This is a genomic window from Chryseobacterium sp. C2(2020), from assembly GCF_014218915.1.
Taxonomy (GTDB): Bacteria; Bacteroidota; Bacteroidia; order Flavobacteriales; family Weeksellaceae; genus Chryseobacterium; species Chryseobacterium mucoviscidosis.
The window spans coordinates 1-57,671 of record NZ_JACLCT010000023.1; the positions used below are offsets into that span (position 1 = coordinate 1).

The 57,671-nt window shown below is 35.1% G+C and carries 50 protein-coding genes (1 of these 50 running past the window's edge); 21 read left to right on the plus strand and 29 right to left on the minus strand.

What is annotated here, in order from left to right; translation table 11 throughout:
* Positions 1-139 precede the first annotated feature (139 nt).
* From H6W52_RS13510 to H6W52_RS13520, 3 genes are all read right to left on the minus strand, one after another.
* Complete coding sequence (locus H6W52_RS13510; protein ID WP_087710193.1) at positions 140-955, minus strand: ferritin-like domain-containing protein; 816 nt, start codon at positions 953-955, stop codon at positions 140-142.
* Between the two features lie 24 nt (positions 956-979).
* The gene (locus H6W52_RS13515; protein WP_087710195.1) at positions 980-1,687 is read right to left on the minus strand and encodes a ferritin-like domain-containing protein; all 708 of its coding nucleotides are present in this window, start codon (positions 1,685-1,687) and stop codon (positions 980-982) included.
* Between the two features lie 103 nt (positions 1,688-1,790).
* The gene (locus tag H6W52_RS13520) at positions 1,791-2,360 is read right to left on the minus strand and encodes a fasciclin domain-containing protein (protein ID WP_087710197.1); all 570 of its coding nucleotides are present in this window, start codon (positions 2,358-2,360) and stop codon (positions 1,791-1,793) included.
* A gap of 338 nt (positions 2,361-2,698) precedes the next feature.
* On the opposite strand from H6W52_RS13520, the gene H6W52_RS13525 reads away from it, so the two are divergent.
* Together H6W52_RS13525 and H6W52_RS13530 are read left to right on the plus strand one after the other, a co-directional pair.
* Positions 2,699-3,175 (plus strand): RNA polymerase sigma factor, encoded by a 477-nt coding sequence (locus H6W52_RS13525; protein ID WP_087710199.1) that lies wholly within the window; start codon positions 2,699-2,701, stop codon positions 3,173-3,175.
* 1 nt (position 3,176) lies between these two features.
* Positions 3,177-3,986: an anti-sigma factor domain-containing protein gene (locus H6W52_RS13530; protein WP_116098637.1), complete on the plus strand. Its 810-nt coding sequence runs from the start codon at positions 3,177-3,179 to the stop codon at positions 3,984-3,986.
* Between the two features lie 90 nt (positions 3,987-4,076).
* Here H6W52_RS13530 and H6W52_RS13535 read toward each other — a convergent pair whose 3' ends face one another.
* A complete protein-coding gene (locus H6W52_RS13535; RefSeq protein ID WP_185216754.1) occupies positions 4,077-5,921 on the minus strand; it encodes a chloride channel protein in 1,845 nt (614 codons plus the stop codon).
* Between the two features lie 67 nt (positions 5,922-5,988).
* Positions 5,989-7,266: an NAD(P)/FAD-dependent oxidoreductase gene (locus H6W52_RS13540; protein WP_116098635.1), complete on the minus strand. Its 1,278-nt coding sequence runs from the start codon at positions 7,264-7,266 to the stop codon at positions 5,989-5,991.
* Positions 7,267-7,416: 150 nt separating this feature from the next.
* Between H6W52_RS13540 and H6W52_RS13545 the strand changes: the two genes are divergently transcribed.
* Positions 7,417-8,406, plus strand: coding sequence for an aldo/keto reductase (locus H6W52_RS13545; RefSeq protein ID WP_116098634.1), 990 nt, complete (start codon positions 7,417-7,419; stop codon positions 8,404-8,406).
* Positions 8,407-8,573: 167 nt separating this feature from the next.
* Positions 8,574-9,146, plus strand: coding sequence for an OmpH family outer membrane protein (locus H6W52_RS13550; RefSeq protein WP_116098633.1), 573 nt, complete (start codon positions 8,574-8,576; stop codon positions 9,144-9,146).
* Positions 9,147-9,262: 116 nt separating this feature from the next.
* Here the strand turns inward: H6W52_RS13550 and H6W52_RS13555 are convergent, their stop codons facing one another.
* Together H6W52_RS13555 and H6W52_RS13560 are read right to left on the minus strand one after the other, a co-directional pair.
* On the minus strand, positions 9,263-9,433 hold the full coding sequence (locus H6W52_RS13555; RefSeq protein WP_106408105.1) for a lmo0937 family membrane protein: 171 nt from the start codon (positions 9,431-9,433) through the stop codon (positions 9,263-9,265).
* 133 nt (positions 9,434-9,566) lie between these two features.
* The gene (locus H6W52_RS13560) at positions 9,567-10,364 is read right to left on the minus strand and encodes a Cof-type HAD-IIB family hydrolase (protein ID WP_116098632.1); all 798 of its coding nucleotides are present in this window, start codon (positions 10,362-10,364) and stop codon (positions 9,567-9,569) included.
* A 154-nt stretch (positions 10,365-10,518) separates the two neighbouring features.
* On the opposite strand from H6W52_RS13560, the gene H6W52_RS13565 reads away from it, so the two are divergent.
* Positions 10,519-10,974: a PA2169 family four-helix-bundle protein gene (locus H6W52_RS13565; RefSeq protein ID WP_116098631.1), complete on the plus strand. Its 456-nt coding sequence runs from the start codon at positions 10,519-10,521 to the stop codon at positions 10,972-10,974.
* A 692-nt stretch (positions 10,975-11,666) separates the two neighbouring features.
* Here the strand turns inward: H6W52_RS13565 and H6W52_RS13570 are convergent.
* Complete coding sequence (locus H6W52_RS13570) at positions 11,667-12,347, minus strand: XRE family transcriptional regulator (RefSeq protein ID WP_116098630.1); 681 nt, start codon at positions 12,345-12,347, stop codon at positions 11,667-11,669.
* Between the two features lie 670 nt (positions 12,348-13,017).
* Between H6W52_RS13570 and H6W52_RS13575 the strand changes: the two genes are divergently transcribed.
* Positions 13,018-13,596, plus strand: a complete 579-nt coding sequence (locus H6W52_RS13575) for a YdeI/OmpD-associated family protein (protein ID WP_116098629.1) — start codon at positions 13,018-13,020, stop codon at positions 13,594-13,596.
* Between the two features lie 321 nt (positions 13,597-13,917).
* The gene (locus tag H6W52_RS13580) at positions 13,918-14,421 is read left to right on the plus strand and encodes a hypothetical protein (protein WP_116098628.1); all 504 of its coding nucleotides are present in this window, start codon (positions 13,918-13,920) and stop codon (positions 14,419-14,421) included.
* 43 nt (positions 14,422-14,464) lie between these two features.
* Here the strand turns inward: H6W52_RS13580 and H6W52_RS13585 are convergent, their stop codons facing one another.
* Positions 14,465-15,496, minus strand: coding sequence for a threonine aldolase family protein (locus tag H6W52_RS13585; RefSeq protein WP_116098627.1), 1,032 nt, complete (start codon positions 15,494-15,496; stop codon positions 14,465-14,467).
* A gap of 84 nt (positions 15,497-15,580) precedes the next feature.
* Between H6W52_RS13585 and H6W52_RS13590 the strand changes: the two genes are divergently transcribed.
* Entirely contained in the window at positions 15,581-16,234 is a 654-nt protein-coding gene (locus H6W52_RS13590) for a metal-dependent transcriptional regulator (RefSeq protein WP_076390190.1), read from the plus strand.
* Positions 16,235-16,515: 281 nt separating this feature from the next.
* Here the strand turns inward: H6W52_RS13590 and H6W52_RS13595 are convergent, their stop codons facing one another.
* The 4 genes from H6W52_RS13595 to H6W52_RS13610 all read right to left on the minus strand — a co-directional run bounded on the left by H6W52_RS13595 (position 16,516) and on the right by H6W52_RS13610 (position 20,974).
* On the minus strand, positions 16,516-17,694 hold the full coding sequence (locus H6W52_RS13595) for an aminotransferase class V-fold PLP-dependent enzyme (protein ID WP_116098626.1): 1,179 nt from the start codon (positions 17,692-17,694) through the stop codon (positions 16,516-16,518).
* 142 nt (positions 17,695-17,836) lie between these two features.
* Complete coding sequence (locus H6W52_RS13600) at positions 17,837-18,976, minus strand: hypothetical protein (protein WP_116098625.1); 1,140 nt, start codon at positions 18,974-18,976, stop codon at positions 17,837-17,839.
* 10 nt (positions 18,977-18,986) lie between these two features.
* The gene (locus H6W52_RS13605) at positions 18,987-19,901 is read right to left on the minus strand and encodes a TssN family type VI secretion system protein (protein ID WP_116098624.1); all 915 of its coding nucleotides are present in this window, start codon (positions 19,899-19,901) and stop codon (positions 18,987-18,989) included.
* A 56-nt stretch (positions 19,902-19,957) separates the two neighbouring features.
* Complete coding sequence (locus H6W52_RS13610) at positions 19,958-20,974, minus strand: type VI secretion system baseplate subunit TssG (protein WP_228457579.1); 1,017 nt, start codon at positions 20,972-20,974, stop codon at positions 19,958-19,960.
* Positions 20,975-21,185: 211 nt separating this feature from the next.
* Here H6W52_RS13610 and H6W52_RS13615 point away from each other — a divergent pair, with 211 nt between their 5' ends.
* The 8 genes from H6W52_RS13615 to H6W52_RS13650 all read left to right on the plus strand — a co-directional run bounded on the left by H6W52_RS13615 (position 21,186) and on the right by H6W52_RS13650 (position 29,899).
* Positions 21,186-21,977: a S1/P1 nuclease gene (locus H6W52_RS13615; protein WP_087710227.1), complete on the plus strand. Its 792-nt coding sequence runs from the start codon at positions 21,186-21,188 to the stop codon at positions 21,975-21,977.
* A 655-nt stretch (positions 21,978-22,632) separates the two neighbouring features.
* Positions 22,633-23,499, plus strand: coding sequence for an RNA polymerase sigma factor RpoD/SigA (locus tag H6W52_RS13620; protein ID WP_027385416.1), 867 nt, complete (start codon positions 22,633-22,635; stop codon positions 23,497-23,499).
* Positions 23,500-23,563: 64 nt separating this feature from the next.
* On the plus strand, positions 23,564-23,767 hold the full coding sequence (locus H6W52_RS13625) for a hypothetical protein (protein WP_116099178.1): 204 nt from the start codon (positions 23,564-23,566) through the stop codon (positions 23,765-23,767).
* A 358-nt stretch (positions 23,768-24,125) separates the two neighbouring features.
* Positions 24,126-25,373, plus strand: a complete 1,248-nt coding sequence (locus H6W52_RS13630) for a hypothetical protein (RefSeq protein ID WP_116099177.1) — start codon at positions 24,126-24,128, stop codon at positions 25,371-25,373.
* 508 nt (positions 25,374-25,881) lie between these two features.
* A complete protein-coding gene (locus H6W52_RS13635; RefSeq protein WP_116099179.1) occupies positions 25,882-27,105 on the plus strand; it encodes a hypothetical protein in 1,224 nt (407 codons plus the stop codon).
* Positions 27,105-27,899: an alpha-ketoglutarate-dependent dioxygenase AlkB gene (locus H6W52_RS13640; protein WP_116099176.1), complete on the plus strand. Its 795-nt coding sequence runs from the start codon at positions 27,105-27,107 to the stop codon at positions 27,897-27,899. The genes H6W52_RS13635 and H6W52_RS13640 overlap by 1 nt, the downstream gene beginning before the upstream one ends.
* 273 nt (positions 27,900-28,172) lie before the next feature.
* Positions 28,173-28,781: a hypothetical protein gene (locus tag H6W52_RS13645; RefSeq protein WP_116099175.1), complete on the plus strand. Its 609-nt coding sequence runs from the start codon at positions 28,173-28,175 to the stop codon at positions 28,779-28,781.
* Positions 28,781-29,899 (plus strand): FAD-dependent monooxygenase, encoded by a 1,119-nt coding sequence (locus H6W52_RS13650; protein WP_116099174.1) that lies wholly within the window; start codon positions 28,781-28,783, stop codon positions 29,897-29,899. The genes H6W52_RS13645 and H6W52_RS13650 overlap by 1 nt, the downstream gene beginning before the upstream one ends.
* A gap of 345 nt (positions 29,900-30,244) precedes the next feature.
* On the opposite strand, the gene H6W52_RS13655 is transcribed toward H6W52_RS13650, so the two are convergent.
* The 5 genes from H6W52_RS13655 to H6W52_RS13675 form a co-directional block, all read right to left on the minus strand.
* Positions 30,245-32,491, minus strand: coding sequence for a TonB-dependent receptor plug domain-containing protein (locus H6W52_RS13655; RefSeq protein WP_076390179.1), 2,247 nt, complete (start codon positions 32,489-32,491; stop codon positions 30,245-30,247).
* A 235-nt stretch (positions 32,492-32,726) separates the two neighbouring features.
* Positions 32,727-33,536, minus strand: a complete 810-nt coding sequence (gene kdsA / locus H6W52_RS13660; RefSeq protein WP_087710243.1) for a 3-deoxy-8-phosphooctulonate synthase — start codon at positions 33,534-33,536, stop codon at positions 32,727-32,729.
* A gap of 227 nt (positions 33,537-33,763) precedes the next feature.
* Positions 33,764-34,288, minus strand: coding sequence for a DUF1697 domain-containing protein (locus H6W52_RS13665; protein WP_116099173.1), 525 nt, complete (start codon positions 34,286-34,288; stop codon positions 33,764-33,766).
* A 112-nt stretch (positions 34,289-34,400) separates the two neighbouring features.
* Positions 34,401-35,888, minus strand: a complete 1,488-nt coding sequence (locus tag H6W52_RS13670) for a hypothetical protein (protein ID WP_116099172.1) — start codon at positions 35,886-35,888, stop codon at positions 34,401-34,403.
* A 93-nt stretch (positions 35,889-35,981) separates the two neighbouring features.
* On the minus strand, positions 35,982-39,467 hold the full coding sequence (locus H6W52_RS13675) for a DUF2723 domain-containing protein (protein ID WP_116099171.1): 3,486 nt from the start codon (positions 39,465-39,467) through the stop codon (positions 35,982-35,984).
* 222 nt (positions 39,468-39,689) lie between these two features.
* On the opposite strand from H6W52_RS13675, the gene H6W52_RS13680 reads away from it, so the two are divergent.
* The 3 genes from H6W52_RS13680 to H6W52_RS13690 all read left to right on the plus strand — a co-directional run bounded on the left by H6W52_RS13680 (position 39,690) and on the right by H6W52_RS13690 (position 44,382).
* Positions 39,690-40,727, plus strand: a complete 1,038-nt coding sequence (locus H6W52_RS13680) for a PLP-dependent cysteine synthase family protein (RefSeq protein ID WP_087710250.1) — start codon at positions 39,690-39,692, stop codon at positions 40,725-40,727.
* A 71-nt stretch (positions 40,728-40,798) separates the two neighbouring features.
* The gene (locus H6W52_RS13685) at positions 40,799-42,073 is read left to right on the plus strand and encodes an aminotransferase class I/II-fold pyridoxal phosphate-dependent enzyme (RefSeq protein WP_116099170.1); all 1,275 of its coding nucleotides are present in this window, start codon (positions 40,799-40,801) and stop codon (positions 42,071-42,073) included.
* Between the two features lie 116 nt (positions 42,074-42,189).
* Entirely contained in the window at positions 42,190-44,382 is a 2,193-nt protein-coding gene (locus tag H6W52_RS13690; protein WP_116099169.1) for a B12-binding domain-containing radical SAM protein, read from the plus strand.
* 160 nt (positions 44,383-44,542) lie between these two features.
* Here the strand turns inward: H6W52_RS13690 and H6W52_RS13695 are convergent, their stop codons facing one another.
* The 3 genes from H6W52_RS13695 to atpD form a co-directional block, all read right to left on the minus strand.
* Positions 44,543-45,364 (minus strand): hypothetical protein, encoded by an 822-nt coding sequence (locus H6W52_RS13695; RefSeq protein WP_116099168.1) that lies wholly within the window; start codon positions 45,362-45,364, stop codon positions 44,543-44,545.
* An 80-nt stretch (positions 45,365-45,444) separates the two neighbouring features.
* A complete protein-coding gene (locus H6W52_RS13700; RefSeq protein WP_076390168.1) occupies positions 45,445-45,726 on the minus strand; it encodes a FoF1 ATP synthase subunit delta/epsilon in 282 nt (93 codons plus the stop codon).
* Between the two features lie 84 nt (positions 45,727-45,810).
* The gene (gene atpD / locus H6W52_RS13705; RefSeq protein ID WP_116099167.1) at positions 45,811-47,319 is read right to left on the minus strand and encodes a F0F1 ATP synthase subunit beta; all 1,509 of its coding nucleotides are present in this window, start codon (positions 47,317-47,319) and stop codon (positions 45,811-45,813) included.
* 205 nt (positions 47,320-47,524) lie between these two features.
* Here atpD and H6W52_RS13710 point away from each other — a divergent pair, with 205 nt between their 5' ends.
* Complete coding sequence (locus H6W52_RS13710) at positions 47,525-48,445, plus strand: bifunctional riboflavin kinase/FAD synthetase (RefSeq protein WP_116099166.1); 921 nt, start codon at positions 47,525-47,527, stop codon at positions 48,443-48,445.
* 44 nt (positions 48,446-48,489) lie between these two features.
* Here H6W52_RS13710 and H6W52_RS13715 read toward each other — a convergent pair whose 3' ends face one another.
* On the minus strand, positions 48,490-52,239 hold the full coding sequence (locus H6W52_RS13715; RefSeq protein WP_116099165.1) for a transglutaminase domain-containing protein: 3,750 nt from the start codon (positions 52,237-52,239) through the stop codon (positions 48,490-48,492).
* A 15-nt stretch (positions 52,240-52,254) separates the two neighbouring features.
* The gene (locus H6W52_RS13720; RefSeq protein WP_116099164.1) at positions 52,255-52,611 is read right to left on the minus strand and encodes an MmcQ/YjbR family DNA-binding protein; all 357 of its coding nucleotides are present in this window, start codon (positions 52,609-52,611) and stop codon (positions 52,255-52,257) included.
* Positions 52,612-52,704: 93 nt separating this feature from the next.
* Here H6W52_RS13720 and H6W52_RS13725 point away from each other — a divergent pair, with 93 nt between their 5' ends.
* Entirely contained in the window at positions 52,705-53,361 is a 657-nt protein-coding gene (locus H6W52_RS13725; RefSeq protein ID WP_116099163.1) for an NAD(P)H-binding protein, read from the plus strand.
* Positions 53,362-53,365: 4 nt separating this feature from the next.
* On the opposite strand, the gene H6W52_RS13730 is transcribed toward H6W52_RS13725, so the two are convergent.
* From H6W52_RS13730 to H6W52_RS13755, 6 genes are all read right to left on the minus strand, one after another.
* Positions 53,366-54,271, minus strand: a complete 906-nt coding sequence (locus tag H6W52_RS13730; protein WP_116099162.1) for an ADP-ribosylglycohydrolase family protein — start codon at positions 54,269-54,271, stop codon at positions 53,366-53,368.
* Positions 54,272-54,282: 11 nt separating this feature from the next.
* Positions 54,283-54,861 (minus strand): glutathione peroxidase, encoded by a 579-nt coding sequence (locus tag H6W52_RS13735; RefSeq protein WP_076390161.1) that lies wholly within the window; start codon positions 54,859-54,861, stop codon positions 54,283-54,285.
* A gap of 21 nt (positions 54,862-54,882) precedes the next feature.
* Positions 54,883-55,545 (minus strand): histidine kinase, encoded by a 663-nt coding sequence (locus H6W52_RS13740; protein ID WP_076390160.1) that lies wholly within the window; start codon positions 55,543-55,545, stop codon positions 54,883-54,885.
* Between the two features lie 90 nt (positions 55,546-55,635).
* The gene (gene kdsB, locus H6W52_RS13745) at positions 55,636-56,358 is read right to left on the minus strand and encodes a 3-deoxy-manno-octulosonate cytidylyltransferase (protein ID WP_076390159.1); all 723 of its coding nucleotides are present in this window, start codon (positions 56,356-56,358) and stop codon (positions 55,636-55,638) included.
* A gap of 16 nt (positions 56,359-56,374) precedes the next feature.
* The gene (locus tag H6W52_RS13750; protein ID WP_123892001.1) at positions 56,375-56,926 is read right to left on the minus strand and encodes a hypothetical protein; all 552 of its coding nucleotides are present in this window, start codon (positions 56,924-56,926) and stop codon (positions 56,375-56,377) included.
* A 105-nt stretch (positions 56,927-57,031) separates the two neighbouring features.
* A protein-coding gene (locus H6W52_RS13755; protein ID WP_116099159.1) for a pyridoxal phosphate-dependent aminotransferase crosses the window boundary here: on the minus strand, positions 57,032-57,671 show its 3' portion. The gene runs 614 nt beyond the window's last position; 640 of the gene's 1,254 nt are visible here — the last part of the coding sequence; the start codon falls outside the window, past its right edge; the stop codon is at positions 57,032-57,034.

Consider the following 57,671-nt stretch of genomic DNA (forward strand, 5'->3'; position numbering starts at 1 on the left):
TATTTGTTCAATTCTAAAATATTAATTTTAGACATTAAGCACCTCATGTTTTTCTCCGAATTCACGTTATTTTAAAAAAATCCCTTTCCGAAAAACTCGGAAAGGGACTAAACAGCTAAAAATTTAAGGTAAAAACCCCTCAGACAATGAATAATGATGCAATTGCCTGGGCATCACTTCCACTTAAAATCTCGTCATAGGCAGCAGAACCTGCAGCGGCTCCAAAAGCTGTTGCGGTATTAAAGCCAGCCTGATTTGTATTGCCTTCTCCGGCGTAAACAGGATTGGTTGCAGAAGGCATATTTCCTCCGTCTGCCAATTCTATCCATCCTTTGTTGGCTCTCATTCTTCTTACCTGTGAAGCGTGTCTTGCTTCTACAGAGTGAATCTGCAATGCAGCCTGAAGAACTGTTTTATTAGACATTACATTTCCTGCCTGTCCTTTGTACGCTCTTACTCCGGTATCTTCAAATGCCTGAGCCAAAACAAGGAACTGATTGTAATCTGTAAAAGGTGAAAAATTACCGTTCGCCGTAAAATCGAAGGTCGGTTTAGCGCCCGGAGTTACTCCTAAGGATGTTAAAGTATTTTTCAAAAACGTTACGTGTGCAGATTCATGTTTTGCAATCTGCATAAATACCACTTTGTCTGCACTCGGAATCAAAGACGAAGCCGCCAATCCTAATGCATAATATTCATTTTCAAGATATTCTAAAACCAACGCCAATTGCAAGGCATCCGTTAAAGCACTTTTAAAGAATGTTGCATTTTTTGTAGTATCTGTGGTTTCAGCTTTTGCAGGAGTCGTCATTAAAGCTCCTAATCCAAAAGGAACTGCAGCAATAGCCGCTTTTTTTCCGAAAGATGAAATATTGGTAAGTGTTTCTAATCTTGATGTTTCTGTAGTGAAGAATTTATCATCAGAAAGCTTATCTAGTAATTTAAGAATATTCATAATGTAATTTTTTGAAGTGAATAATTAACCGATTCCCTGTTCTTTCCAAGTGAAAGGTGTTTTGAAAAATCCTCCTGCTGCCGATACGACATCTTTTGGTTCTTTTGCAAGATCCAATCCATTGGCATCAATCACGTCATCTCCAGAGAAAGCCGCGGTTCCGGGGTTGATAAGGTTTCTGATTGCTGAAGCATGTCTTGCCTCCACGGAAACAATTTTACCTGCAATTACCAGATAATCTGCATTGGTAATGTATTTTCCTGCTCCGTTGTACGCTGCAACTCCTGTATCTTCCAATGCTTTTGCAGTAGCCAGTACAGAATTTCTGTCGTTAAAATTCACATTCGGGTACTGAAACTCCAGAGTAGGCAGTACATTGGATGTTGCTCCGCTGATTGCTGCTTTAAAGAAGTCTCTGTGAATTACCTCATGATGATAAAGATCTGTAAAAAGCTGTTTTTCAGCATTTGAAATTCCGGAATAGAAATTATTAACCACTTTGGTATAGAAATCTGCTTCCAGTTGTTCAAGTGCATAAGCATAGTTCAATACACCAACGTCACCTTTTCCAAGGTCGAAAACGTTATTTTCAACCATATCGAAATTATCGTCATCACAACCGATCATGGTAAGACCTGCAAGAGCAAGACCTACACCGCTCAGTTTCAAAAAATTTCTTCTGCCTGTATCCAGAGTTACTCCCTGGTTAGACACATTAATAGTTTTTTTCATAATATTATTTTTTAGTGTAGAGGTTTATATATTTTAATGTGTTTTGGACAAAGTTGAAAGAAAACAGCATAAATATTATGCTGTTTCTCACACTTAAAAATTATTATGGCATTAACACCGTATCTATAACATGAATTACACCGTTAGACTGGTTAACGTCTGCAATAGTTACTTTTGCATCGTTACCTTTAGCATCTCTTACATAAAGATTTTTACCTTTTGCCCAGAAAGTAAGTTCTTCACCTTCCACTGTTTTCATCATTGCTTTTCCGTTTCCGGCTTTTACTGCTGCCCAAACCTGTTTAGAGCTGTATTTTCCCGGTAAAACATGATATGTAAGAATTTTTGTAAGCATTTCTTTATTTTCAGGCTTCACAAGATTTTCTACTGTTCCTTTCGGAAGTTTAGCAAATGCTGCATCCGTAGGTGCAAAAACAGTAAACGGACCTGCTCCCTGTAACGTTTCTACAAGACCTGCAGCTTTTACAGCAGCTACCAGTGTTTTGTGATCTTTAGAATTTACTGCGTTCTCAATAATGTTTTTAGACGGATACATTGGCGCTCCTCCTACCATTACTGTTTTTTCCTTCATTGTCTGTGCTGTAGCGTTTCCACTGAAAGCGAAAGATAAAGCTACCATTCCTAAAACTGCGATTTTTGATCTAGTATTCATTTTTTTTAATTTTTAATGATAAATTATTCGATTTGTCTGTTGTTAAAATCATTTACGAACTCGGTTTTATTTTGGATTTAAAAATTTGAATAAAAATCACAAGTAATTGAAAAACAGGCTATTAAATTTCACATTTGTTTTGAAATAGATGAATATTGTTCACAATCTGTTAATATATACTCTGTTTTAATAAAGATTTAAAAGAGTTTTTAAAATTTGGTTATCATTAATATTATTGTTACTTTTGATGGGTAAAATAATTTACTATTAAAACAAAATATTCTGAAGAGCAGCTAATCGTTTTACTAAAGGAAAAAAACGAAACAGGTTTTCATCATCTGTATGATCACTATTCCGGTGCATTGTACGGGGTGATTCTTCGAATTGTTCAGTCCAAAGAATATACAGAAGAGATTATTCAGGACGTTTTTGTTAAAATATGGAATTCTATCCATCAATATGATGTTTCTAAAGGTAGATTTTATACCTGGATGATTAATATTGCAAGGAATACAGCGATCGACTATTTAAAATCAAAAGGATTTCAGAACCAGTTAAAAAACCAATCGCTTCCAGATTTCGTATATGATTCTACAGAGCTTTCAACGACTAATGATTCTTCCGATTATATCGGTTTTGCCAGTGTGCTTGAAAGTCTGGAGAAAGACAAAAAGGAACTTATCGATCTCGCGTATTATCAGGGATATACACAAAACGAAATATCCGAAAAACTGAAGATACCGCTGGGAACGGTTAAAACTAAAATGAGGAATGCACTTATGAAACTTAAAGATTTGCTAAAAGATTATCAATAAATTGAACACTAAAGAATACATATCATCCGGAATTATAGAATCTTATATTCTAGGTCTTGCTTCTCCAGAAGAGGCGGGAATTTTGGAGTGTGTGATGAAAAACAATGCGGAAGTAAAAGCTGCTTTTGAAGAGGCACAGAAAGCACTGGAAGATCTTGCAACAGCACAGGCGGTAGCACCTCCGGCAGATTTAAAATCGAAGATTTGGAACAAAATTCAGCAGGAACAGACTGCTGAAGAGGAAAAGCCTGTATTTTCTGCGGATATTCCTGCAGCGAAACCTCAGGAAGAAATAAGAATTCAGGGAAGTAATAACTGGAAGGTTTTTGCGGTTGCCGCATCTGTTCTGCTTCTGGTAAGCGTGGGCGGAAATGTTTTCTGGATGAACAGCCAGAAAGAAACAAAAGAAACAATCGCGAAAATGGAGACTGAGAAGAACGCTCAGAATCTTGCGATGCAGAGAATAAATCAGAAAATGGAAATGATTTCCAATCCTGATATGAAAATGGTGAAACTGAAAGGCGTAGAAAAACATAACGATTCCAAAGCAATGGTTTTCTGGGATACTAAAACCAAAGATGTATATCTTGATGCGGAAAGTTTACCAAAAGCTCCGGAAGGAATGCAGTATCAGCTTTGGGCTATTGCAGACGGAAAACCTGTAGATGCAGGGATGTATACGGAAGAAAAAGACAGCAAAATTGCGCTTGCCAACATTCCAAATGCTCAGGCTTTTGCCATTACACTAGAAAAAAAGGGCGGAAGTCCGGTTCCTACCATGGAGAATATGTATGTAATGGGAGAGATTTAATAAGTAAACAATTCAAAAATATAAAGACCGGCTTTCGCCGGTCTTTTTGTTTATATAATGGTGAGAAATTTAATCCAATCTGAAAAAAGCTTATTCAGAATATTCTTTTAAAAGCTGTCTGTAGCTCATCAGTATTGTCGATTTGGAAATAAATCCGATAAACCTGTTGTTTGCGTCCACCACAGGCAAATTCCAGACTCCGGTATCATCAAAAGTCTGTAGGATTTCCAGAGGCTGATCTTCCGGACGAATAATCGCAGGTGGAGCTTTCATGATCTGAATAATTGTGGCAGAAACTTCATCACTCGTAAATAGATAAGGTCTGATGTCATCCAGCGTTAAAATTCCTCTTAATACTTTATCTTCATTTACTACCGCAAAAATATTTTTATTACCGTTTTTTACCAGTTCAAACAATTCCGTTACAGGAGCATTTTCATCAATCGCCTGAGAATACTTGTCGATAAATTCTTCTGTTTTTAAAGAAAAAAGGATATTTTTATCATGTTTATTGGTGAATATCTTTCCCTGATCGGCTAAAGATTTCAGCTCCGGAGAAATAGGAGAGAACCACTTCGCAATGAGATAAGAAATGATGGAAACAATCATCAAAGGAATAAAAAGATCATATCCAAAACTGGATTCCGCGATAAGGAAAATAGCCGTTAAAGGAGCATACATCACACCGCTCATTGCACCTGCCATTCCTACCAATACAAGGTTGGTGACAGGAACTTCTGTAAAACCGATCTGCTGACAGACAACAGCAAAAAGATAACCTACTGTTCCTCCCGCAAAAAGAGAAGGGGCAAAATTACCACCGTTTCCGCCACTAAAGATCGTGAAAGAAGTGGCAAAAGCTTTCAGCAGCAAAACCAGAATTAAGAAAATAATAATCGTAAAATCTTTTATTTCAAAATATCTGAAAAAGCTGTTCTGGATAATGTTGTGGGTATTTCCGTTAGTAAAAGCTTTTACGGTATCATAACCTTCTCCGAATAATGGTGGAAAAAGTACGCAAAGCAAAGACAAAACAGCTCCGCCAAACATTGCTTTTCTAATGCGAGACATATTCAGCCCTTTGATGAAATGCTCAACTTTTTGGGAGATCACCACAAAATATCTTGCGTACAGACCTGTAACAATTCCCAGAATAAGATAGTAAGGAAGATTTTTATAATTAAAAGCTTCCCGGGTATAGAATCTGAAAAGAATATCTTCCTGCAGGAGAATTCTGGAGAGTAAACTTCCGCAAACCGCGGCTACAACCAAAGGAATAAAGTCTGTAAATACAACACCCGTTAAAAGAATTTCGAAAGCAAACATAATTCCGGCAATCGGAGCGTTAAAAGCGGAAGCGATTCCGGCAGTTGCTCCAGCAGCCAACAGAAGGGTTCTTTCTTTGTAACTGAGGCGGTAAGTCTGCGCAAAATTAGAACCGATGGCTGCTCCGGTTACTGCAATCGGACTTTCAAGTCCTGCAGAACCACCAAGTCCTACCGTAACGGCACTCTGTACAATCTGCGAATACATTTTCACGGAAGAAACAATGCTCGAATTTTGTGCAATTTCATATAAAATCGCACCGATTCCTTTTCTGTCCTGTCCTTTAAATATCGTTAAAACAATACTCGTCGTTAAAACAATCCCCAGAAACGGAAAAATAATATAAAACAGAACCTGATATTCAAAATGAACCTTTGTTGTGATAAAATGATGAATATTGTGAACCAGAGTTTTAAGAATTACACCTGCCAAACCGGCTGAACAGCCCACAATAATCCCCGACAAAACCAAAAACTGGTTCCTGCTGAGTCTGTTGTTTAGCCAATGTAAGATGAGTTCGTAGCTGCGCGCTTTTTCAAGTCCATACTTCTGAAAGTCTCTCTTGAACTTCAGGAAGCTCAGAAACTTTTTCTTATTATGAATATTCACTTTTGGGAATTTTAAACTGTAACCGAATTGCTACAGTTTTGTAAAGTTATGAAATAAATCATGAAATTTAAAATTCCGTGTGAAAAGCATTTTCTTTTTTAGGTCTCAAAATAAGACGGATAGAAGGATTATTGGTAATGAATAATCTTAACCAATTGAATGCCAATCGTACTTTACTTCCAAAACTTATCAGCGGGATAATGTGAATAAAAAGCCACGTTAACCAAGCCGTAAATCCTTTGTAGGAAAAATTGGGAAGATCTACAACCGCATTGAATTTTGAGATGATTGCCATGCTTCCTTTATCATTATATTTAAAAGGAATCTGAACTTTTTCCTCTTCAATTCTTTTAAAATTCTTACCTAAATTTTTGGCATGCTGAATGGCAACCTGAGCCAATTGCGGATGTCCTTTCGGGAAATTTTCATCCGAAAACTGTAACGAAATATCTCCTAAAGCATAAATATTTTTTGTTCCCTGAACTTTATTGTAAGCATCAACCAAAACTCTGCGTCCTCTACCTATGCTTTCTTCCGGAATTCCCGGAACTTCTCTGCCGATAACGCCTGAAGTCCAGATCAGAGTTTCTGTTTCAATGGTTGTTCCGTCTCCTAAAATTACTTTTCCGTCCACATAATCTTTTACGGCTGTATTTAAAATAATTTTTACGCCCAGTTTTGTAAGCTTATCATTAGCGGCTTCCTGAGCCATTTTGCTCATCGGCGAAAGTAAAGTAGGCAGTGCATCAATTAAATAAATATTCGAGAGTGAGAATTTAATTTCAGGATATTCTTTTTCTGCGATGTAGCTTCCCATTTCCGCAATCATTCCGGCAAGTTCCACGCCGGTTGGTCCGCCTCCCGCAATCACAATATTCTGAAGTTTTTGTGCCTCTTTACTGTTTTTATTTCTCGCCGCTTCTTCAAGGGTTAAAAGCATATAATTTCTTAGATAAAGTGCTTCGTCAATGGTTTTCATGGGGATAGAACATTTTTTCACATTTTCCATGCCGAAAAAATTGGATTCCGTTCCCAATGCAAGAACCAGATAATCATAATTCAGATTTCCTGTATCGGTTTCAAGAATATTTTTTTCATGATCCACATTCACAAGACTTCCCATATGGAAATTTACGTTCTTATAATTGGCAAGCAGCTTTCTGAAAGGATAGCTGATGTTGGAAGCTTCAATAAATGATGTGGCAACCTGATAAATTAACGGTGGAAAAAAATGATAGTTGTTTTTATCCACTAAAGTAATTCTGAATCTTTTGTCATTAACCAAAGATTTTATAAGATTAACTCCTGCAAAACCTCCTCCTACGATTACGATGTGTTTTTTCATATGTATGTGCGATTGAAAATGTTACCGTATTTTATTCAATAATAAAGCCAAATAGGCGGTTTCAATTATTTAGACATAAAGATTTATGATTAAATATTATCTGCACGATGTTTGTATCCTTTAGAGCAACCAAATTTTAAATATTACCATATGAAAGCAGATGTTTTAAAGGAAAAACACAGACTCGGATTGGGCGGAGTAGCCATCGGAACAGCCTTTGATAAATTAACAGACGGCGAATCTTATGAAGTTTTGCAGAAAGCATGGGATCTCGGGATACGATATTACGATACGTCGCCGTGGTACGGATTAACGAAAAGTGAAAGACGATTCGGAAATTTTCTTCACGGGCAAAACAGAGATGAGTTTGTACTGTCTACCAAAGTCGGACGTTTATTTGTGGAAGTTTCGGAAGATGAAGTTCCGCCAACCATGTGGAAAGCACCTTTACATTATGATTTTGAACATAATTACACGGCAGATGCCATTAAAAGATCTATTGAAGAAAGTCTTGAAAGAACCCGTCTGAACCATATAGATATTGTTTACGTTCATGATTTGTCTGAAGATCAGGTAGGAGACCGCTATCCGTATTTTTTGAAACAGGCGAGAGAAGGTGCGTTTAAAGTTTTATCAGAACTGAGAGATCAGGGCGTTATTAAAGCATGGGGAATGGGCGTTAATAAAATTGAGCCTATTTTAGACTGTCTGGATTCCGCAGATCCGGATATCTGTCTTTCGGCAACGCAATATTCTATTCTGGAACATGAAGATGCAGTCGACCGATTGCTTCCCGCAGTAAGAAAAGCCGGAGTGAAGCTGGTTTCCGGCGCAGGTTATAACTCCGGATTTATCAATGGACGAAATCGTTACAATTATAAGGATGTGATCCCAAAAGGAATGAAAGAAAAACGTGAAAAGATTGATGAAATTGCCAGAAGATACAATACCAACATTACCCACGCCGCGTTGCAGTTTGTTTTGGCAGCCGACGAATTTGCTTCCATTATTCCCGGAGCGAGCAAACCGGAACAGGTGGAAGATAATGTGAGAGCTCTGCATGAACAAATTCCTTCGGATTTCTGGAAAGAATTGCAATCGGAAGGGTTAATTTACGAAAAAGCGCAGATCCCGAATTAATAGAGACTTCATCAATTTACTCTATATAAAACCTCTCTTTTCGGGAGGTTTTGTTATTTACCATGATGGAAATTCATGTAACTTTATTTTAAATATCACTACCAATATAGTTATATTTATTATATTTGCTGAATTTTAAAAAACGAAAAATAAAAATTTAAATAAAGATGAAAAAGTTTATCACAACATTTTCTATAGCGGCAGGACTTTTCCTTACGTCTAACATGGTAAGCGCGCAGCAAAAAATCGGGCATGTAAATTCGGATGATATTTTTACCAATCTTCCGGAAGCTAAAACAGCAGAAGGTTCTTTAGACACTTTCACCAAAGCAAAGCAGGGTGAGATTGAAAAGATGATCACTTCGTATCAGACAAAATTAAAAGCAGCTCAGGATAAAGAAAAAACGATAAGTGAAGCAAATAAAGAGACTGTAATTAAAGAATTAACAGCGGCTCAGACAGAATTGCAGACTTTAGGTAAAGATATTGAAGCTTCCAGAACTAAAGCAGCACAGGAAATTTCTAAAAAGCAGACGGAACTTTTCACGCCGATTCAGAAGAAAGTAAGTTCTATGATCGCGACAGTTGCGAAGGAAAAAGGATTGGCTTATGTTTTTGATATTGCGCCTTCCCAAGGAAACAGCCAGGTTGCTTACATGGATGGAGGAGAAGATATTACTCCGACGGTAAAGTCTAAACTGGGAGCTACAGGAACTGCTTCAAAACCGGCTTCTAAGTAATATTTAAAAAAATTATGAATAATTCTAAGGTAAAAATTATTCATTCAAAATAAAAAAGCCGGAATCAGGAATATGAAAATTCCCGTTTCCGGCTTTTATTTCTTTTATACGACGGTCTAATCGAGAGGCTTTCGACCGGATATCAGATTATACAGTACCACAATGATGGCAATAACCAGCAATACGTGAACTAAATATCCTGTACTCATCCCCGGAACGATTCCTAACATTCCTAAAAGCCATACCACAATACAAATGACTGCGACTAACCATAATAAACTTCTCATAACTAAAATTTTTAAGTGATTTGATAAGGTAAATACACATATTATGCCTTTTTCTTAAAAACAGCTTAAAAATATATACCACAAATTATGAAAAGTGAATAATTGGCTGTAAAAAAACTTAAATAAAAGCTTTTTAATCTAGCAGACCGAAATAAATTAATGCTTTTTCAATTCCATGATTATCAACATCTTCGGTTACGTAATCTGCAACTTCTTTTACGCTGTCATTCGCATTTCCCATGGCGATGCCGATTTTTGTAAATTTTAACATAGAAATATCATTTCCTCCATCTCCGAAAGACATCGTTTCTGAAACATCAATATTAAAATGTCTACAGAAATTTTCGATTCCTGTCTGTTTGCTTATTCCTCCGGGATTTACATCGGCAAAAAGGGGAGTCCATCTCGAAGATATACTTTTGGGCATTACTTTTTTCATAAATTCGGATTCGGCTTCCGGTTTCAGAAAAATATTTGCCTGAATTACATTTTCAATATCAATATTTTCTTTATCATGAATCGGCGGAACTGGAACGTTGATGTGAGCGTACATTCCCACTAATTCTGGGGTTTCATCGTTTATTTCTACTTTATCTTCATACATCAAGGAATAACTCAGCGGAAAATTTTTAGCGTAACGAATCAGGCTTTTAATATCGGAAGGATCTATGGTATGTCTGGAAATAAGCTCGTTTGAGGCTGTAACACAATACGATCCGTTAAAAGTAATGAAGCCGTCAAACTTCAGATGATCGATATGATGTAAGGAATTGATGGATCTTCCTGTTGCGATAATAACTTTTATTCCTTTTTCTCTTAACTTTTGAATAGCATTTTGGGTAGAATCGGGGACTTTTCCTGTTTTAAAGCTTAATAATGTTCCGTCTATATCGAAAAAGACGGCTTTAATGTTGTGATTTTGGGTGTTCATTGAAGTGTAATAATTTAATCATTGAAGATATAAGACAAAAGTACAACAATATAATTTTGTTTTATGAAATGGTATTTTAATTAAAACTGAATTATTGCAGGATCTATAAGGTATAATTCTTGTACAGCTTTCAGCACACCAATAATAAAATAATATGAAAAAACAGGAGGAAATCGATCTTTTGAATGATCTTGTCCACATTACGAATGACAGAATAAAAGGCTTTGCAAAAGTGGAAGGTAAAATATGGGAAAGCTATCCCGACGTAAAACCGGAATACGCAAGAATGAATTCTCTTTCGAAAGTTATGAAAAATGAACTCATAGATCTCATCACCGAAAATGGTGGTGAAGCGAATGATTCACCGTCTGTTGCCGGAACGCTCCACAGAACTTGGATTGATATCAAAAACTCTTTTACCATCGGAAATACGGAAGAATCTACGATTGAAAATGTAATTTTTGGTGAAAAAGCAGCGATTAATGCTTATCAGAACGCAATTGACACCGGAAAACTGAGCGAAAAAAGCAGGGAAATTGTTTCGGAGCAGCTTAAACACATCAAAGATTCTTATCATGAATTCAAAGGAAAAAGCAATTATAAAGAATAGTTATTGTTTTTCTTACAGATCAACTTCCTGAAACGGGAAGTTTTTTTATGTCTAAAAAAAATTATTCTAAAACAATTCAGAATGGAATTCAGACCACCTTTTTGGGGAAATAGAATCATTACAAATCACCAAATATTGAATAAAAATTAATGAATTATTCTATAAAAGAAATAATTCCGGCAATTTCTCATCAATCGGACGAGTATTTCAGGATGTAGAAATTCTAAAAATAAACATTTGAATATCAATCAAATGAATTAATAAATCAATAGAAAATAAATTATTTTATTTAGGAAAAATTCACCCATAAAAAATTATGATAAAAATATCATTAAAATCTTTTGTACTATTAAAATTATTCATACATTAGTGATGTATAAAATACAAAACTTTATCATTTATAGAATTTAGGAAATAATTATCACTAAAAGTTTTATTCATTCTTTTATATATTTAAATTCTGCTTTAAAATTAGGTATATGCCACTCTTGTAAAAGGGTGGTGTTTTTTATGATATAGAAATATGGATTAAAATTTGTAAAAAAACCAATTATTCTGATCAGAAAATAGACAATAATTTCCGCAGAGTAATTTAACATAATATTCTACGGAAATCATTTGAAAATTTCTAAAAATAGAGTAGTATAGAAACTCAATCAAGAGAATAAATAAATTGATTGAGTTTGTTTTCCTTAAAAATCCTCAGGAAAAATTCCTGTAGCATATTGCCAGACTTCAACTACCTCATTTAAAGGAATTTCGTAAGGCTCATAAAATGTATTATCTGCGGCAACCATTAAAGAATTTTCATTTTTAGATTTCAGACGTTTGTAAGTAATACCGTCATTTAAAGTAATGAAAACGTAGGTGTTACCGGATTTCAGATCATTAAGGCCTTCCATATATTTTCCGATGATGTATGAGCCGTTCTTAAAGGGCGGCATAGAATCTCCATCCGCAGGAAATGCACGAAATTTTCCGTTTTTCAGAAAAGGAAGAGAAATTCTCTGAAGGCTTTCAATATAATCCGGATCGCTGTAACCTGTTAAATAACCCATAGAAGCTTTCTGAGAGACAATTTCAATGCTTTCGTCGCCGTTCTGATCTACCATTACAGGCAGAACAATACGGTTATCAGGAAGTTTCAGCATATCTTCAAGCGCATGTTTTGTTAAATCTACCGACAGCAAAAGATCAATACTGACATTAAAAATTCTGGAAATTTTAATTAAAACATCAACCGGAGGTTTAGATTTTCCGTTTTCATAAGAACTGTATCTGGAAGCTGTAATCTGTATTTTTTGAGACAATTCGCGTTGGGTTTTTCCTAATTTGGCGCGTAAAAGTCTGATATTTTCTGAAAAAATCGACATATAAAAAATTAAAACGTAAAAATACGAATGTTTGCCGGAGAATCCTAAGTTTTAGGGCAGTTGTGGATAAGTTCCTTTAAAAAATATTTTGATAGAGTCGGTAATCATTCTAAAATTAAAATCGCTGAAAACTTCCGAAGCAGAAAATAAAGTTTTGAATTTGTTAGAGATTATAAAGGAAAATTTCAATAAACAATTAAGCATGCTCATCTGAAAGAATTTTGGTTATGAAAAATCCTGGTTTTCAATTTGAAAGAATTCTTAAAACATACTCTATTTAACATAATATAAATTATAGGATTTTTTTTATTTATGCCTGGATAGAGTATTTATGTCGTTCTTTTTAAATTCTGCTAAATCTTTTATCCATAGTCATTTATGCGTTTTAAAGACCTTCAAAACAAAGCTCTACCTATGCTATTCATTTAATTTATAAGACCATATATGCGTTTAAAAAAGCTTCGCTTCTATCTTATGATTAATTTTACATTTTATATAATCTGTCTGCATTAATAAGCAGCTTTAATTCAATCTAAAACTACTGTAATGATTTAGCTTAAAATATTTATAAAATAATTTCCACAAATTTTCAGTGGCAATACGAAAAATGAATAAATTTGATTTTACCTTAAACAGAAAATAATTTCAATCAGTTGTAAATGAAAATATTATGAATCCAAAAGTTGATTTCTTTTTTAATAAAACCGGACAATGGCAGACAGAATTTGAAAAATTAAGAACAATTGCATTGAAAACTGAGCTTACAGAAGATTTAAAATGGGGCTGTCCGTGTTATACATACGAAGGGAAAAATATATTCCTGATTCATGGTTTTAAAGAATATTGCGCACTCCTCTTTTTCAAAGGTGCTTTGATGAAGGATCCTGAAAATATTTTGATTCAACAGACTGAAAATGTTCAGGCTGCAAGACAGGTTCGTTTCACAAATCTACAACAGATCATTGATTTAGAGCATGTTTTAAATGATTATATATTCGAAGCGGTGGAAATTGAAGAATCCGGAGTGAAGGTTGAAATGAAAAAAACGAATGAATTCAAAATACCTGAAGAATTTGCTCAAAAACTAAATGAAAATCCGGAGCTTCAGAGAGCTTTTGAAGCATTAACTCCGGGAAGACAACGGGCATATCTACTCTATTTTTCCTCAGCGAAACAGTCAAAAACCAGAATATCCAGAATTGAAAAATATATCCCTGAAATTCTTAACGGAAAAGGTTTAAATGATTAGTTTATATTTCAACAAACTGTATTCAGAATTAACCGCAAAAGGGACAAAAGATCATGTTAAAGCGAATTTCCAGAATAATCAAAGTACTCAAAAGAATAAAAATCAAAGATTTTTAAAAACTATGGTGAGCTTTTACATTTATAATGATCAGCTTAAATAAAAATTTAGTAGATCTTTTGTGACTTTTGCGGTTAAATAAAAGTTTAAACAGACTTTTTATACAAAATTTAACAATAAATCATTATCTTAACAAAATTCAATTGTCATCATAAATTAGTATTTTAGTAAGATCGAAAAAATTTGACTATAAATAATAAGGTTATGAAAAAATTACTTTTATTAAGCACACTATCGGTTGTATTGTTTAACTGCAACAAAAAGCCGGAAGCTCCGGCTGCTAATGAAGTTTCTGCGGATACCGCTGCGACAACAGAAAAGATTACGGATACACTGGGTGCAAAATCATACTGTTACATGGGAGTTACCGGAAAAGATACCGTTTTTGTAAGCATTGACGATAATCTGGGAACCATCACCGGAAAAATGGCAACCAAAAACAGCGAAAAAGACAGTAATGAAGGAACTTTAAGCGGCATCAAATCGGGAGATACGCTTAAACTGACGTATGAATTTGCTTCTGAAGGGACTTCAGGAAATAAAAATGACATCTATTTTATACAGACCAAAGACGGCTTAATGGAAGGAATCGGCGAACGTGATGCTGAAACCGGAACAAAATATGCCAACGAGAAAAAGATAAAATATGAAGGCGGAAGAAACCTTAAAACCGCTGATTGCAGTACGGTTACAAAGGCTCTACAATAAAAGACAGTAAAATATAAATGCAACCAAAATCGGTTGTATTTTTTTATAATTCTTTGTTAATAATTTCAATAAAACTGTTTACGGCTTCATCATTTGTATTCCAGGAAGTGATGAGTCGGACAGCAGAAAAATGTTCATCGATTTTCTTCCAGACATAAAATTCAAACTTTTCGGATAGTTTTTCAATTAAATCATGGCTCAGAATCGGGAAAATCTGATTGGTGTACGTGTCTGATAAAAACTGTACTCCCCTTTCTTTCATCGCATTTTTCATCTTCATCGCCTGCGAATTGGCGTGTTTTGCCAGATCAAAGTACAGATCATTTTTCATCAGTTCCAGAAACTGAATTCCCAAAAGTCTTCCTTTGGCAAGTAATGCTCCTTTCTGTTTGATATTAAAGGCAAAATCCTGTTGCAGCTCCTTGTTATTGATTACGATGGCTTCCCCGATTAAAGCTCCGTTTTTGGTTCCTCCGAGATAAAAAACGTCAGTCAGTTCTGCCACTTTTTCCAGCGTAAGATCACTGATTTCGGAGGTTAAACCATGTCCCATTCTTGCGCCATCCATGAACAGATAAAGACTTTTTTCTTTACAGAATGTAGAAAGTTCTTCCAATTCTTTTAAGGTATAAATCGTTCCCAACTCTGTAGAATTCGATATATAAACCATCTTTGGCATTACCTGATGCGGAACGTTTCTATGATTCTCAAGAACCGGAATAATGTCTTCCGGAGTTAATTTTCCGTCTGCTTTTTCAATGCTCAGAATTTTATGTCCCGTTGCTTCAATCGCTCCGGTCTCATTGTTAAGAATATGTCCTGTTGATGCAGAAACTGCACATTGATAAGGTCTTAAAACCGAAGAAATAACGATAAGATTTGCCTGCGTTCCGCCCGAAACAAAATAGATTTCAGAATCCTGACCAGCAATTTTTTCTTTTATCATTGCTTTTGCTTCTAAAGAATACAGGTCTTCTCCGTAACCGGCTTGCTGATCGAGATTATGCTCTGTAAGAGCTTTTAAAATATTGGGATGACAACCTTCTGAATAGTCGTTTTTGAATGAAAATTTCATAGAGTAAAATTAAAAAAGTTCGCCGAAAGTGCCTAATTTATTCATAATATTTTGTTAGATTTGTACAGAATATCATCTAACATTTTGAAAAATACATTAACAGAAGAGAATTATCTGAAAGCTTTGTTTCATCTGGTAGACCATGAGGGAAAAGTGACGATTAACGAACTGAGCAAATTTCTGAACGTAAAAATGCCAAGCGTTAACAACATGATGAAGAAATTTGCAGACAAAAGCTGGGTAATTTACGAAACTTACAAACCTTTGATTGTCACAGATAAAGGTCGTCGTGAAGCTTCTTTGGTCGTAAGAAAACACCGCCTTACAGAAATGTTTCTGGTGAAAAAAATGAATTTTGGCTGGGAAAATGTTCATGAGATCGCAGAACAACTGGAACACGTCCACTCTGCTGTTTTCTTTGACAAAATGGATGAAATTCTGGATTATCCGAAATTCGATCCTCACGGAGAACCCATTCCCGATAAAGATGGAAATATTATTGCGCAGGATCTGCAAAAGCTAAGCAACTGCGAAGTTGGCGAAACGGTTGTGTTTGCATCGGTTACACTTTCGGATGATGCTTTTTTAAATTACCTTACGGAAAGAAATTTACTCCTGAATAAAAAAATCAAAATTATTAAAATTGAAAGTTTTGATAGATCCGTAACCATCGAAATCGAAGGAAAACAGGAAGTTTTAAGCAAAAAAGCGACGGAAAAAATACTGGTGAAGAAATAATTTTTTAGCCTTAAATATATGCTTCAACAGGCTCACTCATATTAAACTTGTTTAAACTAAATTCAGAATAAACCGCAAAAGAGACAAAAGACTTTATTTAAAGTATTTCAAAAGTCTGCAAAGAAAAAAAATCTTTGATTTTTAAACTTATGTGCTCTTTCTTTCCATTTAAGTATTAAGCTTAAACAACTAAAGTGTTTAAATCTTTTGTTGTAAAAAAGTTTAAACAAGTTTATTAATTATTTTAAGCAATGTCCTAAACTTGTCGAAGCGGATAAATATTATTTTAAACTATTCTTCAGCATTTCAGAAACCCTTTCAATCTCATCCTGAGTATTGAAATAATGAGGTGATAATCTCACGATTCCGTTGATTTTTTTATTTGTAAAATCAATTAACGCTGAATTCTTATACGTTACCGAGAAAAAAACATTATTTTCTTTCAAAACCTTCTGAATATTTTCCAGATCTCCATCCGGACCGGAAAATGTAACAATGCTGCTCAGATGATTTCCCCAATCCCAAACTTTAAAGCCGCTGTCTTTGAGTCTGTTTCGTAATTTTTCAGATAAAATCTTATTGTATTCTGCAATGGTATCCAATCCGATATGGTTGGCATATTGTATGGCGTGTTTAACTCCTAATAAAGAAGCATAGGAAATTTCCCAATGCTCAAATCTTTTGGCTGTTTTAAACAATTCATAATCATTGTATTCCGTCCAATCCGCTCCTCTCATATCCAACAGCAAAGGTGCGTAATTCTGTTCCAAAACTTTATCCGAAACATACAAAAACCCTGTTCCTCTCGGTCCGCGCAAAAATTTCCTTCCTGTTGCCGTCAGAAAATCGCAGCCTATTTTGTTTACATCAACCATCATTTGACCGACAGACTGACAGGCATCAACCAAATACAAAATATTATATCTTTTACAGATTTTGCCAACTCCTTCAACATTCTGAATCAGTCCGGAATTTGTCGGAATATGCGTAACGGCAACCAGTTTCGGGGTATATTTTCTGATCAGATTTTCGAGATCTTCCAGATCAAGCTCATTGTCCGGAAGATTTCTGGTTCTGATGATTTTGATATTTATTTTTTTCTGAAGCGAAATAAAGGTGATCTGATTGGAAATATAATCATCAACCGTTGTGATAATGACATCATTTTCTTTAAAAACAATACTTGATAATGCTTTTGCAAATGCTTCAGTCGCACTTGTTGCAAAGGCGATATTGGAAGGTTTACAGTTAATCAGTTTTGCAGTTTCATCATAAAATTCTTCTAATAATTCAGCATTTCTGTTGGCAACTTCATATCCTCCGAATTGTTCTTCCTGCTTTAAATAATCAATCATTGAATCCACGACGATTGAAGGCATTAATGAAGATCCTGCGTTATTCATGAAAATTTTTCCGTCCGAAAGACCTCTTATATCTTCTCTTATTTTAGCGACATTCATTTTTTATTACTGTTTAATTCTGACGAAAGAATAATCATTTTCAATAATTTGATTTCCAAAGAAATTTAACGTCTAACAATTTTACACAAAAAATCCCGAATTTATCGTATCGGGATTTGTATTTTTTAAATATGTTTTGACATTAATCCAAAACGCTCCACCCTCTTTTCGGGTTATTATTGTTGGACACTTCCTGCTCGTTAACAATAATATTTTCTTTTCTCTGACCAATATAATCCAGTTCACTCAGTTTGGCAAAGATTGTTTCGAGACTTCGCAGCATCTGCTGAATATAAAGGAACGGTTCTCCGCAATTATGATGATCGTAATTGGTTTCAGCAACTATTGATAGCTGATTAAGTAAAGTATGAGGGGCAATTTCACTCCATTCCAGACTGTAATTCAGCATTTCTTCCAATTCCGCAGGAACCAGAACCTGTGTTGCATTGTACAGTCGGAGTGCAAGTTTTGCAAAAGATTCAATTAAAAATACAGGCGGCTGATAAGGCGTAATATTTCTGAACTGAAAATACATATCTCCGAAAGTATCGATCATGGTATTGCACAGGAATTTTACATTTTGTGCCAATGCCGTGTTCTGATTTTTATGAGAAGCTTTCTGAATAATTTTAAAAGCATACTGCTGTAAATTCCCAATGGATTTTGCAAAATTGTTGTAATAGCCAAGCAACGCAGGATGACTCTGAATCGATGTGCAGGGCGGAATAAAATTGGAATCCACCTGCGCAATATTTCCTTTTAAATCTACTTTTCCGATGATCAGATAATTTCCTCCCGAATAACTGCTGTTCAGAGATGTTACGGGAAGCAATTCGATATGGTGATTCGATTGTGCATTCGGATGACGGGGCGGAATTTCTTCAGGATCAATATCTCCGAAAGGAACTTTATCAAAAGGGTTCACCGAAATCAGGATGTAATATTCTCCGTCTGTCTGTTCCTCATGCATGGATTTTGCCAGAGATTTTACGCTCACTCTCCTGTCGTTCAGTTCAATTCTGTAACCCGCCATCGTAACTGCGCTGCAATGTTTGATAACCAACTGAACATCATTGGTTGCGGTATTATGAACATCAAAAATAGTCCGGTCGGTAAAGTTGTTCGAGATCGGTAAAAGTCCGTAATTATAGGTCGTGATTCCCAAAGAATTGGAATCTCGGATGGTATCGATTAAAAAATTGTCCTGATCATTAAGATGTCTCTGGGAAACCTTCATCCCGTCAACCCAGTTAATGGCAAAATGCTTTATAGGCTGTATCATATTCAATATTTTAGATGGTGTTTTGCTGTGGTTTTCTTACGCCTTCCTCTTCATGCTGGATCACTCTTTTGCAGATCACGACGTCGTTTTCAGAAATTCTGTTTTCTGTAATATCCTGATCGAAATCGATGTATTTTCTGAAGCTGAAGAACGATTTTTTGGTATAAAAGATCCAGTAATAGGATTCTCTGGTTTCATCCGTAAGATGAATAACAGAATTTGGGTTTTTGTGGTTATAATCGTCCACAACTCTGTAAAACCAGTCTCCGAAAGTAATTCCGGTAGGTAAAGTTTTTGCTTTGATTCTGAATCTGTTGGAATCCTCAAGATTTTTGCTTAATTCTACATTCAAAACCATTAATCTGTCGAAATCCGCTCCTTCAAAATCCGGAAGTTTCTGTTCCGGAGAATACCTCCAGGTTTTATAAATATCCACCGGAATGCTGATTAACTGGACATAACAGTAATGAAAAACAAGAGGAACAATAAATATGAAAATACTTGTTGCTGCCATAACCGGATAACCGGTTCCGCGACTCATCCAGCCGAAAATCAGGTAAAAAAGATACCCTCCGAATCCGATGCACGTTAAAGAAAGAATCGATTCAAACAAAATACTTTTTGTGGTAGAAGTGAAATGTTTTTTGAAATACCGGTCTGATAAATTAACATGAATAATTCCTAAAATAAGGTAAATGATCTGGGCAATTAAATACCAGTAAGGATTGAATAAATTTCCTGCAAACCCGAAAATACCCGGAATTGCAAGGCATAAACTGCACAGCAGAACATAGATGATAATGGTTTTGATCTTAATTGCGGGTTTGTTTTTTCTGATGATTCCTAAAATAACCATCATAATAACCGCAAATAAAGGCATAAGAATATACCTTAAAAAGATTCCTTTTACTGAAGAAATTTCCATTTGTCTTTTTTCGAATTAATATTTTTCTTGGTGATTGTAAATATAGTTAAAAAAATTCACAGAAAGGTAGAGTAACCGAGCCGGTTTGCATTTCTATCATCATCTTCCAGTGCAAAAGAATAATCCTTTTTTTCTGTGATAAAATTTTCTTTCATATCCACACTTACAGGCAGAAAATAATCGTACATCGCCTGCAAAACTTTCCGGAACGGACTTCCGTCTATATATTTTTTCATTTCGGTGTAAGGAATTGGTCCAATGTTTATTACCCAGTTTCTCTGTCCGTCCATATGTTTTCCGCTCGGAATATAGGTAACTCCCAATCTGGAATTTCCCAGCAGCATAGAATCGTCTTCCTCTTCCACTCCGTCAATAACATTCGGGGCAAAAGTTACTTTTACAGGAGTCTGTAAAAATGCAGTCATACAACGTTCAAACCATGATTTATTTCCTCTGATCTGATGAAAGAAAGGTAAAATATAAATAAAAATACAGGCATTTTTCTTGTCTAACTGATTAATCAAAGGCCAAAGCTCACTTACGGTTTCCAGAAGAGTATCTGTGTCGCTGGAAATGTCAAAGTCAAATTCTTTCAGTAAAGCACTGATCTCCGTAAAAAATATTTCCAGCTCAAAAGGTTTGAAAAACTTTCGGGCATCCTCTTCCACTCTTTTCTGTTTGCGGATTTCGCGGACAACGGTGTCTACATTCTTTCGGGAAGCACCTAAAGAAGGCGGATGAAAAAGTCCTTCGGGAAGATAATCGTAAATTCCTTCTCTGTAGGTTTCTATGGTAAAAACTTCTTCGTCAAAACCCAGATAATCGCTCGAAATACTTTTAATATCCTTTAAATAAGCACGGTCATTAATCCCGATCCTGTCGATAAAAATATTGCTTACCGCTCTGTGGTATTTTAAAAGGTTAACGGCTACAGCTTCCGCTTTGAAGTCGGTCTGCAGCTTATTGTATTGCATGTCTACAATATTATTCTCATACATGGTTTTTCCTGTGATTTGGCTTGTAAAAATAGTATATCTCGAATTATTGAAAAAATATTCTTCCACTAAATTCATACTAAATATACTAAATTTTCAGAATTTAAAAGAATAATATGAATCTTAAATGCGAAATTTATGAAAATTAGAACATCTAAACAGGCTTTAAAAATTCGAAATAATATTGGATTATGTTTAAGATTACGTTAATTTTTAAAATCCTTATCCTCAAGCTTAATTTGAACCTTAAATTAACCGTATCTTTGCCCCCTGAAAATGTTATTTTACAATGAAAAGTATTTATTCTAAAATGCTGGTTTTAGCATTCATCGCATCTTCGCTTTATTCTTATGCGTGGGGATTAACGGGACACAGAATTATTGCAGAGATCGCAGAAAATCACCTTTCCGGAAAGGCAAAAAGAGAGATCAGAAAAATGATGGGGAGAGAACGTCTTGCGTACTGGGCAAACTGGCCGGATTTCATTAAATCTGATACTACAGGAGTCTGGAAGGAAACTTCAGCATGGCATTATGTAAACATCGATCCGCAGACGGATTTTAAAGTGTTTGAAGAAAAACTGAAAGCTCAGGCGGGACCAAGTCTTTACACACAGATCAAAACATTATCCAGCCAGATCAAAGACGAAAAAACGTCTGAGAAAGACAGAAAAATCGCTTTAATTTTCCTGATCCACATGATGGGAGATCTTTCGCAGCCTTTACACGTAGGAAGAGCAGAAGATTTGGGAGGAAACAAAATTAATGTGACATATTTCGGAGAAAAATCCAACTTACACTCTGTCTGGGACGGGAAATTAGTAGATTCTCAGAAATACAGCTACACAGAATATGCAAAATTATTAGATATCAAATCTGATGATGAAGTAAAGCAGATCCAGACCGGAACTTTAGAAGACTGGCTGTACGATTCTCACAAAATTGCCAACAGAATCTACGCACAGACACCGAATGATTCTAAATTGTCTTACGATTATCAGTATAAATTTAACGATACAATGGAAAGACAGCTTTTGTATGGAGGTCTGAGACTGGCAAAACTGTTGAATGACCTTTTTTAAAGTGAATTTGTCAATGGTGAATTTTAAAATTAATTTATTTTCACCTTTAAATAATAGAGCGGAACTTCGGTTTCGCTTTTTTTATTTTAAATAATCTGAGTTCGGGATAAGTCTTCTTAAACGCAAGATTAAACAAATAGATTCAATTATCAGGAATTCAGCTTTTAAGATATACAAAGGCGTAAAACTTCTCAAAGTAATACCATTTTTGTCTTTTTTAAATAAACGAAGTGGCTTTGTTTAGCTTACAAACTTTCAATAAATAAAAAAATCTTTTGTTTTTCTTTGCGATAAATCAATAGGATACTGTAAATCAATTATTCAAATTTATCTCTCATCCCGAACTGAGTTTAAATAACAAACATTCATAATATTTGTCATGCTGAAAACATCTAAAAAAGTATATTGAAAAATTTGTTTCTTGGTAAGCTTTGAGCATACATTTCGAGTGCGAAAAACCTTTATGCAAAAAGTTTTTAAAATTTATTCAACCTCTAAAAGCCCTAAAATCGCTGTTCTGTGAAGTGAGAGCTATAATTTACAACTATTTTTTCAAACTGAGTTTAAATAAATGAAAATATTTTGTAACCCGTGTAACCTTTTTACTGTTTCATACGTATAATATAGTAGAAACTCTTTTTTGAGGATAAAATAGATGAGACAATTAAAAATCACTAAGCAGGTAACCAACAGGGAAACTGCTTCATTAGACAAGTATTTGCAGGAAATTGGTAAGGTAGAACTAATTACTGCGGACGAAGAGGTAGATTTGGCACAGAGAATCCGTGCAGGCGACAGAGCAGCACTGGAAAAATTAATTAAAGCCAACCTTCGTTTCGTAGTATCCGTTTCTAAACAGTATCAAAATCAAGGTCTTTCTTTACCCGATTTGATTAATGAAGGTAACTTAGGACTGATGAAGGCGGCAAAAAGGTATGATGAAACTAGAGGTTTCAAATTCATCTCTTACGCGGTTTGGTGGATTCGTCAGTCGATCTTACAGGCTTTGGCAGAACAGTCGAGAATTGTAAGATTGCCGTTAAACAAGATCGGTTCCATCAATAAAATCAACAAAGCTTACGCTCACCTTGAGCAGGAAAACGAAAGACCACCTTCTCCGGAAGAATTGGCGGAAGTTCTTGACATGAGCGAGGAAGATATCAAAGAATCGATGAAAAACTCCGGAAGACACCTGTCGATGGATGCACCTTTGGTAGAAGGTGAAGATTCTAATCTTTATGACGTATTGCGTTCAGGAGAATCTCCAAGTCCGGATAAAGATTTGATGCTTGAATCTCTTCAAATTGAGATCGAAAGAGCATTGAATACTTTAACTCCGAGAGAGGCTGATTTGGTAAGATTATACTTCGGACTGAACGGAAAACATCCGATGACTTTAGAAGAAATCGGGGAAACTTTCGACCTTACAAGAGAGAGAGTTCGTCAGATCAAAGAAAAAGCGATTAAGAGATTGAAGCACAACACCAGAAGTAAGATCTTAAAATCTTATTTAGGGAAGTAATTTTTAACGAAACAATACGACGCGGAGCTTGATTTTCAGGTTCCGCTTTTTTATTTTTACTGAAATGAATGAATCACAATTTTTTATCGGAGGATTTATCCTGATTTTTATTTTCGGGAATATATTCGTTTACTTCTTAAATAAAAATAAACAGAAACGGTTTTATGATTTCATCAGAGACAGAGAATATACTTTAGTTCGAAATGTGGAAACCGAGATAGAAGGCTATTCAAAATTAGGCGCAAAAAATAAGTTACAGAAAAGGTGATATTGTTTTTCTGAATGACGAAATTTTCATCCTTACAATCAATAAACCAATCATTCAGCTTACTAAAAGTTATGAGGATTTTCCAGGTGTGTTCTATAAATATTCTTACGATACAAAACAAAAAGTAAAAGAACGACTTGAAATAAGGAATTCTAATGGAAGCATTAAAGTAAATCTTAACCTTAAAAATAAAGATTTTGACTTAGAGAATTATATTAACGGTCAAAATATTTATAATAATTGACCACTCATAAAACATAAATTTAATACATAATTAATCCGTACGAAATCCGGATAAAAAAAGAATCTGATAGTTTCGCAATCAATTTAAAACTTAAAAAACATTATTAAATTGATTATGATTCAAAGAAAACTTTTTGGGTGGATGCTTTTGTTTGCCATAACGAGCATTGGATGTACAGATAATGACATCGCTTCAACTTTAAAAGAAGAAAACTTATCTTCAAAAGCAGATCTTGGTAAAGCTGCCGCAGACGTAAGCGTAAATGCTTACACCGATACAAGCGCATACATCAATTCCGGTTTCAGCTTTCTAAATCCTTCACAGATTGATAAAAACCGTCAGGCAATCGGCGGAAGTGCTTATACCGAAGTCTACGGATTTAATATTCCTGAAGAAAACAGAGTGAGAGGAATCCGCTGGAATACCGATGATGAAACAACTTCGCTTTGGAGACCGCAGGGAATTTCAGGATTTACAAAAGACGGAGTCCGTTATCTTTTGGTGAGTTGGTACGCGAAAGATGAAGCTGAATTTAAAGGTTCCCGAATTACCCTGATTGACATCAGTCCGAGTTCCAGTACATATCTTACTTACCGTCATATTCTTTTGGTTCAGCCCGATATTCCGGCAGGTACAACAGGCTATTCACAATATGGTTCTTACGCTCCGTTGAATGTTCATGCAGGCGGAATTGCCTATTTTAAAGGTAAAATCTATCTCAGCAGTACAAATTTAGGCGTCCGTGTTTTCGATCTGAATAAAATTATTGAAGTAAGTACAGGCGACACAACCAATGATAAATGCGGTAAAGATTCTAACGGAAACCTGTTCGCTTTCAATTACAGGTACATATTGCCACAGACAGGATATCAGAAAATCAACAATGCGAATCCTTTCTCTACGATTCAGGTAAATGATGAAGGAACGCAGTTCTGGACAGGACAATATTATTCAGGCAGCGCGGATGCTTCCATTGTCCCAAAAGTATTTGGTTTTCAGGTTGATACGAACGGAAGACTTCAGAATACAGGAATTGTAACCGTGACACCTAAAAACAGTCTTTTTACAGATAATCATGCGCATGGAATTCAGGGTGTTTTCAGAAAAGGCAACAGAACGTGGCTTTCCTGTACCGGATCTCCAAGCAATTCTTACGGATCAAACGCGAGATTAGCGCGTTATACCGATGGTGCAGATGATACGGTACGTTTCAGATGGCCTTACGGAGCGGAATCTCTTTACTATGAGTCTCAATATAATTACCTGTGGAGTTTAACCGAATATGAACCGAATGCAGGAGCACAAAACGGAAGTCAGGTAAACCGATGCATTTTTGCGGTTGATTTTTCCAAATACGAATAGTACAATTTGAATTTGAAATTTAAAAAACAGATAAAGACCGTCATTGCGATGGTCTTTTTTTATTCTAAAATTTGGATTTTATCTGCGATAAAATTAGCATCAATCTTTATGATTTTCTTGCGCCTTAAAGATGCGTCTGCTTAAACTTTTTATTTAGGCACAAAAGATGACTAAACTTTTATTTAAAGTTGATCATTATAAATGAAAAAGTTCAAAATAGTTTTTAAAAATCTTTGATTTTTATTCTTTTGAGTGCTTTGAATATTCTGGAAATTCCTTTTAACATTATCTTTTGTGCCTTTTGTGGTTAATTCTGAAATTAGTTTAAACAGTTTGATTTGAGATTAATAAAAACCTGTTTCTCTGCATTTTACAACAAGAATATTTTATTTTTAAGCCTCTTTAGCTTTAAAAAACTGAGTGAAAATCAATGTATTTATTCCTTAAAGGCTTTAAGATTTTGAAAACATTTAAAATTTTAGCTATCTTCACTTTTCAATTGAGAAACATGAATAACCATTCAGAAGAAAACAAAATATCAAAAAACAAAAATGTTCTTGTTGTTTTAAATAACAGTCAGAAAATCAATGCAGAACTTCAGTACATCATCGATCATTTCTGCGGAACCGTAGTTCATGAGCTTAGTCCGGAACTTGATCATCAAAAAATATACATCTGCGGAAATTTGGAAATTATTCAGAAAGACCATCATTTCCTGCATATCATTAAAGAATTTTCGGTGAATTTTGAAAATATCAGCGAAGAAAAATCAAAGGTTATTCAAATTGGAGAAGTTCCGGTTATTGTAAGCAATTCGGGGGTGTATTTCCGAAGAATTTTTCATGAGGAGAATATATTTGAAAAAGTAAAATCTGAACATCATTTTCAGGAACTTACAGAATCCAATAAAGAAGCGAAAGCCCTGAGAAAAGGCATTTATCTGAGTAAAGTGACTCATGAAGCTGATGAAAAAGGGGAAGAAATACTGCATTTTAATTTGTTGAGATGTTCCAGTAATCTGACAGGACCGACAGATAATTTCAGAGAAACCGACCGGAAAATTATTGCTCTTCTTAACGAATGTGCAAAAGAAACTTTTGAATATGAAACCGATCTGAATCACGCTTTGGTACAGATTTACGAGAACAAAAAGAAAACTTCCGACGCTGAAAAGGAAGTGAAGGCTAAAATTAAAGCCCACTCCGACAAAACGAAAGATATGCCGAAAGAAGGACTGATCGCATTCTGTACTTTCTACGACGATTCCAATTCCGAACATTTAAAACCATCGGAAACAGATAGATTTGATGTGTGTTATAAGCAAACGAGCGCATTAACAAGACTCCATTTCAGGCTTAAGAAAACGGTTGAGGATGAATCTCTGGAAAAAGAATTTACGGTTACTTTATACCCGGATTCTGCTTTTATTATTCCACTGTCTACCAATAGATTATATACGCATGAAATCCGCCCTTCTGTTTTGGGAGTCGATCAGATTCCGATAAGAATGGGATATGTGGTTCGTTGTTCGAATCTTGAGGCGATGTACAGAGACAATCAGACCTACATCAAAGAAAGCGGTAATTATGTTAAATTGGAAAGCATGACTCCCGAAATGCAGGCGGAACTTCGCAATTCTTATTACGAAGAGAACATGACGGAGAATAAGGTGAACTATAAAACAACCCATTTCAGCATGAATCTTGGCGACTATGAAAAACCAATCCTGTAATGAACAACTCCGGATTTTATAAAATAAGGCTTCCTGAAAAGCAAAATACATTTGAAAATCTCCTGAATTCTGCGGATTTTGAAGCAACAGGAAAAGGCAGGCTCGGAAATCATCTCGTGAAAGAAGAAAACGGAACTTTTGGTGTCGTAAGAACAACAACAAGATACCAGATTCCGGCGAATCTCTTTTCTGAGGTTCATCATTCCGTTGTTGAACAAATGAATCAAGCTATTTCAGCCGAAAAAACAGATGTGCCTGAACAGCATTTCAACAATGCATTGATTGAAGTGTATGATTCTTCGTACTCGAAAATGGGATTTCATTCCGATCAGGCTTTGGATCTGGAAGATCATTCATTTATTGCTTTGTTTTCATGCTATGAAAATCCAGATCAATTAAAAGAAAATCAGCTCAGAAAGCTTGTTATAAAAGACAAAATCACGGAAGAAGAATCTGAAATTATACTGGATCATCATTCTGTTGTACTATTTTCTGTAGATACGAATAAAAAGTTTCAGCATAAAATTGTTCTGAATTCTAATCCTAATTCCAAAGATTTTACGGATAACAGATGGTTGGGAATGACGTTCAGGACTTCCAAAACTTTTATCAGATTTAAGGACAACCAACCGTATTTTTCAACCGGAGAATTATTTATTTTATCCGATGAAGAAAAGGAAAAAGAGTTTTTCCGGCTGAGAGGTGAAGAAAACCGTTCTCTGGATTTTGTCTATCCTGATCTGTTTTTCACGATAAGTCCGGCAGATCTTTTAATTCCTGAAATCAAAAATTAAATAACTTCAGTTCGGATAAAAAATAACTTTAAACAATTGATTTATAACACTATAATGATTTATCGCAAAGAAAAACAAAAGATTTTTTTACTTATTGAAAGTTTGTAGCTAAACAAAGGCACTTCGTTTATTTAAAAAAGACAAAATAGTATTACTTTAATAAGTTTTACGCCATTGTATATCTTAAAAGCTGAATTCTTAATAATTGAATATATTTGTTTAGCATTTCGTTTAAGAAGACTTATCCGAACTCATATTAAATATATACACAACATGAAAAAATTATTTTTTACTTCTACCCTGCTTTTAGCCCTGTTTTCCTGTAATGAAAGCAGATCCGAAAATAAACCTTTGGTTGAAAATGCCGTGGATAATGCCGAATCTTCCGCTTCAGGCTCCATAACAAAAGGAACAAGACTTTCTTCCCGTGAAGATGATATGGTTCATCAGATTTATGATGAACTGCTTAAAAACGATAAAAATCTTCAGGCTCTTGATGAAAAAGTAAGTATGATCGACAGCAAAACAGACGATGCTACTCTTGAATATGATGACGTCATTAGCAAATCTGAAACCTATTACAGCAATGCGGAGTCTTTGGCTAAATCTGTAAGCGATTCAATATCACGAAAAGAAATTGAAACAGAAATTAAGAGAAGTGAAGAGCAATATAATCTCAAAGTGAAGAAAATAAAAGATCTGATTGAAGAAATTACAAAAAACCGTGAAAGAATTCACGATACGTATACAATTTTCAAAATCAGAAAAACCCTTCCTGAAATTGAAAAATATCAGAATGCACACCCTTTAAAAACAGACAGTCTGGAGAATTTTATCAGTAAACAGAATCAACTGTTGAGCGAATTGAAAAATTTAAAATAATGAACGAAATATCCATCATCGGAGGCGGAATCGGCGGTTTAACATTAGGAAATATCCTGAAACAACAAAACATTGATTTTACCCTGTATGAATCGGCAGCGGAAATAAAACCTGTCGGTTCCGGAATTATGATGGCAATCAACGCGATGCAGATTTTCGATAAGTTAGGCTTAAAAGAAAAAATTGAACAGGCAGGAAACAAAATTCACGGCATTTCGATAACGGATGAAAAGCTGAAACTTATTTCCAAAACCAATGTTCTGGAATTGGAGAAGAAATACAATTCATGCAATGTAGCCATTCACAGAGCCGATCTGCAAAAGATTTTGGCGGAAAATATGGGCTATAAATATATTCAATTGAATCATGTGCTGAACAAAATTGAGAAGAAAGAAAATTATATTTTGAATTTTGAAAACGGAACTGAAACTGAAAGCAAAATCGTTTTTGGAGCAGACGGAATTCATTCAAAAGTAAGAAACCAGATTTTCGGAACGGGAACCATCAGAAATACACAGCAATTGTGTTGGCGCGGTTTGGCAGAATTTGATCTTCCTGAAAATTTTCATCATAAAGCCATTGAAGCATGGGGAAAAGGAAAACGTTTCGGTTTTGTAAGAATGACCGACCGAAAAATATACTGGTACGCTGTTATTAATAAAAACATTCATCAGAATGAAAATAATTTAGCTGAAAATTTTTACGGGTTTCATCCTCTGGTTCTTGAAATTATTGAGAAAACATTTCAGGAAAATATCATTTTTAACGAAATTATCGACCTCACTCCTATTCCTAAATGGCACACGAATCATCTTTGTCTGATCGGTGATGCAGCACACGCAACAACGCCGAATCTCGGACAGGGAGCCTGTCAGTCGATTGAAGACGCTTATATTATCGGAAAGCTGTTGGAAAACCATCAGAATTTTAATGAAGTTTTTGAAAATTTTCAGAAAGTCAGGAGAAAAAAAGTAGATTATGTAGTTGATACAAGCTGGAAAATCGGACAGGTTTCACAATGGGAAAGAGGAACTTTTGTAAGGAATTTCATGTTCAGACTGGTTCCTGAAAGCTTTAATCAAAAACTGGTTGAGAAAACAATTCGACTGGAAATGTAGTTTCCCAGACATTTTGATTATCTGTCTGTTTGCTTTTTTAACGCGAAGAACACAAAGATTTTCTTTTAAAAACTTACCGGATATTTTTAAATTCACTAAGGCGTTTGACTTAACTAGTCATTCCTTAAAAATGTGTTTTTTGACTTTGAAAATTATACTTGGCTAAAAAGATTCGGAGAACAAGTCCGAGCCAAAGAAGAATTTAAGCAGACAACAGGATGGCAAGAATCTTTTTCATTGAGACAAAGTTAAAAATATGAAGACAATCTTCGTTATAAAATTCTTTAAAGATGTTATAAAATTCAGGAAATAAAAAAACTCCCGAAAAATTTCAGGAGTCTGTATTTATTTTATTCTAAATTCAAGTTTTACATTGAAGAAACGTCCTGTTAAACGTACAGGAACCGGATACATCAGATTGGTATTCGCATCGGTAATCCACTGATTGGAAACGGTATTTCTGATGTTAAAGGCATTGAAAACCTGAACGCCCAAAGTTAGTTCATCAAAATTTCCCCAAAAACCATATGCCTGATTTTTTTCTTTCGGATCGATGAAGGCATACGAAAGTCCTAAATCTACCCTTTTATAAGATGGCAATGTTTTTTGATAGGAATATCCTGCAAGATAATCGATTTTTCTGTTTTCATCCAAAACAATCGGCGATCCTGTAGGTAATCCCATTGCGTAAGTTAAAGTAAGATTGACGCGCATTTTCGGGAATCTCGGCATATAATCCTGATAGAACATCGCAAATCTTAACCTTTGATCGGTTGGTCTCGGAATGTCTCCTCTCCCATCAATATTTTCATACACTCGGGCATAACTTGCCGATAACCAGGAATCCACTCCGGGAACAAATTCTCCGAACAATCTGGTATCAATTCCGTATGCGTATCCTGAAGCATTATTTTTTCCGGAATAACGAATTCTCACGTTGTCCATGAAATACGGAATCAGATCATTCATTTTCTTGTAGTACAATTCCGTGGTCAGTTTAAACGGTCTGTCATACATCTGGAATTCGTAATCGTTCGCCAGAATTGCCTGAATAGATCTCTGTGATTTTATATTTGAATTAAAATTCCCGTCTAAGTCTTTGATTTCCTTATAAAAAGGAGCCTGATAATAGATACCTCCGGAAAGCCTGAACAACATATCGGTATCCCAATCCGGCTTGATCGCAAACTGAGCTCTCGGAGAGAAAATGGTTTCGTTATTGAAACTCCAGTGCGATACTCTTGCTCCCGCGTTTACAAACACTTTATTGCTTCCCCAGAAAAATTTCTGAGAATACTGCGCGTAAGCAGACATTCTTGTCGGCTGAATATCATTTTTCCCTGCAATGCTGTAATATAATTTTAAATCCGGCGGATTTCTGGGATCTAAAAGTGCGGAAATCGGCGTGCTGTAACCTGCAGAATCTACCAGCTTCCATTCGTTGGTAAGATCTTTCAGGTTTTCTTTTTCATATTTGAAGCCGACTTCAATATCTGTATTTACGTTAGGCGAAAAACGGGTTCTGAACTGTGTTCCGTAAGTTTTTACATATAAATCATTTCGTGCATGCTCTATTTGTCCGCCAGTATCGTATGAAGTAACGGGTTCTCCCGTGATCGGATCAAAAGTCTGTAAAACATAAGCCGAAGCGATGGTGTAATATTCTCTTTCACGGTTTTGGTAGGCAAAAGCGTCTAAAGTAAATCTCCATTTATCGGATGGCTTATAATTCAGGGAGAATGTTCCCATCATATTTTTATACTTATCGTCTTCACGGCCACCGTAATTTACTGTTAAATTAATCGGCTGCTGCAAAGATCCGAAGTCTACACTTCTTGCTTTCGGAATCATTTCGTAATCATTCTTGGAATAATATCCGATGAATGAAGCCGTAAATTTCGGACTGAAATGATAATTCAGATACGTCTGAAAATCCATGTATTTCGGATTGAAGTCTGTATCTTCTTTCAGGGTATTAAGAACAAGGTTTGTATTTCTGTATCTTCCTGAAAATAAGGCAGTAAATTTTCTGTTTCCTTCTTTGTCTTTTCCGACAGCAAAACCGGTGGATAATCTTCCTCCGATTAAACTTCCTTCTCCGGAAACTTCAAATTTTTCAGGTTCACGGTAATAGATATTTAAAGCAGACGACATTTTATCACCGTATCTCGGCTCAAAACCTCCGGCTGAGAAATTAACGGTGGAAACCATATCGGGATTGATGATGCTTAACCCTTCCTGCTGAGAATTTCTGATGAGGAATGGCCTGTAAATTTCGATATCATTAATATAGATCAGGTTTTCGTCATAGTTTCCGCCACGAACCATATATTGTGAAGAAAGCTCCGTATTTGAGTTTACGGAAGGTAAAGTCTTAAGGATCCCTTCGATCCCACCGGAAATACTCGCCACATTCTGAGCATCTTTTGCCGAAATTTTTACGGCGGTGATATCATTGGTTTTTCCTGTTACTTTTTTCTGGAAAACTACTTCTTCAATAGTTGCGGTCTTCATTGTATCCTTCTTTTTCTTTACCTGAGAGAATACTAATGCAGGAACCATAAGGCTCAATGGTAAAACTAGTTTTTTCAAAAGAAATGCTTTAAAATTTCAAACGTGAATATATAAATTTTATTTTAACTTATTTAAACTTTATTTAACATTTCTTATCTGAAGTTTTTTGAAGATTTGTATCCGTTTCTGTGCGTGAAATACAGACTGAAATCCTAGCCCCGATTGTAATGAAAATCCTTTTTTGCAAAAAAAGATTGTAATGGAAAGCGGGAAAGAGCTTCAAATAAAAAATAAAAGTTTTAACAGAATTTAATTATAAAATTGCTTCCCGAACTCTGGTTAGTTTTTGCAGTAAATCTTCCAGAAGATCCAGTCTCAACATATTGGCTCCGTCGGACAAAGCGGTTTCGGGAGTGGGATGCGTTTCGATGAAAATTCCGTCTGCGCCGACTGCGATTCCTGCTTTTGCGATGGTCTCGATAAGATCCGGTCTTCCTCCTGTAACTCCTGAACTTTGATTAGGCTGTTGCAGAGAATGGGTAACATCCAGAATGACAGGTGCATAGTTTCTCATGGTTGGAATTCCTCTGTAATCTACCACCAAATCTGTGTAACCAAAGGTATTTCCTCTTTCAATGATCGCCACTTTCTGATTGTCTGAGTCTGTAATTTTTTCAACGGCAAATTTCATGGATTCCGGAGAGAGAAACTGTCCTTTTTTTAAGGTGACACATTTTCCTGTTTGTGCTGCGGCAACCAAAAGGTCTGTCTGGCGAACCAAAAACGCAGGAATCTGCAACACATCTACATATTGCGCCGCCAAAGCTGCGTGTTCGTTTTCGTGAATATCTGTTGTTGTGGGGATATTGAATGTTTCTCCTACTTTTTTAAGGATTTCCAGAGATTTTTCTTCTCCGATTGTGGTAAAAGAGTCTACTCTGCTTCGGTTGGCTTTTTTAAAGCTTCCTTTAAAAATGTAGGGAATATTATATTTATTGGTTAATTCCACCACTTTTTCTGCAATTTTCAGTGCCATGTCTTCGCCTTCGATGATGCAGGGACCGGCAATTAGGAAAAAGTTTCTGGAATCTTTGTGGTGGATATTATCTAAATACTGAATCATTTTATTTTTTGATTAAAAACTTCAGTAAAAATAGGGAGAAAGTTCGGAAATCCGAAATTATTTGGAGGGTTTAACGGACTATGACTACAATAGTTTTGGTCTTTTGGAATTTTTACAATAATTATTTTTTTATTCCCGCAGATTTGGCGGATTATGCAGATTTTTTTGAAACTATTTTATAATTAAATTTTCTGCGTAATCCGCCAAATCTGCGAGAGAATTTTAAATTAAAATTTCTTTAAAATCTTCTCAAAAGTATTGATATTTCTGCTTGTAAACTGGTCTTTCATGCTTTTTTTACCTAAAATTTTCCCGAAAGCAGAATCCAGTGTATTTCCCTTCGGAACCTGCCAGTAAAAAATATGGTTTACGATTTCTGCGGCTTCATTCTCCGTTTTTAAAGCGTTTTCAAATTCCTTCATTAAACTATTTTCGACACCGTTATTACCTATAAAAGTATATGTGTGAAAATCATCGTTTTTTTCAAAAGGATTTCCGTTCCAGAATTGTTCTGTTTCTTCCTGAGATTTGATGAACAGATAAGCTTCGTAAGAGAAATGTTCTGACATTGCTTTCTCAAGGATTTTCTTTAATTCGTCGGCTTTTTTATCGGAGGAAAAAACAATATTTCCTGATGCTAAAATTGAAATAACGTCATTCATTCCTGCATTATTGAAAACCTGACAGACTTCCGCCATTTTCATATTGGTTCCTTTTACGTTGACGCCACGCAGAAATGCACAGTATTTCATAGTTTTAGTTGTTTTAGTGTATTAGAGCTTGAGGGTTTTGGAGTTGATGAGTCTTTACAATAAACTTTAAACTTCCTGCATCCTTACTTCTATCTTCCAGCAAAATCTAAAATTAATCAATTCTTTCGTATAAATTATAATCCGTTCCGGAAGGTTTTAAAATATAAATCTTTTCTAAAATCTTATTATCACTTTTCAGATGATCCTTTACACGGAATTCTTTAATCAGTTTATAATGAATTTTCAGATACTCAGCATTTTTAGATTTAAACAGGTCATCGTAAGAAAGAAGATATTTGGGCTTTCTGTTTTTCACGGTATTGATCCAGAAATTCGGCTTGTCTTTTTTAATTTCTTCCTGTACTTTTTTATCCACCAATCCAACTTCATCAATCGCCTTTAATCCTGAAAAATAAGGAACATAACCGGCAGGTTCAAGAAAAATCCATTGGTTTTTATCTTTTTCATATTGGTTTAAAAATGTTCCGATTGTTCTTCTGTAATTCCATTCTCCGTTTCCTGTAGCAATTGAATGCACCGTCTGAAAAGCCAGCATTGGAATGATATAAATGACGATTAATAATGACAGCCAAAGATTTCTTTTTACTTTTTGCTCCAAAATAAAAATTACAACTGGAACGAAAAGTAAAATCTGCGGAACCCAGTAATACCAGTCGAAAAGACTTTTTTGGGAAAGAAAAATAAGCTGTTTCGTCCATCCGAAAATGAAGATTATCCATAAGAAAATGTTTCTTCTGTCCTTTTGTCTTACCAAATAAATGAAGCATAGCAATTCGAAAATAAGCAGTAAAACAGTCAGTGGATTGAAGTCTCCGGGAAGTTTCAGCATTCCCCAGAAGTTTCCGAAGTTCAGCCAGAAATATTCTGCATTCTGTTGGAATGTAAAGTTTTTATCGTATGCCAGTTTTTTAGCAATAATGGTATTGTTAACCAACTCTCCAAAGTAAAACCAGTTGAAAGCCAAGACCACTGAAATTCCTAAAATACCGCCTAAAATATAGCTCCATCTTATTTTTTTATTCCACAAAAGATCGATTAAAAATACAATTCCTAAAAATATAATTGTATCAATTCTTGTGAACAAAATAAGGATCGGCAAAACAATGAAAGCCCATTTTTTTCCTTTATGAAAGCCATAATACAGCAATGCCATTTCCAGTAAGAAAAGAATTCCGTATTCCATTCCGAGGATGGAAATTTTGATTGCCGGAGGTAAAATTCCTATTAAAAAGATAAAGATGGCTTTATGCCATACATTTTTTAAAACCAGATACGAAAGCAATAAACTTCCGATGGTAAAAAGGATTGAGTTAAAAACAAGAAGCGGTTCTATGAAATTGTCTTTTCCGAAAATTAAATTAAACAGATACGAAACAAAAACATAAAGATGCGTTGTAGAAGCAGATATCTTCGTATCGCCGTTGAAGCCGATCACTCCGTAATCCAGAAGATTCTGTGCAACTCTCCACGTAATGAAAGCGTCTTCCTGAATATAATTTGTAAGTAAAAATAAAAGTTTAAAAACGACTGTAAAAATTACAGCATACACCGGGATTTTGTTATTTCTCGTCTCTACCATTGTGCTTCTTTGATATCGCAAATATAATCTTAAAATTTCTGAATCCCAATATATAAAAAAAACGGAACCGAAGTTCCGTTTTAAGTTTTGTTATTATTGCGTTGCTTTAATAATCGAATTGGTGATCTGTGCCTCTTTTTCTTTGGTGTAAGTGGAATCAAAAGGTTCCATTACATCGAAAAGATACTGGTAAAAAGGAGTGATCTTCTGTACCTGCTCAGATTCCTTCATCGCTTTTTCTTTGCCCATTTCTTTAAGATTTTCTACAAAAGTGTTGAATTTCTTATCAATCGGCTCGATGGATTTTATCAGATAATCATACGCTTTATCTTTCTTTCCAATCTTCGAATAAGCATCTGTAACGGCTGAAATGACTAAAGAATATTCCATTGGTTTTGTTCTTATCTGTCTTTTCAGATAACTCTGATCAGATTTGCTCAGACTCATGTAATAATCGTATTCTTCAAATATTCCTTTTTTCAGAACTTCAGCAAGCTGCAATCCTTTTTTCTCCTGTCCTGCCACAATGTATCCGTAAACCATTGAGCTTAAGGAACGGGGATCGTTGTATTTTTCAGCAGGAATTTCTTTAGAAGCTAAATCCAATAGTTCCAGTGCTTTTCCTTTTTGCCCCATCGTTGCCAAAGCTGCTGCAGCTCTGCTTGCGGAAGATCTGTAGCTCATGATGTTGGAAGTGGCTGTTTCGTCAAAGTGCGTATTTAAATTCTTGAAGTTACCCCATCTGAAATTTTTAACCACATTGTAAAGAGAATTGGCATCTACTCTTCCCATATCTCCGCCTTGTGATGGTGGGGTATGAATTGGAACCAATCTGTAACTGAAACCGTCAAACTGAAGATACTCGTCTAAGAAGAAAATATTTTCGCTGTCGTAGATTCCTCCTGAAGAGAAGTTGATTGGTCTTTTCCAGTCGAAATGTGCCAAAACATCAAGTAGAATTAAATTGTTTTTATACAGCGTATTTCCTTTATATGTAATCATGATCTGATTAACTGTATCCGGAAGATCTGCTGCTTTAATGATTCCTGATTTTACTGCATTTTCTTTATTGACCGGTAAAATGAATTTGTTTACAGGTAAGATATTGTATTTCTCGAATTTTTCTTCCCCGAAATACATTTTAAGAAGTTCGTTTTTCGCAGGAGAAGTATATTTCAGGAAGCTGATTGCTTCTTTCATCGTCATAGAATCCTGAGTAAGATATTTTCTGAATTCCGCAAATTCCGTTGGAGGTGCTCCCTGTTCTTTTAACATTGAGAAAAGTCCCTGCCAGTCTTCCTTCTTCATCATATAGATCTGGTCGTTTACACCATCTCTGTAATCGTCATGCGTTAAAACTCCCGGAACCGGCGCCGCATTGTACGTTCTTCTTTTAATCTGATCGATATTCCAAGGTGTGGAAGCCAGTGTAAAGTTGACTACTTTTACATCGTCTCTAAAATTTTCAGTCTCCTGAATTGCCCAAACCGGATAGGTGTCGTTATCTCCGTACACGAAAACAATGTCGTTTTTAGGCAAAGATTTCAATACAGAATATCCGTAATCGTAAGAAGTATATCTGTCGTGTCTGTTATGTACATTATAATTCTGGAAGCCCATCATGAAAGGAACTCCAAGAAGAACTACTCCTGCAACAATGTTTGCTGCATTCGATTTTATTTTAGACTGCAAGAACCAAAGAATTGCTCCGGCTCCTAATCCGATCCAGATGGCAAAAACGTAGAACGAACCTACCATTGCATAATCTCTTTCTCTCGGTTCGAAAGGCTTTACTCCGGTATAGAAAACGATTCCCACACTCATCAATACAAAGATTGAAAGCATAGCATAGAATCTTCCGAAATCTCTGTTAAGCTGGAAAAAGAATCCGATTAATCCTAAAATTAAAGGTAGAAAGAAGAATTTTACGGTACTTTCATTTTTGAATTTTGCAGGCATTTTTTCCTGACTTCCCCATAAAGCATCATCAATAAAAGAAATTCCCGAGATCCAGTTTCCTCTTGTGCTTTCCATGTTACCTTCAAGATCATTCTGGCGACCTACGTAATTCCACATTAAATATCTTACAAAATAATATCCGTTCTGGAACGTGATGAAATAATCCATATTCTGAGCCAGAGAAGGCTTCTGAACATTGATTAAGTTATACGGTTTTACTTTTAAATAATCTGCAGCCGTGATCGATCCGTCTTCATATTTCTTTCTTAATTCGTCGAAAATCTGCTTTGCTTCAGGGCTGTCTGCAACATCTTCATTACTGTAATTAAAGGTGAAATCCGGCGCACCGTACATTGAAATGTAGTTAGCCATTACATCTTTGTCCTCATTAAACATTCTAGGCATAAAACCTACGTGTGCTTTATTGAAAACATAATTGAATCGGTCTCCTGTTTTTCTGTACGTTCCTGTTTTCTCGTCTTTTTCGTAGATTTCTCCCGTTTTCACAGTATTAAAACTTCCGTCTTCTTTTTTCTCAATTCCGTTTGCATCTAAGAAAGCGGTATAATTCTGACCATAAATTGTAGGCCAGTCTCCATATTGTTCTCTGTTATAATAATCCAGCATTCCGATGGCGTTGTCCGGATCATTAAGGTTCATTGGCGGATTTGCGTTTGCTCTGATAGGAATTACCATCCAGCATGAAAAACCGATCATCATGAAAACAATGGATAATGCAATTGTCTGATAAACATTTTTCTTCATCTTTCCTGCATAAGAGATCAGGAAGTAACAGATGACAACCATTAAAACAAAAGCAGCAATAGTTCCGGAATGGAAAGGAAGACCTAAACCGTTTACGAAGAAAATCTCAAGTTTCCCGAACATCGTCATGATCAATGGGAAAATCCCTTTAAAAACGATTGCTAAAATTACCAGCGTAATCACATTTGCCCAAAGAAAATTCTTCCAGGTAAAAGTGTAGTTTCTCGCGTAGTACACAAAACAGATCGCAGGAATTGCCAACATACACATCATGTGAACTCCTACTGAAAGTCCTAAAATGAAGAAAATTAAAATAATCCATCTCTCGCTGTCCTTCGCCTGATATTCATTCTCCCATTTGGTAATTAACCAGACCAAAAGTGCAATAAACATAGATGCCATCGAATAAACTTCCCCTTCTACCGCAGAGAACCAGAAGGTATCTGAAAAGGTGAAGCATAACGCTCCTACAACTCCTGCAAAAAGAATAGAAATTTCCTGATGTTTTGTAATGTCATCAAAATCTTTGTTTAAAAGTCTTCTTACGAAATGGGTAATTGTCCAGAACAAAAACAAGATCGTAAACGCACTAAACAATGCAGACATCGCGTTGATCACGATAGAATAATTTTCGCCCTTTCCTAAAGCAAAAATGGCTGCCACAGCACCCACAATCTGGAATAAAGCCGCTCCCGGAGCGTGCGTTACTTCAAGTTTTACCGCCGAGGAAATATACTCGCCACAATCCCAAAAACTGAAATTCGGTTCTATGGTGGACAAGTACGTGAAAAATGCAATGACGAAAACAACCCATCCGAGAACGGTGTTCCATTGCTTAAAAGTCCAATTTTTCATAGTATTAAATCAATTACGCGAAAATAAGGCTTTTATATGATTTTAGACGGTTTTTAACAAAATTTAAAGATTTTGGCTCGCTTTTTGAAAAGTTTCATCTTTAGATAGTAACAGAAAACAATTTTTTATCTATTTTAGAGGTTAGAAATCAAACAAAAGTTTAGAAATAAATTTATTTTTTTGTATTTTTGCCGTCAGATTTTTATTGAAAAATAACAAATAATGAGTAATGTTTACGATAATATACTTGGCCTAATAGGAAATACTCCTATGGTGAAGCTTAACACTGTGACGAAAGATATTCCTGCAACCGTTTATGCCAAGTTAGAATCATATAATCCTGGACATTCCACAAAAGATAGAATCGCACTTCATATTATAGAAAACGCTGAGAAAAAAGGTTTATTAAAAGAAGATTCCGTAGTGGTAGAAACTACTTCAGGAAATACAGGATTCTCTATTGCCATGGTTTGTATCATCAAGGGATATAAATGTATTCTTGCAGTAAGTGACAAAACAAAGCCTGAAAAAATAGCTTACTTAAAGGCTTTAGGAGCTACTGTTTATATCTGTCCCGCTAATGTTCCCGCAGATGATCCGAGATCTTATTATGAAGTAGCCAAAAGAATTGCTTCAGAAACTCCAAATTCCGTTTATATCAATCAATATTTCAACGAATTGAATATTGATGCGCATTATCAGACCACAGGTCCTGAAATCTGGGAACAGACTCAGGGAAAAGTAACTCACCTGTTTGCGTGTACAGGAACCGGAGGAACTCTGTCAGGTTCAGCAAAATTTTTAAAAGAGAAAAATCCGGATATTAAAATCATTGGTGTGGATGCAGACGGATCTATCCTGAAAAGCTACCACGAAACCGGAGAAATCCACAAAGAAGATGTTCATCCTTATCAGATTGAAGGAATGGGAAAAAATTTAATTCCTTCTGCCCTTCTTTTCGACAAAGTAGATGAATTTGTAAGAGTAAATGACGAAATGTCTGCTTACAGAACCCGTGAAATCGCTTTAAAAGAGGCAATTATGGGAGGATATACTACAGGAGCTGTTACACAGGCTTTAATGCAATATGCGCAATCTCATGAATTTTCTGAAAATGACCTGATTGTGTTGATTTATCCTGATCACGGTTCAAGATATATTACTAAAGTATACAGTGATAAATGGATGGCTGAACAGGGGTTTGTAAACAACTGTGTGCACAACTACGATGAAGTTTTTAAAACTGAATTCATTAAATAAGGACGAAAAATTTATACAAATCAAGCCTTTTTGTGATTACAAAAGGCTTTTTTACTTAAAATATTAATAAAATGTTGGATATTTTTGACAGAATAAAAGAAAATCCAGGACCTCTTGGACAATTTGCAGATTATGGTGAAGGGTATTTCATTTTCCCCAGATTAGAAGGACCTATCGGACCGAGAATGCAGTTTCAGGGAAGAGAAGTTATTTTCTGGAGTGCTAATGATTATTTAGGAATGTGTAATCATCCTGAAGTTCTGGAGGCTGATGCAAAAGCAGCTGCAGAATTCGGAATGTTTTATCCGATGGGTGCAAGAGCAATGTCGGGAGAAACTGAGCAGCATTTGCAATTGGAAAAAGAACTGGCTGATTTTGTTCAGAAAGAATCTGCATATTTATTAAATTTCGGTTATCAGGGAATGGTTTCTACCATTGATGCTTTGGTAGGAAGAAATGATGTAATCGTTTATGATGTTGATTCTCACGCTTGTATCGTAGACGGTGTAAGACTTCACGCAGGAAAAAGATTTACGTACAGACACAACGATATTGCAAGTCTTGAAAAAAATCTTGAAAGAGCAACGAAAGTAGCTGAAGAAACAGGAGGAGGAATTTTAGTAATTACCGAAGGGGTTTTCGGAATGAGAGGACAGCAAGGTAAATTAAAAGAAATCTGTGAATTAAAATCAAAATATAAATTCAGACTTTTAGTTGATGACGCTCACGGATTCGGAACTCTTGGAAAAACAGGAGCCGGAGCTGGTGAAGAACAGGGTTGTCAGGATCAGATTGATGTTTACTTCTCTACTTTTGCCAAATCAATGGCAGGTTTTGGAGCTTTCATCGCGGGTGATAAAGAAATTATCAGATACCTGAAATTCAATTTAAGATCTCAGATTTTTGCTAAATCTTTAACGATGCCAATGGTAATCGGAGGTTTAAAAAGACTGGAACTGTTGAGAACAAGACCGGAAATCAAAGCAAAACTTTGGGAAAATACTTACAAATTACAGAATGGTCTTAAAGAAAGAGGCTTTAACATTGGAGATACAAACACTTGCGTAACTCCCGTTATGATGCAGGGAACTCCGGTGGAAGCAACTCTTTTGGTGAAAGATCTAAGAGAAATCTACGGAATCTTTACTTCGGTAGTGGTATATCCTGTAATTCCGAAAGGAATGATCTTGTTAAGATTAATTCCTACAGCTTCTCACACCGATGCTGAAATTAATGAAACTCTTGCTGCGTTTGAAGCCATTCACGATAAACTGGTAAGTGGCTATTACAAAGAGCAGGAACAAAAACTGTTGGCAGAACAAGGTTTAAGTTTCAAAGAAATTTAATCTGAATATAAAATAAATTTAAGAACCACTGACATTCGATCAGTGGTTTTTGTTTTAAAACCTATCATAAATTTTCAAAATCTGAATATTTAAAATAACTTTGCAAAAATTTTTTCTTGAAAGATCTACTTCTCATTACTCCGCCTTTCACACAGCTCAACACGCCTTATCCTGCAACAGCTTATATTAAAGGTTTTCTGAATACCAAAAATATTTCCAGCTTTCAGACAGATTTGGGAATTGAGGTCATTTTGGAATTATTTTCGAAAGACGGACTTCAGAAGATTTTTAATCAGGAAATTGATCTTCATACCATTTCAGAAAATGCTCAAAGAATTTACGTTTTAAAAGAAGAATATATCAAAACGATCGATCAGGTTATTACTTTTTTACAGGGTAAAACCCCAACGTTGGCAAGACAAATCTGTTCGATGAACTTTCTTCCGGAAGCTTCCCGATTCAATCAGCTTGATGATATGGAATTTGCTTTCGGAAATATGGGACTTCAGGACAAAGCCAAACATTTGGCTACTTTGTATTTAGAAGATCTTTCGGATTATATTGTTGAAAATATTGATCCTGATTTTGGATTCAGCCGTTATGCGGAAAGATTAGGAAAAAGTGCCAATTCTTTTGATGAACTTTATTCTAAAATTTGCGGCGAAGCTACTTTTATAGATGATTTTACTTTAAAGATTCTTCAGGAAAAATTAGAGCTTGTTCAGCCAAAACTGATTTGTTTTTCCATTCCTTTTCCCGGAAATTTATATTCTGCTTTTCGTTGCGCGAAATATATCAAAAAAAATTATCCGCACATTAAAACTGCAATGGGCGGCGGATTTCCGAATACTGAATTAAGAGAATTAAAAGATAAAAGAGTTTTTGAGTTTTTTGATTTTATTACTTTGGATGATGGAGAGCTTCCAATTGAATTGCTTTATCAAAATATAATTTCGAAGGTGACTGAGCCTGTCGAAGTCAAAAGAACTTTTTTACTTGAAAACGGAGAAGTTACTTATAAAAATAATTCCACAAGACACGATTATAAGCAAGCCGATATCGGAACTCCCGATTATACAGATTTACAATTAGATAAATACATTTCGGTAATTGAAATTGCCAATCCGATGCACAGTTTGTGGAGTGACGGAAGATGGAATAAGCTCACAATGGCACATGGATGTTATTGGGGTAAATGTACTTTTTGCGATATTTCTTTAGATTATATTAAAATTTACGAACCGATTTCAGCTAAAATTCTGGTTGACAGAATGGAAGAGTTGATCCTTACAACTGGAGAAACAGGATTTCATTTTGTAGATGAAGCAGCTCCTCCTGCATTGATGCGTGAAGTTGCTTTAGAAATCTTACGAAGAAATTTGGTCGTAACGTGGTGGACGAATATTCGTTTTGAAAAAAGTTTCACCAAAGATCTGTGTTTTCTTTTGAAACTTTCAGGTTGTGTAGCGGTTTCAGGTGGATTGGAAGTTGCAAGTGACCGTCTGCTGAAATTGATTGATAAAGGAATTTCTGTGGAACAAGTTGCTAAAGTAACAAGAAATTTTACAGAAGCCGGAATCATGATCCATGCTTATTTAATGTATGGCTACCCTACCCAGACTATTCAGGAAACCGTGGATTCTCTGGAAATGGTTCGTCAGCTTTTTGAGATGGGAATATTACAAAGTGGATTCTGGCATCAGTTTGCTATGACGGCGCATTCACCTGTCGGAATTAATCCTGAAGAATTTGGCGTTACTCCGATTAAGCAGGAAATTCTATTTGCGAACAACGATGTTGATTTTACAGACAAAACTGGAATCGATCATGGAAAGTTCAGCTTTGGTTTAAAAAAATCTCTGTTCAATTATATGCACGGAATCAATTTCGAACTTCCTCTTCAGGAATGGTTTGATTTTAAAATTCCGAGAACGACCGTTCATCCGGATTATATTCATGACTGTCTTCTGGAAGATGATGATTTTGTTTTTAAAGGAAATTCTAAAGTTCTATTTTTAGCCAAAAATGTAATCGCTGAGAATCGCGTAAAAAATAAAAAGAAACATATTTATACGTACACGAAAATTACAGCGCACTTAAAAACCAATGTTGTGAGTATAGATTTAGAGCAGGAATACGCAGAATGGCTCATGAAAATGTTTAGTGATTATCCAATTGAAAATTTAAAAAAGCCAACTTTGCAACAATTGAAAACTCAATTCGAAGAAAATTTTGAAGATTTTGAATTATTCTGGTTTTCTAAACCGATGCAGCAATTGAAAGAGAATGGAGTGATTTTGAGTTTGTAGATTAAAAAAATCTCAGGCTTAAATTATTTACAAGTTCTAACCAGAAAAATGAAATAGGAAAAGCTTCAAAAAAAATATGAAGCTTTTTTATATTTTGGCTAAAGCCAATTGAATTTATATCAGTGTTAAACGGGATAAAGCCCGTTCCTATTGATGATTTTTACTTTTGAACACCGTCCTTTGTGACTTCACCCACAATTACTTTTTCCTGAATTTTTATAAAATTCGGATCCATAATTGCCATTCTTTCGGCAATAGCTTTGTAGGTTGGGAATTTTAAAAGAGATGCTCTTCCGGACATTTCGCGGTACAGAGTAAAGGTTTTTCCTCCCGCAGATTTAATCTGTTTGGTTGTCGTAATGTATTTCCCGATGTATTTGCTGTTGGCATCATAAATTTCAATATCAACAAATGTTTTATCCGTAACTGTGTCATCGGAACCAAAACTTGCCGGTAAATTGGTAAAATAACCCACTGGTTTTCCGTTACTTAAAATTTCACCAACATTATTGACCGTAATATTTAATTTATCAATTTTAGTTCGGATGGTATAAGCATCTTTTGTTTTGGTATCAAGCTTCCTTTTAGGAGAATTTTTAAAAAGCTCATCTAAGTTTTTGATATTGATTCCTCTTTCATCAATGATCTTCAGACTTTTAACACAGGTGTAAGCTGCCGATTTTTCTTCCCCTGAAAATGCAGATGGCGAAATATAGTCCAGATCGAGCGTTTTGTCCTGATTATAAATTCTTTTTAGCTTGATGTAACTGTCGCGTACAGAATCAACCACACTTTTATCTACAAATTCTATTGTATAAATTGGAGTTTCTTTAAGATCCATAAAAGTATATATTCCACTTTTATAGGACAGTTTTGCGACATGAATTCCTTCAAGATCCACAATTCCTCTTTTAATTTTAACCGTCTGAGCATTGAAAAGCAACCCGAAAACTGAAAATAAAATAATTAAAAATCCCTTCATAAAACCAAATTCATACAAAAATAAAAAAAGTGTAACGAATTGTTACACTTTCTTGAAAATATATTTAGCTTTTCATTTAATTATTCACAAAGGATAATTCCTTTATTATGATTAAATTCTACAACACCGCTTTTGATAGGGTAAGAAAAAACTGAATCTTTCTCATTTTCTTTCGTAAAGTATTTTGAATAAGCTTCATCGATAGATTTAGCGTATAATTTTACTTTACCACCGATTAAAGAAGAAACAATTCCTGCGTGGTTTTGCATGATGTGGAATTCACCATTTTTTCCAGGCAGTAATACTGAGTCTACTTCTCCTTCAAAAACTACGTATTCTGGTGTTAAAATTTTTATATTCATTTTTATGAAATTATAGATTATAGATTTTAAATTATAAATTATTGAAATTCAATCTAAAATCTAAAATTTAACATTTAAAATTTCTTAAGCGTTATCAGCTAACATTTTTTGTCCTGCTTCGATTGCTTCTTCAATGGTTCCTTTAAGGTTGAAAGCAGCTTCCGGCAAGTGATCCAATTCACCATCGATGATCATGTTGAATCCTTTAATGGTATCTTTGATGTCTACCAAAGATCCAGGAATACCTGTAAACTGTTCTGCTACGTGGAAAGGCTGAGAAAGGAATCTCTGAACTTTTCTTGCACGGTAAACAACTGATTTGTCTTCTTCAGAAAGTTCTTCCATACCAAGGATCGCGATAATATCCTGAAGCGCTTTGTATCTCTGAAGGATTTCTTTTACTCTCTGTGCACAGTTATAATGTTCTTCCCCGATAATCTCAGGAGCCAGGATTCTTGAAGTAGAAGCCAATGGATCTACCGCAGGATAAATACCCAATGAAGCAATTTTTCTGTCTAGTACCGTTGTGGCATCCAAGTGAGCAAACGTAGTTGCAGGAGCCGGGTCAGTTAAGTCATCCGCAGGTACGTAAACCGCCTGTACTGAAGTAATTGAACCATTTTTAGTAGAAGTAATTCTTTCCTGCATCGCTCCCATCTCAGAAGCTAGTGTCGGTTGGTAACCTACCGCAGATGGCATACGACCTAAAAGTGCAGATACCTCAGAACCAGCCTGTGTAAAACGGAAGATATTGTCTACGAAGAAAAGTACGTCTCTACCCTGTCCGCTTTCTCCACCATCTCTATAATACTCAGCTAATGTAAGACCGGAAAGTGCTACTCTCGCTCTTGCACCAGGTGGCTCGTTCATCTGTCCGAAAACGAATGCTGCTTTAGAATCTTTCATTGCTTCTAAATCTACTTTAGAAAGATCCCAACCTCCGTTTTCCATAGAGTGCATGAAATCGTCACCATACTTGATGATTCCAGATTCCAACATCTCTCTCAAAAGGTCATTTCCTTCTCTCGTTCTTTCACCTACTCCGGCAAAAACTGAAAGACCTCCGTGTCCTTTTGCAATATTGTTAATCAACTCCTGAATCAATACGGTTTTACCTACACCTGCACCACCGAACAAACCAATTTTACCTCCTTTTGCGTAAGGCTCGATAAGGTCGATTACTTTGATACCTGTAAATAAAACTTCTGCAGAAGTTGAAAGCTGATCAAATTTTGGAGCTGGTCTGTGAATTGGCAGACCACCTTCGTTAGATATATTTTGAAGTCCGTCGATAGCATCACCAACAACGTTGAATAGTCTTCCGTTTACTGCCTCACCGATTGGCATCATAATAGGATTTCCGTATCCGATTACGTCCTGCCCTCTTTTAAGACCGTCAGTAGCGTCCATTGCGATACATCTTACTGTATCTTCGCCAATATGCTGTTCTACCTCTAAAACTACTTTTTCACCGTTTTCTTTTGTAATTTCTAACGCATCATAGATCGCTGGAACTGCTTCCACATCACTGAAGACAACGTCGATTACCGGACCAATAATTTGAGAAATTTTACCTTTAATTTGGTTTGCCATTGCTAAATTTTTTCTTGGTGCAAATATAATGATTCTTCATAAACCTGCAATTGGTAAAAAACAGATTTTTATCATATCTTTTTATAAGTCTAAAAAACTGTTCGTTTAGCAATATAACAATAATTACAGATTAAAATATTGCCCAGCCGTTATATTGATACATTGTTACATTATTTCCTATATTTGCAGTCAAAATTTTTCCGGTTTGAAAGTTTTCAAAAATTTTAAAGATTATACCTCTCAGAAGCCATTAGCGCTATCTTTAGGAATGTTCGACGGGGTTCATCTTGGGCATAAAAGTATTATAGATGAATTAATTAAAGTGGGTTCCCAGAACGATCTGGAAACCGCTGTCCTTACTTTCTGGCCGCATCCGAGATTTGTTTTTAATCCAGATGAAAATCTTAAACTTCTGAATACGTTGGAAGAAAAAAAATTTCTGATGGAAAAATACAATATTGAGAATTTATTTCTAAAAGAATTTGATGAAGAATTCAGAAATTTAACCGGAGAAGAATTTGTCCGCCAGATTTTAATTGAAAAACTGAATGTAAAATATCTGATCATCGGTTACGATCATTCATTCGGAAAAAATAAAAGCGGAAATTTTGAACTGCTTCAGAAACTTTCCAGAGAACTGAATTTTGAAGTTGAACAGATGGAAGCCATTAATATTCACGAGAATAACATCAGTTCTACGAAAATCCGCAATGCACTTTCTTCAGGAAATATTAAAGAAGCCAATGAAATGTTGGGATACTCCTACTCTGTTTCCGGAACAGTTGTTCACGGGAAGAAGATCGGAAGAACAATAGGTTATCCCACCGCCAATATCGAAACGGAATCCATTAAACTTTTGCCTAAAAAAGGAGCTTATATTGTTGAAGTTTTTGTGAAAAATCAGCAGTATAAAGGAATGTTAAGCGTTGGAACCAATCCGACCGTAAATGGCGAAAAACTTACTGTGGAAGTTTATATCCTTGATTTTGATGGTGATATTTATGATGAAAAAATTACCGTAAAATTCAGAGATTTTCTTCATGATGAAATTAAATTCGAAGGGCTTGAAAAACTGATTGAAAGATTAGACGATGATAAAAGATTAACGGAAGAATTTCTGTTTTAAAATAAAAAAATGCTTACAGATTTTGTAAGCATTTTCTCTATTTATTATTTATAACCCAGAATCTGGTTATCTGCATTAATTGCTTCTTCCACAAACTTTTTGAATTCAGGATATTGCGATGCTTTAATATTATCCCAAGGTGTATCTGCCGTTCTTATAATTTTCAGTTTATTATTTTTCTGCAATTCGTAGGTAATTGAATATTTAAAATTATTGTAAGCCAGCGTTTTATTTTCAGGAATTTCAATAAACTTCATGCTTTCAGGAATATTCAGATATATTTCTTCATGATATTTGTTTTCCTTTTCGTATTTTGTATACTGAATATCGGTCGTCCTTTTTTCCGTTGCCACTATTTCTTTTGTAAAAGGTTTGGAAGCAAATGGAATCTTCATAATCTTCAGACTTCCAACAGACTGCGGTTTGTCTTTAATATTGAACTGAACTTCATACGCAAGAGGTTTTGGTGTAAGATCTTTTCCTTCAATAAGTTTTACATTTTTAACGCTGATTACTTTATCCAATGTTGAACCAAATATTTCTTCCATATTTTTTTTACGGGACTCATCAGTCTGCGAATCCTGAAAGAAATCGTTGTAATAACTTTTGGCTTCTCCCATCACAAATTGTTTGGTAATGAAACTCTGGTCATCTCCATTTACGCTTACTTCACTTATTGTTCTGAATAATGCTTTAGAATTATTATCAACCGGAATTTCAATGAGATCCGCAGATCCCGTCGTTTTATCTGTATTTATGACAAGTCCTTTTGCTTTATAATTTCCTTTCACTGTAGAATTGAACGGCAGAAACTTATCCGTCATTTCAAGGAACGTTTCTTTACCGTCTAAATTTACCTTAACAATACAGTGATTGAAACTTAAATTGGGAAGAATAAGACGCTGCACAGAATTATCATTGGTCTGAACCAAAACCAGATTAGATTTCAAACCTGCCTGATTTCCAAGAATAACAAACAATGTCGAAAGGTCTTTACAGTCTCCCAGTTTTGTAGCTAACGTTTTGGATGGTTTTTGCGGAATATAACCGCTTTGCCTAAAATCTACAGAGCTGTATGTTACATTTTTTTCGATGTAATTATAAATTTTCTCGGCCTTTTCCGTTTCCGTAAGACCGGAAGTTCCATCCGGAAAAATTTCTTTAAAAGCTTTTTCAACAACTTTATCAGAAACCAGACTCTTTTTGGTAAGATCCGCATACCAATTGGCAATTTCCTGCCATGTTTTAATTGAATTTATTGTTACAGAGATTGTTGCATCGTAATAACTTGGCCCGTAATATTCATCAAAATTAACTTCCTCCAGATTATCCAGCTTCCATGTCTGGTATAATTTTCCTGCTATCTTTTTCTTCGTTGAAGCAACTTCTCTGTTGTTACTTTTTACCTGATAATTTATATTTTCCGGAGTAATTACCGTAAAAATAGATTCTGTAACAGGATATTCTGAATTAAAATAGGAACTTAGATTAAAATCTTTATAAAACCTTCCGCTGTTTCTTTCCAGACTTTCTTTCTGGATTAAAATAACATCTCCTACTGCAAGATTTGTAAAAACAATCTGTTCCGATGATTTTTCACCCGGAATAATGCTTCCGTCGGGCTTTACGATTTCAGATTTCAATACATCATCATAATAATTGATTCCGTATTCTTTCAGTTCTTCAATTCCGCTTTCGGAAGTAATTTCATAAGCATAGGTGCTTCTTTTTTTGAAACCGCCTTCAGGATAAACATTTACGATGTATTCGTCCAAAAGCGTTGTTACTCCTTTTTTACCTTTTGCCGATTTTGCTCTTCTGTCTTTTACCAATTTGTAAAGATCCTTGATGCTTACCTGATCGATCTCGTCCTGTGTCTGGTCAAGATCCCTCACAAGTTTATGCATCTGCTCATTTTCCGTATTATGGCTCAGAGAAAGTTTTGCAAGCTGTATGGCTTCGCTTTTTTTGTTAAGCTTTGCAAGATATTCAGCTTTTGCAGCCAGTAAAGTGTAAGAATAAGGGAAGTTTGCCAAAGCATCTTCAAGTTCAGTTCCATATTCAGGATTCTGAAAATTATCATCCAAAAGATCAATATACTGTATTCTGAAAGAATTCATGGAAGGATATAACTCAATATACTTTTTCAGAATTTTCTTTTGATCTTCCACTCTATTCGCATTCTGATACATGCTGAAAAGTGTATTCATCACATCGGGACTGTTTTTTTGGGCTAAAATTTCCTCAAATTTTTTAATGGTTGTACTCTGGTCTTTTTTGTCGATATCCTCCAGAGTTGTGAAAATGGTAAAAAACTTTTCGTTATTGGCAAAGCTTTTTTTAAGATTTGCAATATGGGCTTTTGCTTTATCCATATCACGGTTTCTCATGGCAATAACGACATCGAAGAATTCGCCGATTGACTTGGCTTTTGTTTTATTTAAAATATCCCTGCTTTTTTCAAGCTCCTGAATAGACATATTCTGAAACTTTTCTCCATCCATCATTTTCAGAAGCGGAACAAGAAAATACTCGGAGTCATTAATTTCAATGTTTTTAAAAACCTCATTCACCTTTTCCTTATCTTCAATATTCAAATAATAGGCAGTTAAAAGTCCCTGAATTAAAGAAGCTTTAGGATATGTTTTTAACAGATCATCAATAATTTCTTTTGCCTGATCATTCTGATGGTTATTAAGGTAACCCGTTGCCAATAAATATTTATAAAAAAAGCTCTTAGGATTCTGTACTACTTTTTCTTTCAGCTCTTTTTCAAATCTCAACGGCAGTTCTTTTGCCTGCAACTGTGAGGCCGTACTTTTCTGGTACTCTTTATAAGTATTAAAATACTTCAGATCAGTTATTTTCTGAAAATTTTCATTAAAAGGAACTACCATAAAAGCATTTTTAGTTTCTTTCATGTCAAACTTCAGCAAAATCCTGTTCGTTCCTTTCGGGAGTGTAACTTCTACCAGATGTGATCCCAGATTAGAATAACCTTCGCTTGTGCTTGACAAAACTTCGGCATCATTTATAAATAGTCTGAATTCTGCATTGGTATCAACTTCAAAAAGAATCTTTCTTTCTGAAGGATTTTCTATAAAGCTCTGCGCATAAACAATTCCTCTTCCGTACTCAGTTTCATTGGTAAAAAATTCGAAACCGTCATTTGTGGGGAATTTTCTGTTGTACCAACCTACGTTTCCAAAGCTGTTAGCATTGAAAAGCTTATCGTTTTTGGCATACGTTTCAGGTTCATACTCATTGTAAAGACCGCTTCCGTTTAGATTTTCAAATACGCCTGCAAACTGCCATTTATCAATTCTTCCGATTTTGGTAAGGTATTCATCTGCGCTTTTAGGATTTTTTCTCAGTCTGTCGAGTGTTGATTTATATTCAATTACAGAATTATTCTGTCCATAGATCGGATCCTGAGCAAGAAAATCTATTTTTTTATATGAATTGTCATCAAGCCCGTTTGTATCCGTATCCCCTATCACAAAACTTTTTTTGTAGATCGGGTAAAGATAAAATTCATCTACTTTAAGATTTGCCAGATTTTTAACGAAAGTATCGTCAAAAATCATCTCGCCCATTTCTTCATTTATTAAAGCATCAAGAAAAAGATTTTCAAAGTCTTTATTTTTCTCTGCCTTTAAATTTTTATCGTAAAAGTTTCTTGCTTCTTCTCTCTTATTATTAAGTAAAAGTTCCCAGGTTTTAGTTTGCTCCTTAGACTGTGCAAATGCACTCACTGATAAGAAGTAGAAAGCGGAAATTAATATTTTCCTCATGTTTTCGATTTAGTTTTATAATGGATTAGTAATTGTGTTTTGAGTTTTTTTCGTCAAAGATTTAAAGACCAGTTCATACGACTGATCGATCATTTTCAGAATTAAATCTTTTCTTAAACCGTCTACAACCACAGAATTCCAATGAGTTTTGTTCATGTGATAAGCACCTGTAATTTGCGGATGTTGTTCGCGAAGTTCTGCGCTCCATTCCGGATCGGTTTTTACATTGATTCCGAGAGGCTGTCTTTCAAGACCCATCAATAAAAATACTTTTGTTCCTACTTTTAGTACAAGTGTTTCATTATCAAAAGGAAAACTTTCGGTTACTCCTTTTTTCGATAAACAATATTCCAGAATTTCGTTGGCGTCCATTTAATTGGTTTAAAAATTGCGAGTTCAATATTATTAAAATTTTGTAAATTTAGTAGGGAAATTCTTCAATTATTAATTAAAATCAAATTCTTTATGAAAGCTTTAGTTATCGGCGCAACAGGTGCTACAGGAAAAGACCTTGTGAATCAGCTACTTCAGGATAAAGATTTTGAAGAAGTAAATGTTTTTGTGAGAAAACCTCTTGAAATTGAAAATGATAAACTTAAGGTGCATATCGTTAATTTTGAAAAACCTGAAGAGTGGAAAAGTGAAGTAAAAGGTGATGTTGCATTTTCGTGTCTCGGAACAACTTTAAAAGCCGCCGGAAGCAAGGAAGCACAAAGAAAAGTGGATTTTGATTATCAGTACGAATTTGCAAAAGCTGCAAAAGAAAATAATGTAGACGATTATATTCTGGTTTCTGCTTACGGAGCGAATCCCCAATCTAAAATTTTCTATTCTAAAATGAAGGGAGAATTGGAAGATGCTGTAAAACAGTTACATTTCAACAAGATTACTATTTTCAAACCCGGAATGCTTGAAAGGAAAGATTCCGACAGAGCTGGTGAAGTTTTGGGAAGCCGTATTATTAAATTTGCCAATAAATTAGGACTGTTGGAAAGTCAGAAACCTTTACCGACAGATGTTCTGGCAAAAGCAATGATTAATTCATCCAAGATTAAAAGCAATGGATATTCCAGTATAAAGCTGGGAAATATTTTTTGTTTCGCGGAGAAGAGCAATGATTAAAATTTTAACCTATTTTATGTTTTGTTGTCTCAATAATTTCTTTGATCCAATTATAATCCTGTAAATTTTTCAGTTTTAAAATTAATTCTTCAGGAATATTTTTGGTTCCGATTAATGTTCCTGCAATCTGTCCGGCAATTGAAGCGTTGGTATCTGTATCTCCTCCTGAATCAATAATTTCCTGAAACATTTTTTCCAATCCTAAATCCAGAATTTTAGTGGCGCAAAAAATTGCAAACGGAACAGAATTGACTACATATCCATTATTGCCCAATTTGGATATTTCTGAAATTGAGCATTGATTTCCTTTGGAATTGATTTCAATTAATCTGTCTTTTACGTTCGTGTCAGGAATTTCAGGAATAATGATGTCAAAAAGATTATTTTTTCCATTCCATTCGGAATTCAGAATTGTTTTTATGGAAAGAAAGACAGCCAAAGCTCCGGCAAAAGCTTCATCATTTCTATGCGTTACCTTACAGGCTTCGTAAATATCTGATCTCGTTATATCCTGAAAAAAAGCGAAAGGAGCAATCCTCATTGCTCCTCCGTTTCCTGCGGCATATTCTCCGATTCTTCCAGCCTGACTCCAGTGAATTCCGGCTTCGGTGTCTAAAATTGCCTTAAGTGTAGAAGCTCCAATTCCTGTTAATTTGTTGCTTCTGTAATATTGTGTAAACTTATTGATAAGATTTTCAGGATTAAATTTACCTTCAGTTAAAACTTCACAAGTTGCTAAAGTCATCTGAGTATCATCTGTAATACTCCAAATTCTTCGCCTGATATTCCTTTTTCCTAAATAGTAAATCTGCGAATCATCGGTTTTAACTTCATTTTCATAACTGCTTCCCCATGCATCGCCAATGGCTCCGCTCATGATACAGGCTTCAAACCGATCCAGAAAATCCATTCAACAATTAGTTATTTCAAATATTTGGTAATCGCTTCGTCCGTTGGTTTTGTTGTACTTACGAAAGAATCGATTAGTTTTCCGTTTTCATCTACCAAAAATTTAGTAAAATTCCAAAGGATGGTTGTATTTTTTACTCCATTTAGATCTTTTTCCGTTAAATATTGGAAGATTGGAGCTGTGTCGCTTCCTTTTACTGAAACTTTGGCAGCCATTGGAAATGTTACTCCGTAATTTTTCTGGCAGAAAGCTCCGATTTCTTTATTGCTTCCCGGTTCCTGACCTCCGAAATTGTTGGCAGGAAATCCTACCACGACCAATTTGTCTTTATATTCTTCAGCAACTTTTTCAAGATCAGCATATTGAGGAGTGAATCCACATTCTGAAGCAGTATTTACAATTAGGATTTTCTTTCCTTTAAAATCTGCAAAATTAATCTGCTTTCCTTCTTCCAAGGCATCAACCTTGAAATCGTATATTGATTTTCCCATAAGTTCTTTGGTTTTGGCTTTAGATTCTTCACTTTTTTTCTGAGCACAGCTATTGAAAAATGCAACAACTGATAAGAACATTAAAAATAACTTTTTCATAACTCAATTTTATTATCTGATTTAAAATTTAAATGTATTGGCAGGAAATACCTTATTAATATCAATCCTGTTGATGAGCATTACGTAATCTCCGTCTTTTTTTGCACTGGAAGATTCTATCCTGAAAGGCATGGATAAATTTCCGACTTTTTTATAATCTGAATACGATAAAGTTTCATCTTTTTTTACTTCTTTCAGCAACATATAGTTTTTTGTGTCGAAATAATAGATGTTTTTGTTAACGTTTTTCGTTAATTCCACTTTATGACAGTAAATATTTCCTACAACTTCTTTGCCTAAATATTTCGCTTCAAATCCTTTATTTTCCCAGTCTATAAAATCATTGTCGAAACTTTCCGCTACATATCCTGCGTATTCCTGAACTTTGTTGGTCGCATAATTCATTGCATATCCTTTTGATCCGTCGTAGCCTTCAATGGCTGTATCTTTTCCGCTAATGGTAATGACGGTTTTGGTAAGATTCGGACGCTGCTGATAAATTTTGATAGGATATTCATCCTTAATTCCCAGAATAACTCTTCCCTGCAGCAATACTGAATTTAATAGTTTCCAATTGGTTAATCCTCCGGACAATTCAATGTTTTTATCAATAATTTCTTTGGCGGTCTGCGCAAAAAAGGACTGTGAAATAATCAGGACGAACACTAAAAGTAACTTCTTCATTAATTTTATTTTATCAATTCAAATATAAGGCTTTTTTAATTTGAAAAATTGAAAATGAAACAATTTGAAAATGTGAATTACATCACGTTTTTAAATTAATCTTCTTGCTTTTTCAAGATCTTCCGGCGTATCTATTCCTACGCCAACGAAATTGGTTTCTATCATCTTGATTTTCATGCCATATTCGAGATAGCGGATGCATTCTATCTTTTCTGAAATCTCCAGAGGTTTCATTTCCAGTTTTGAGAACTGGATCAAAGCGTGCTTTCTGAAGGCATAGACCCCAATATGTTTAAAATAATCAACATTATACGAAATTTCACGATGGAACGGAATCACAGAACGGCTGAAATACAATGCGAAACCATTGTTGTCGGTAATTACTTTCACGTTATTCGGATTTTCAATCTCTTCTTTTTCAGTGAGTTTTATTTTCAATGAAGCCAAAGAAATCTCCTGATTGTCATCCTGATGAAAAACTTCAATTAATTGTTGTAAAGGTTCTAATTTTAAAAAAGGTTCATCTCCCTGAACATTGATCACGATATCACAGTCGATATTCTGCACCGCTTCGGCAATACGGTCGCTTCCGGTTTCATGTTGACCGGTCATTACGGCTTTTCCACCATTCTGAATGATTTCATCAAAAATAATTTCAGAATCTGTGGCAACAAAGACTTCATCAAATAAACCTGTTTCTACAACATTCTGATAAGTGGTTGTAATAACGGTTTTATCTCCAAGCAACTGCATCAGTTTCGCCGGAAAACGGCTGGCTTCGTAACGTGCGGGAATAACTGCGATAATTTTCATTGATATTGTGATAAATTTAGTTTAAGTAATTAGCTAAAAAAATAATTCCGTAGATCCATGAAATGTAAAGAAACGAATAAAAAAATCCGAAACCGAAACTTTTCAGAAGATTTCCTCTGCAATGTTTTGAATTTTTAAATACCAACCGCAAAGCACGGAAAAAAATCCAGTATAGCATGGCTGCAAACAGTAAAATAACAACCCAGAAAAAGACCCCCAGAATATACAGGAGAAAAGTAAAAAGTATGGTAATAATCAACCATAAAATAATTGAAAGAATAATTTCTCCTATTCCATCGCCTACATCAGGCGGATCGAATTCAAAACCATCTAGTAATGGCATTTTATCTGCTGCCGTTTTCACTCTTTTTTTATTCAGAATATTTCCTACATTTTCTTTAAGCTTCAAGCCAAAATACAAACCTAAACTGATAAAAAGAAAAAAGGCAACGGCTAAAATTGAAGTTGATAAAATAGAGTTCTGAAATAATGATCTGTGAGAACCTATTCCGGAAATCCAGACACTTAAAACCACTAAAATAACAATTCCTAATGTGGAATAGCTCAAAAATTGAGTTTCGAGAAAGTATCTTTTAGGTAATCTCATTAAGGCTATAAGTCAAAAAAAGCTTCGCAAAGTATATTCACGAAGCTATTTATTAAATACAATATTTTATTTTAAAGCATTCAAAGCATTTTCCAGTTTTGGCATCATCACTTCAATTTCATCGATTGCCAAACCTCCTACAGAAGCTCTGAACCAAGGTTCTGATTTTTCTTCTCCGAAAGCAGAGAACGGAACCAAAGCAACACCTGCTTCATTGATTAAATAGAATACGAGATCAGAAGAGTTTTCAATCACCGTTCCGTCCGGTTTTGTTTTTCCTATATAATCTAATTTAATGGTAAGATAAAGCGCTCCCATTGGCTCGATGCTGTCAACAGAAAGTCCTTTTCCTTTCAAATCCTGAATTCCGCCGTGAAGAACTTTCAGGCTGGCTTCCAGTTTACCTTTAAAATCTTCAACAAACTCATTTACGTCCTCAGGATTTTCGTAATATTTTGCTGTTGCTTCCTGTTCCGGTTTTGGTGCCCAAGCTCCAACGTGCGTTAAAAGAGCTTTCATTTTGTCCATGATATGAACCGGACCAAATCCCCATCCTACACGAACTCCTGTTGCGGCAAGACATTTTGAAATACCGTCGATATACACCGTAAATTCTTTCATTTCAGGGAAAAGAGAAACCGGATCTACGTGTTCTGCCCCAAAAGTAAGGTTAGAATAAATCTGGTCGTACATTAAGTATAAAGGC

Excerpts from the sequence above, each read along its gene's own strand:
- H6W52_RS13730 (WP_116099162.1), bottom strand. The coding sequence starts at position 54,271 with ATGGATTTTCTGGATCGGTTTGAAGCCTGTATCATGAGCGGAGCCATT.
- H6W52_RS13735 (WP_076390161.1), bottom strand. The coding sequence starts at position 54,861 with ATGAAAAAGTTATTTTTAATGTTCTTATCAGTTGTTGCATTTTTCAAT.
- H6W52_RS13545 (WP_116098634.1), top strand. The coding sequence starts at position 7,417 with ATGAAAGCAGATGTTTTAAAGGAAAAACACAGACTCGGATTGGGCGGA.
- H6W52_RS13630 (WP_116099177.1), top strand. The coding sequence starts at position 24,126 with ATGATTCAAAGAAAACTTTTTGGGTGGATGCTTTTGTTTGCCATAACG.
- H6W52_RS13615 (WP_087710227.1), top strand. The coding sequence starts at position 21,186 with ATGAAAAGTATTTATTCTAAAATGCTGGTTTTAGCATTCATCGCATCT.
- H6W52_RS13640 (WP_116099176.1), top strand. The coding sequence starts at position 27,105 with ATGAACAACTCCGGATTTTATAAAATAAGGCTTCCTGAAAAGCAAAAT.
- H6W52_RS13515 (WP_087710195.1), bottom strand. The coding sequence starts at position 1,687 with ATGAAAAAAACTATTAATGTGTCTAACCAGGGAGTAACTCTGGATACA.
- H6W52_RS13720 (WP_116099164.1), bottom strand. The coding sequence starts at position 52,611 with ATGGACGCCAACGAAATTCTGGAATATTGTTTATCGAAAAAAGGAGTA.
- H6W52_RS13610 (WP_228457579.1), bottom strand. The coding sequence starts at position 20,974 with ATGAATTTAGTGGAAGAATATTTTTTCAATAATTCGAGATATACTATT.
- H6W52_RS13725 (WP_116099163.1), top strand. The coding sequence starts at position 52,705 with ATGAAAGCTTTAGTTATCGGCGCAACAGGTGCTACAGGAAAAGACCTT.
- atpD (WP_116099167.1), bottom strand. The coding sequence starts at position 47,319 with ATGGCAAACCAAATTAAAGGTAAAATTTCTCAAATTATTGGTCCGGTA.
- H6W52_RS13665 (WP_116099173.1), bottom strand. The coding sequence starts at position 34,288 with ATGAAATACTGTGCATTTCTGCGTGGCGTCAACGTAAAAGGAACCAAT.
- H6W52_RS13575 (WP_116098629.1), top strand. The coding sequence starts at position 13,018 with ATGAATCCAAAAGTTGATTTCTTTTTTAATAAAACCGGACAATGGCAG.
- H6W52_RS13555 (WP_106408105.1), bottom strand. The coding sequence starts at position 9,433 with ATGAGAAGTTTATTATGGTTAGTCGCAGTCATTTGTATTGTGGTATGG.
- H6W52_RS13570 (WP_116098630.1), bottom strand. The coding sequence starts at position 12,347 with ATGTCGATTTTTTCAGAAAATATCAGACTTTTACGCGCCAAATTAGGA.
- H6W52_RS13520 (WP_087710197.1), bottom strand. The coding sequence starts at position 2,360 with ATGAATACTAGATCAAAAATCGCAGTTTTAGGAATGGTAGCTTTATCT.
- H6W52_RS13580 (WP_116098628.1), top strand. The coding sequence starts at position 13,918 with ATGAAAAAATTACTTTTATTAAGCACACTATCGGTTGTATTGTTTAAC.
- H6W52_RS13595 (WP_116098626.1), bottom strand. The coding sequence starts at position 17,694 with ATGAATGTCGCTAAAATAAGAGAAGATATAAGAGGTCTTTCGGACGGA.
- kdsA (WP_087710243.1), bottom strand. The coding sequence starts at position 33,536 with ATGATTCAGTATTTAGATAATATCCACCACAAAGATTCCAGAAACTTT.
- H6W52_RS13620 (WP_027385416.1), top strand. The coding sequence starts at position 22,633 with ATGAGACAATTAAAAATCACTAAGCAGGTAACCAACAGGGAAACTGCT.
- H6W52_RS13685 (WP_116099170.1), top strand. The coding sequence starts at position 40,799 with ATGTTGGATATTTTTGACAGAATAAAAGAAAATCCAGGACCTCTTGGA.
- H6W52_RS13600 (WP_116098625.1), bottom strand. The coding sequence starts at position 18,976 with ATGATACAGCCTATAAAGCATTTTGCCATTAACTGGGTTGACGGGATG.
- H6W52_RS13635 (WP_116099179.1), top strand. The coding sequence starts at position 25,882 with ATGAATAACCATTCAGAAGAAAACAAAATATCAAAAAACAAAAATGTT.
- H6W52_RS13550 (WP_116098633.1), top strand. The coding sequence starts at position 8,574 with ATGAAAAAGTTTATCACAACATTTTCTATAGCGGCAGGACTTTTCCTT.
- H6W52_RS13585 (WP_116098627.1), bottom strand. The coding sequence starts at position 15,496 with ATGAAATTTTCATTCAAAAACGACTATTCAGAAGGTTGTCATCCCAAT.
- H6W52_RS13670 (WP_116099172.1), bottom strand. The coding sequence starts at position 35,888 with ATGGTAGAGACGAGAAATAACAAAATCCCGGTGTATGCTGTAATTTTT.
- H6W52_RS13605 (WP_116098624.1), bottom strand. The coding sequence starts at position 19,901 with ATGGAAATTTCTTCAGTAAAAGGAATCTTTTTAAGGTATATTCTTATG.
- H6W52_RS13540 (WP_116098635.1), bottom strand. The coding sequence starts at position 7,266 with ATGAAAAAACACATCGTAATCGTAGGAGGAGGTTTTGCAGGAGTTAAT.
- H6W52_RS13560 (WP_116098632.1), bottom strand. The coding sequence starts at position 10,364 with ATGAACACCCAAAATCACAACATTAAAGCCGTCTTTTTCGATATAGAC.
- H6W52_RS13715 (WP_116099165.1), bottom strand. The coding sequence starts at position 52,239 with ATGAGGAAAATATTAATTTCCGCTTTCTACTTCTTATCAGTGAGTGCA.
- H6W52_RS13650 (WP_116099174.1), top strand. The coding sequence starts at position 28,781 with ATGAACGAAATATCCATCATCGGAGGCGGAATCGGCGGTTTAACATTA.
- H6W52_RS13740 (WP_076390160.1), bottom strand. The coding sequence starts at position 55,545 with ATGAAGAAGTTACTTTTAGTGTTCGTCCTGATTATTTCACAGTCCTTT.
- H6W52_RS13625 (WP_116099178.1), top strand. The coding sequence starts at position 23,564 with ATGAATGAATCACAATTTTTTATCGGAGGATTTATCCTGATTTTTATT.
- H6W52_RS13695 (WP_116099168.1), bottom strand. The coding sequence starts at position 45,364 with ATGAAGGGATTTTTAATTATTTTATTTTCAGTTTTCGGGTTGCTTTTC.
- H6W52_RS13565 (WP_116098631.1), top strand. The coding sequence starts at position 10,519 with ATGAAAAAACAGGAGGAAATCGATCTTTTGAATGATCTTGTCCACATT.
- H6W52_RS13645 (WP_116099175.1), top strand. The coding sequence starts at position 28,173 with ATGAAAAAATTATTTTTTACTTCTACCCTGCTTTTAGCCCTGTTTTCC.
- H6W52_RS13510 (WP_087710193.1), bottom strand. The coding sequence starts at position 955 with ATGAATATTCTTAAATTACTAGATAAGCTTTCTGATGATAAATTCTTC.
- kdsB (WP_076390159.1), bottom strand. The coding sequence starts at position 56,358 with ATGAAAATTATCGCAGTTATTCCCGCACGTTACGAAGCCAGCCGTTTT.
- H6W52_RS13675 (WP_116099171.1), bottom strand. The coding sequence starts at position 39,467 with ATGAAAAATTGGACTTTTAAGCAATGGAACACCGTTCTCGGATGGGTT.
- H6W52_RS13680 (WP_087710250.1), top strand. The coding sequence starts at position 39,690 with ATGAGTAATGTTTACGATAATATACTTGGCCTAATAGGAAATACTCCT.
- H6W52_RS13700 (WP_076390168.1), bottom strand. The coding sequence starts at position 45,726 with ATGAATATAAAAATTTTAACACCAGAATACGTAGTTTTTGAAGGAGAA.